Raw genomic sequence first — 57,671 nt, 5'->3', positions numbered from 1 at the left:
TTACGTCAAATGCTAAAACACCAATTAAAGTGCTTTACATTAAAGGTGAAACGGTTGCTGCAGCTTCGAAATAATTATTTAAACGATAATATTTAAAAAGTCCCGATTTTCATCGGGACTTTTTTATTTTTGTGCCATGCCAAAAATTTCACAAAAAGGTGTGCAGATGCCTGCATCGCCAATCAGAAAGTTAACTCCATTTGCAGATCAAGCTAAAAAAGATGGTAAAAAAGTTTTCCATTTAAATATTGGTCAGCCAGATATCGAAACACCTGAAGGAATGTTAAACGCCATCAAAAACATTGATTTTAATGTTTGGGCCTATACTCCATCAGAAGGTACACTTGCATACCGCTTAAAACTTACCGAATACTACAATAAACTGGGTTATAATATTACACCCGAAAATATATTGGTAACAGTTGGTGGTTCTGAGGCCATCACCATTGCCATGCAAACCTGCGTAAACGAGGGCGATGAAATTATCATTCCAGAGCCTTTTTATGCCAATTACAATGGCTTTGCCTGCATGAGCAACGTAGTGGTAAAACCCATCCTTTCTTATATTGAAAATGGTTTTGCTTTGCCTCCGATTGCGGAATTCGAAAAACTGATTACAGAAAAAACGAAGGCGATCATCATTTGTAACCCTAATAACCCAACTGGTTATTTATATTCAAGGGCAGAATTAGAGGCATTAAAAACACTTTGTGTTAAATACGATCTATTTTTATTCTCTGACGAAGCTTATCGCGAATTCTGTTATGATGGAAGAGAGTTTATTTCTCCAATGCATTTAGATGGTTTGGATGAAAATGTGGTGATTATGGATACAGTTTCTAAACGTTACAGCGCTTGTGGTGCACGTTTAGGTTGTTTAATTACCAAAAACAAAGAAGTTATTGCATCAGGATTAAAATTTGCACAAGCAAGATTAAGTCCGGGTATGGTTGAACAAATTGCTGGTGCAGCGGCTGTAGATACGCCGGATAGCTATTTTGAAAAAGTAAATACCGAATATACTTTACGTCGTGATACTTTGGTTAATCGGTTAAATAATATCGAAGGTGTTTTCTGTCCTAATCCGGGCGGTGCATTTTACGTGGTAGCAAAATTCCCGATTGATGATGCTGACAAATTCTGTCAGTGGATTTTAGAAGATTTTGCCCATAATAACCAAACGGTGATGATGGCACCTGCAACGGGCTTCTATTCTACTCCAGGTTCCGGTAAAAACGAAGTGCGTATGGCATATGTATTAAATATTTCGGATTTAAATGCAGCTATGGACTGTTTGGAAGTAGCGTTGCAACAATATCCGGGAAGAACGGTATAGTTTACAGTTTTCAATTCACAGTTTTCAGTTCACGGTTTTAAATGCCAAATAACAGTTTAAAGCTATTATTTGGCATTTTATTTGTATATTTGTATCCGGTTTACAAAATTGATTACTTAAAACTGTAAACTGAAAAGGGGCCGTTCTTGGATTTGACAGGGTGGCGAAGGTTATGTTAGCATGCAGTGCGTTGTACGGAGAGCACTTAAAGTGAACGTTCACATTTTAGTTGGCGAAAATACTTACGCCTTAGCTGCTTAGTTTAGAACTAATTAGCTTTTGTCCCTCTAACTGCTGCATTGTTGGGTTAGAATCTGGGGCATCGAAACAACAAAGCTGGCTTTAAGGAGATACGACTTAAAGTGAGATAAAGTATCTAAGGATTTAAATAAGGTCGGTTTTCAGCCCGTTTATTTCCCGAAAATCAATTGAAAAATAAGCATGTAGAAGGTATAATTTATCTCACAACTGGACAAGGGTTCGACTCCCTTCGGCTCCACTGGAATCAGTAACAAAATTCACCAAAAAAAACAATAAAAGCCTGCAAATCAATAATTTGCAGGCTTTTGTTTTTGGTATTTAGTGGCTTTTTTGACCAAATAACGCATATGCCAGGTGCGTCAAGCGGTATTAAAATTTAATTGTCTGAAAAATTTGGTTATTTTAAGCACATAAAGATTATGCTCTTGGAAAAACAGAAAAACATTCTCCAGTTCTGGAGGGACATTGAAATTTTCAATCTCCCAGACATGCCAGATAAGCTAAATTATCTAGAAGCCGGTTCGCCCCTACCATGGACAATTCCCCAGGAATCTCTGGAAGATGCCAAACGAAGGTATATCCTATATTTTGGAAAGCAGAAAAAACTGCATGTTACCGGACTGATCGAAAAGTTTACTGGCGAAAGCGATGAAAAACCGGACTGGATGGAAAAAATTACTGGTGATACCTGCATGGCTGTACTCGTAATAGAAGAAGAGGGAACCTTGAGCGAGGAGGGCGCATACCTACAGGCTTCTTACCTTCATGGATTAAAATGCCTCCAGAATGGTAAAGAAATGGAAACAGTAGTAGAAAAGCTGGAAAAAGTACAGGAAGCTTTTACAGAGAGACATACCATAAAGCCATTTTCTGACGAACCAGATAAACCTGTGCAACAGCATTTTATCGGCTGGAAGGAGCTGAAAAGAGAGGTCAGTGTACTGAACAGTTTAAACATCCAAGACCTCGAATGTGAAGCTACCATTTATTGCCAGCGCATTATCATATCGAAAAAGATCAAAAATGCGGACACCAGTTTCCTCAACAGCTTTTATCTGGATGATCTAAACCAGCTTATCAACCATCCAAAAAAATGGAACAAAGGACTGAGCAACTACCTGATCCCGGAGCTCAATCCCAGGCAAAGAACCGATCTTCTAAAAGAGGCCGGTGCATTCTTTAAAACAATAGATCCCAATAAGATGCCGATGGGAAGATGGCCTTCTAATCCGCAATTTGGCGCATACGCTGCCCAATTAGGTGCGATGAACATCGCTCTTGAAGATTTAAAAGACGGTGGGATCATGGGCATTAACGGTCCTCCAGGTACAGGTAAGACAACATTGCTTAGTGATATAATAGCAGATGTTATTGTACAGCGCGTGCAAAAACTCATCAAAGCAAACAATATCCTGATGTTTATGCCTGGCGAACGCATCCAGCGCGAATCAGATTTCCTTACCCATTTCCCTATCAAAACCCCACTATTTGAGGACACAGGGATCGTTGTGGCCAGCAACAACAATGCAGCCGTGGAGAATATATCCAAAGAACTTCCACAAAGGAACAAGATAGACCCCAGCTTTACCGAGGCTGGATATTTCATCGCCCATACAAAGTCCATGATCGAAAAGGAAAGCTGGGGACTGCTGGCCGTAGCACTGGGCAATTCAGAGAACAGAGGATTTTTCAAATCAAACTTCTGGTTCAATTCCAAAGAAGAGAAAAGATTCAGCCATTACCTGGGTTCTTTATACAATAATCCAGAAGATATCGATCATACCCTTGGCTACCGTGGAAAATTTGAACAGACCAAAACAGAACTTACAGGGTTAATCCAGGAATTCGAGGCCTTCCGCAAATTAGCCAGCGCATTCCATGCCGCGCTACCAAAACAGTTAGCTGACATAAAGGAAGAAACGAAACTACAACGCAATCTCAATGATCTAAAGCAAAAAGCCATAACCTTCGAAAACCAGATCAAAGATCTAAAAGAAGTCTTGAACAGGTTAAAGGCAGCGCTAAAAGAGACCAAAGAACTTATCGCCCTTCACCAGCTAGGCAAGCCTTCCTTTTTCTTCTTTCAAAAGCTTTTCAATACCAAGTCCTTTAAACGATGGAACCCGCCTTTACAACAGTATCTAAACGATCTCAATAAAGTTAGTAGAAGCATTTCGGAAACCGGGAAAGAAGAGCAGCAATTAAGAACCAACCTGGATAAAAATGAGGCAGGGCAAAAAGATATTAAGAAAGAACTTGCTTTAATTGAAAGCAGGATTAAAGCATATACAACAAAAAAAGAGACACTTCAACAGGACTACGGAATAGCATCTAACAACCTACCTGATGAAAACCTGTACAAAGCCTATACCGAAGACAGATCTGCTTTTCATAAAAGTAATCCATGGTCATCAGAGAAACTCAATACCCTAAGGTCCAATATATTCTTAACAAGCCTCAAGATCCATGAGTATGCTGTACTTAGCAATGCCAAACAGTTTCGCAACAACATCAATATACTACTTGAAATGCTTGATGGCAAAGCCGCTGTTTCCAAAACAATTGCTTCCAGTGTATGGAAAACCTTTTTCTTTCTGGTTCCTGTTGTATCCACATCGCTTGCCTCAGTCAGCCGCCTGTTTAAAAACCTCGAAGAGGACAGCATAGGCTGGCTCCTTTTGGACGAGGCCGGACAGGCTACTGTACAATCGGCAGCAGGAATCATAAACAGATCAAAAAGATCCATCATTATTGGAGATCCGCTACAGATCGAACCTGTAGTAACCAGTCCGGCAAAGCTCATTGAAATACTCAACCGTCCCTATAAAAATGAACCTATCTGGTTCCCACAGCTATCTTCCGCCCAGCAGCTCGCCGATCGCATCAGCCTTTATGGCACAGAGATGAAACAGAGCGACGAACAGAAAATCTGGACAGGATTCCCACTTCGTACGCACCGCAGATGCGCTGACCCCATGTTCTCCATCGCTAATCATATCGCTTACTCAGATCAAATGGTCAAAGCAACTCATGATGATAAAAACAGCACAGCACTCGGCCCATCCACCTGGTTCCATATTGCGGGAAAAACCATTGAAAATAAACAGGTCATCAGGGAAGAAATCGAACTGTTAAAAGAAAAACTAGCCATCATCCAAGATACAGACAATATCTTCGTCATCTCCCCATTCAAATCCGTAGCCGATAAATGCCGTATGGAACTCAACAAAAAGTACCCCAAAGTAAAGTGCGGAACCATACACACCTTTCAGGGCAAAGAAACCGACACTGTCTTCCTCGTACTCGGTAGCGACCCTAAAAGTGAAGGCGCGAGAAGGTGGGCATCAGCTAAACCCAATATGCTTAACGTGGCGCTCACCAGAGCAAAAAAACACTTCTACGTCATCGGCAACAAGACCTTGTGGCAAAGCTGTAATAACTTTGATTACCTGTCAGCTAAACTGTCCTAATGGGAAAGATATAGGAAGATTACGGAATGGAAAAATCAGAAAGTCATTTTGACCGAAAAGGATTTATGAAATCTTATTCATAAATCTGTACTGAACTGCAGACTAGACCAGCTTGGTGAAAATATGAAACTCATTACCAAGAAATTATTTAGGCAAGTCAACTTGGAAAGCTAACCCAGAGTTGCACAGCCACTTTACCTTAATGGCCAGGCTTTGCTAGGCGTGCCCTATAGCCTCATCCCAGCCTTCATGAGCCTGTATGCCTTCGCGGACTGCATGCAATGCCGGAAGATCCAGTTCACAGCCCTGGCTTTCGCATCGGGCATGATCTCTCTCATCCAATTGAATAGTGCCGATTACCTGGCCGTTTTCTGATATTTCATACCTGGCATTTCCCAAAGGGCGGATGTCGTAAAACCTACCCTGGTTCTCTACTGCCACTTCTATTCTGAACTGTTCCATTTTCTGTTATTGATTAGGTATATTATTGCTTTCTTCTGCCGGCTTGTCATTAATTGTCTGATCCTGCTGGAATCTGGGGTCCAGTTCGTCGGTCTCTGCGGTGATGGCAGGATCCAGAAGAACCTTTTGCTCTCCCGTTTCTTTTTTTGGCTGTTCACGATCTCCTGTGGTTTCCATAGTGCTTTTTATGGTTCAACAATTTATTCCGCGAAAGGTTCGGGGCAGCGCTGATTTATATTTTGCTATTAGGAGATCAGGGTGTTTTGGTTTGGTTATTCATAGTGTATGGCGATATAAAGATAATTCTGCAATTACATATGAATTTTAAGTCTCAATGATTTTTCAAAAGTCAAATTGACCCCTGGCCCCATCGGCATGGTCTGTAGATCTCCTTTCATCAGGAGCAACGAACAATGTTCAAGCCTGACGGTATATTTTTCAGCGTGATCCGTTTTCACTATCTGATCAACTGGGTGACCTATAGAAGGCATTAATCAGTTACCAATAGCGGTCATGCAGAGGACGTTTATGCACGAAACGCCAAAGAAAAACACAAAACAACAAGGCTACAATGATCTCATTGCAGCCTTGTAATAAATATCAGCCTCAATCTACAATGAATTGATTTACTGACTAAGCTCAATAACCTGGGTTCTGTCTTAAATTCGGGTTGAGCTGAATTTCTCTGGTGGGTATAGGATATAATGCTAATGTTGGCACTACATTTCCAATTAAACCGTTTGCCGATACATAATTGGTTTTATGGGCCTGCATTACATTGACCATTATCCCCCATCTGATCAAATCGAACCATCTCTCCCCTTCAAAGCAAAGCTCTACCCTTCTTTCATGCTGGATAGCAATTCTTGCATCAGCCAGGGATAGTCCAGATTTAGCAGTTAGGTTAGCGCGCGTACGGACCAGGTTTAGTTGCGTAAGTGCCTGCGGGGTTTTACCATTTTCGTTTAAAGCTTCGGCATATAATAAAACGATATCGCTGTAGCGTAAAACCGGCCAGTCATTATCTCCTTCACTATTGGCACCAACGCTCTGGTATACAAACTTTTTAGCATAATAATACACCAAAGTCCCTGCACTATATACGCCAATTGCCGTATTTAAGCGATTGTCCCCTGCTTCAAAACTATCATATAAATCTTTTGTCCCACTGTTGTTACTGTTACCGGTTACAGCAGTAATTGTTGTGCCCGATGGTTGCGGCACGAAGCTTCTTGCAAAAGTATTTCCCTCGCCAAAACCGCCGCCAAGATATTGAACGGAGAAAAGTATATCTCTGTTATTATCTTTTCCCAATCCGAAAATCTGATCGTAAGGCAATAAAGTACCTGCACTTGCAGCCACCGTTGCCAAAATGCTTTCAGCTTGGGTAAATTTACTTTGGAACATATAAACTTTACCCAGCAGTCCATTGGCGGCAATACTTGTAGCGCGGCCAATATCAGTACCGGTATAATTTGCAGGCAGTAATGCAGCAGCTTCCGTTAAATCCTTTTCTATCTGGGCATAAACAGCATCAGCAGTTGCCCTGTTGTAGGTATAGGCCTGTTGTTCTGAGGTAATCTCATTCAATACCAACGGAACCCCACCAAACATCCTAACTAAATTAAAATACATCAAAGCACGAAGAAACTTTGCCTGCCCAATATAGGCATTACGGTTAGCGGTAGTCATCGGTGGTGCAGCAACATGGTCAAGAACAATATTGGCATAAGCGATGGTTGCATAGAACCTGCCCCATGCATTTTGTAAATTGGTAGAATTGGCAGTCCAGGTTAGCTTATCCTGTTCACCGTAAAGCACTTCGCTCTCTCCATAAGTCTGGGCATTATCTGAAGGAAGTTCGCCAAAACCATATTGTTCATTATAAATAGGGCGCAGACTACTGTAAGCCCCCGTAAGGGCCGATTTTATATCAATCTCGGTGGTGTAAAAAGTATTTACAGGAACTATTCCTTTAGGTGTTAATTCTACAAAGGATTTTTTGCAGGAAGTAATGGCCATGCTTAAGATAAGCACGGATATACTGCATATGATGATTTTATTAATTTTCATGATCATTTTATTAGTGCGGTTAAAAGCCAAAATTGATACCTAAAATAAATGTGCGTGCAGTAGGATATGTACCCTGATCTACGCCAGGTGTTGTAGGATCTCCCCCCATAATGTTCGCCTCAGGGTTATAACCAGAATATTTAGTTATCAGAAATGGGTTTTGAGCAGTTACATAAAACCTTGCAGACTGGATAGATAGCTTACGCAATAAATTATCACTAAGCCTGTAACCCAAGGTAATGTTTCTAACACGTAAGTATGAACCATTTTCGACAGCTAAATTGGTCAATGCAGGTCCTGGCAATGCTCCGGTAGCTATAGGACTGGCATAAAGCACGTCCCTGTCGGGAAATGCAGGATCATAATAATTATTAAAATATTTAGCCAATGAGTTCTGGTTGTGATTACCCGTAATGGTTTGCCTGTTGTTACCATTAATAATATTCACCCCTTGCACACCCTGAACTAAAATACTCAGATCGAAGTTTTTATATTGGAAACTATTGGTCAGTCCATAGGTAAAATCCGGTAATCCATGCCCTAATTCAGTTACATCACTGGCATCAACCTTTCCATCTCCATTCTGATCTTTGATAATTGGATCTCCGATATTATTACCCGAGGTAGCTTTTGCATTATTGGCCAGATCGGCGGCATTTTTGAACACACCAACAATCTCATAGCCATACATAATACCCAAAGGATCACCAACTTTAACCTGATACACATTGTTCCAGCCATTGATAGCCCTTACCGCAGGCAATGCGCTAGGCCCACCTAGATCCAGTACTTTTGTTTTGTAAGTAGAAAAATTGGCGTTGGCAGTCCAGGTTACCGGCCCAAGCTTAAAGTTGGTATTGGCCGTAAACTCAAAACCTTTATTTTGAAGCTTACCCAAGTTGGCCTGGTAAGTTGAGTTGTAAACACTCGATTGCAATGATGATGTATAACCAATAGCTAAGGGCAAGGCTTTGTTAAGCAACATTCCGTTAGAGTTACGGACAAAATAATCGAAAGTTAAAACGATTTTATTCTGCAATAGGCCGATGTCAGTTCCAATACTGGTCTGGTCATTTTTCTCCCAGGTTAAATCAGGATTGGCAAAGCCAGTTTGCTGTGTACCAAAAATCCTTGAATTACCCGAGGCATAGTTACGGTTTAAGGCGATTGAATTTATGTAAGTAAAACTACCGATATTGGCATTGCCCGTACGGCCATAACCACCCCTTAATTTAAACTCATTGATACCTATTTTCAGTAACGATTCCTTCAAAAAAGGTTCTTCGGCAAGCCTCCAGCCCATTGAGAAAGATGGAAAAACGGCAAACTTATTATTTGAACCAAAACGGGATGAACCATCCTGGCGTACCGCAGCGGTGAACAGGTATTTCTTATTGTAATCGTAAGTAAACCTGCCTGCGTATGAAACAAAGGTATTAGCATCAAAAAGCTCGGTACCAACCGTATTTGGTGAAGCTAAGGGACTCTGAACAGAAGTAGTGATAAAAGTACCCGGCAAACCCGCAGTATAATTGATTTGCGATTCATATTTCTGAGCGGAAAACAATCCTAATAGGTTAAAATGATGCTTCCCGATCTGTTTATCATAAGTTGCCGTGTTCTCCCAAACCCAATCGAAACTATTTCGTACATTATCTGAGGCAAAAATACCGGCCAACTGGGGATTCGCTCCTGATGCTGTAGGTGCAGAACTGTATGCCATTGTACCCGGAATATAACCATGAACCTGTTCGTTTTCCAAAGTTGCACCAATGTATGTTTTAACTTTTAAACCCGTAATCGGTGTATATTCTAAAAAAGCATTGCTTAAAGTCCTAAAAGCTCTCGACCGGTTAACAGATAGGCTAAGAATGCCCACCGGATTATAGAAATTGGATGCTGAGAATACAGCTGTTGGAGAAAGATTATAGTTTAATTCCCTGTCGTAGGGTTGCGCAAAATCACCATTGGCCCGATATACCGGCACAATTGGTTGAAAAGTTAAGGCCTGGTTAAGCGGGCTGGGCAAATTCAGATCTGCAAGCAGTCCCGGTACACCAATAATAAAATCATTTGGATTTGCTCCCGCACCACTGGCCTGACCTGAAGATGGCTGTCTGTACTGCTCTGAAAATGACGGAGAAACTGAAAAGCCAAACTTTACGTTTTTAACAATGTCTGCATCAAGATTTAAACGGGTATTGTATCTTGTATACTCAGTACCGATTAAAACACCCTTTTGTTTAAACACCCCTGCAGAAGCACTAAAACGAACTTTTTCGCTACCACCGGATGCATTAAATTCGAAGCTGCGTATTGGCGCAGTTCTGAAGATTTCTTTTTGCCAATCTACATCAGGGAGTGCTGAGATGTCACCATCCAAAATTGCCGGATACTGCAAATTTTTAATCCGACTTAAGGCTTTTACCTGTTGCACATACTGCTCTTTGCCTAAAACATCAATATACTTATTTACTTCTTGTATACCCGAATAGGCTGAAACCGAAAACACCGTTTTCCCTGCCTTTCCTCTTTTGGTTGTAACAATAACAACTCCATTTGCCGCCCTTGAACCATAAATAGCAGCCGATGCGGCATCTTTTAGTACTTCCACCGATTCTATATCACTGGGATTGATCAGGTTAAAGTTTGCAGCAGTCTCCAGTGGATAACCATCTACGACATAAAGCGGATCATTCGATGAGCTAAGTGAACTTACCCCACGTACCCTGATGGTTGGGGCCGCACCTGGTTTGCCACCCTGATCAGATTGTACCTGCACACCGGCAGCAAGTCCTGCCAAAGCTTCACCCGGAGTACTGACCGGTTGGTTTCCTATATTCTTACCTTCTACCTTTGTAATTGATGAGGTAACAGTAGTGCGCGACTGTGTTCCGTAACCTACCACAACTACATCACCGAGTGATTGCGGCGTATCGGCCATGGTCACATTAATTATTGTTCTGCTACCTACACTTATTTCCTGGCTTACCATCCCGATAAAGGAAAACACCAAGACGGATTTCTGATCAGCTACTTTAATGGAATAGGCCCCGCCATTATCAGAAACCACCCCGGTCTTGGTCCCCTTTACCAGTACGCTAACACCTGGCAAACCTACTCCCTTCGCATCGGTAATCATGCCACTTACCAAAATAACCTGTAGTGGGCGTTTCACAACCTGGATCTTTTTCTTAATTACAATAGTTGAATTATCGCCAAATACCATTTCTACGGACTGGCTGGAAAAACAGGCTTCCAAAACCTGTTGAAGCGGTGTTTTTTTGAATCTTACAGTAACCGGGGCAGAACCACTGATCACATTTGCATCACAGATAAAATTGTATCCGGTCTGCCTGGTCAATTGATTCAGAACTTCCCGTAGCGGGGCGTCTTTAACATTTATGCTCACCTGCTGGGCAAAACTCCCGGCACTGGCGTGTAAAAAGGCGACCATTATCAAAATGACTGTAAGTCTCATAACTCGAAGGATTTTTTGCGTATAGCAAGAGATATCCCCGCACTGAAGTGCAGTAAAAATTTTATACATTTGGTTAGGATTAAATAGTTGTTGTTTGAATGATTGTTGCGATCCAAATTAGTTTTACACTAATCAATTCCGGGAGTGGTCTCAAGCACTTCCGGTTTTTGGATCTGCTAAAGTATTTATCTTACTATAACGATGATCCTCCTTTCTTCAGTTACAAACCGAACTTTATCTGTTAATTCAATATTTCTAAGAAGGCTTTTAAGACCTTTTGAGCGCGAATAATTTCCATCAAAATTAACTCCCGATACATCACCTTTATATTCAACATCTACATCATACCACCGTGATATCTTTTTCATGATCGAGCTGATGTTTTCATTATTGAAAATAAACATATCATTTTTCCAGGCCATTACCTCTTCCAGGTCCGCAGGCACAACCTTTAAGTTATTCTGCAGGTCATTGACAGCCATCTGTCCAGGTTTGATCAGAATTGATGACTTTTTGTAATTAATTTTTACAGACCCTTCAAGTAGGGTGGTCATAATATCCCCCTCACCGCTGAAAGCAGTAATATTGAAATGTGTACCTAGAACCTCTACTACCTGTTTTCCATTCACATCAACCTTGAAAGGCATTTCTCTGTTCTTTGCTACTTCAAAATAGGCTTCCCCGGTAAGAAGAACCTTACGCTCCCCACCAGCAAATACTGTGGGAAAGCTTAACGATGAGGAAGAATTCAGCCATACCCGGGTACCATCGGGAAGGGTGATATCATATTTACCGCCCCGCGGAATGGTAATCTTGTTCAGAACACCATTTTTTTGGTTTACGCCATTGGAAGAAACGATGAGTCCATTGCCTGATTTGGAGATCGCAGTATTTCCATGCCTGCTGATCACACCGTTTGTGGAGCCATCAAGTTTGATGCTTTCTCCGTTCGACAGTGTTAGTACTGCATTAGCACAACCCGGCAATATATCTTTGTCACTGCTTTCCTTCTTTTTGACAAGTACGGTACCTTGTTTAGATTTTTCTGTTTTAAAAATACCCCTCCCCAAATAAATTACCATTAAGAGCGATGCTGCTAATGCTGCTGCAGCCTGCCAGCTCAGGCCTCTGATGCCAAAGAAGGTTTTTGCCGGTGACTGCGCGCTGATACTGTGATGAAGCCTTGTTCTTAAGATTTTACCTAAACGCTCCTCTTCTCCTGCTGTAATGGAAAGGCCTGAAAGCCCTTGAGCATCTTGATAAGCCAAAAGCGTAGTTTCTTCTTCGGGCGTAATTGTTCCGTTCAGGTATTTCTCACAAAGGGAAAGATATTGGTCTTCTGTCATACCGGGCAAGTAGGGTTTAAATTTGGTCCTTTAATATATAGACACGGATTGTGATTGCCACACACATAAAAAAAATAAAAAAATTAAAGTTTAATAAAACAAGCTGTTCAGAGTCGAATATCATAGTGTGCAGCGATTTTTTATTTCGATTTTAAATCATAGCTTTATTTGAAACAAACTTATGCCAACCAGCGATCATACGGACCCCGAATTATTGCAGCTTATACTTTTAGATGATGAAAAAGCATTCAACGCCCTGTTTGATCGCTATTGGTCGAAAGTGTATGCAGTGTGTTACCGGTATGTCAAAGACGAGGAAGCGGCGCTTGAGATTACCCATGATATATTCCTTAACATCTGGAAGAGAAGGCATGAGTTGAATATCGGCTCATTTAAGAACTATGTACTCACCAGTGCCAGTTACCGTGGGATCAGAAAAAAACAGGAGCTAAAAGCAGTGCCCATAAATTATATCGAGGATTACAGCCAGAATGAACATACTTTTGCGCTGGGTAATCTTTCAACCACCAATAAAGGAGAAGAAAAAATTGGGCAAGAAGAATTCGATGAAAAGATTATGTTAATGCTCAACGAACTGCCAAAAAGGTGCCGGGAGATTTACCTGCTGAGCAGAAAGGAAAACCTGAGTATCATTGAGATTGCCGTGAAACTGAATATTTCAAAACGCACAGTGGAGAACCAACTTACTACTGCCTTAAAACACCTGAGGCAATACCTCAAATATTCAGGGATTCTTTTGATTCTGATGCAAAGATAGACGCATGGCGCTCTGGCTATATATTGATTAAGAGTGTTTCTTCACTTTATTCACAGATGAGCTAATTTGGTGCAAAGAAGAATCCAGAACAGCCAAGGCTGTTCTGGAAAAAAACTTACTGATTCCTAGTGAATATTTTATCTTTCATTGTCCTATATTCAAGAAATCAATATAATAAATTATTTAGATCTGAATCTTAAAGTTGCTTTTGCGTAAAGTCAAATTATATAAACCTGACTTTTTTAGTAGAAATGTCAGTTAAAAGAAATAATAGTGTCATAAGTAATGTTTCCAGTATCATTGGATTAGTTTTTGCCTAGACTTAGGTAACTTATTATCAAAGATTACTCCTATTATGAAAAAGGCATTCCCATATATTCTGGCTACAGCGATCTCCATTATTGCTATTTTTTCTTCTTTTAAACTAGCTGATCCAGAGCTGGGTATTTCTACGGCATTACTAACCTGGACTGGCTGCCTTTGGATCATATCTACAAGTAGAAAAAATAACCGTTGTCTCTCCAGGTAAAGATCCAACTAAAATAAAGGCAATCTGAGATGAAAATGTTAAACGTTTAACTTATTGGCAAACGGATCTAATGCTCAGTTGATCGATTTTGGCACTAGTGACTAACGCCACAAATAAAACATCATTTTGCAAAAAAAATAATCAGTATTTTCGATATCAAAAAGCCAGGCCTATAGAAAACCAGAAATCTGGAATCGGTCCCCAAACCGCATCCAGTTTTAAAAATGCGTATGAACATTTTCAGGTTACCTTGCTCACTCTTCTTTATCACCATCATTCTTGTCAATTGCAATAACAAAATTGCCGAGCAATGGGACGAGGTAACCGTTAATCATTCGCTTTCCAAGGATAAAACCTTTGCTCAAATGGGCTTACAGCCGGAGATAATGCCTTATCCCGGGCAGGACAGCACACTAAAGCGCAGCAGCGAAGTAGCTTTTTTGGTCAGGGAAGGCCCGAGCCGGCAAGATCCACCAGGTACCAAGGACAATAACTGCGAAGCCTTCTTTATGGGCACAGATACCCTGCACATCCACATTGGCCTTAACGGACTTTTGGGCGGATCTGGATTCAGAATCAAATACCACAACAACCGCTTTTATACTGAAGGCTACCGCTATTCTGATATGGTCTATCAGGGAAAAGTGGATGAGCCATTACATTGGGTAGTTTATCAAAAACTTAGCCTTGACAAATCCAGTTATAACATCGGGGACAGCCTTTATGGTTATATTGATTTTAAAGCCATGAAACGGAATGAAATTGGTGATACCCTCACCTACAGCGGTCACGGTAAATTCCGCACCAGCGTTATCAAAAAACAGATTATATTCTGATTGATTACGATCTGCTGTTCACCGATATTATTTTATTCGGCTCAAGGTGGCTCCGTTGACTAATCTACGCAGAAATGAAAAATGAAACTGAATCTTAACACTTAATCAATAAGTTAGAAATGCTTTCCAAGATACATTGGTGGCTAATGAGAAATGAAGGGATGTGCAACAACGTACTGAACCGTTCAAAAGAGAAAGGAGTTAAGCGGGTTGTTGTAATGGCCGGAGCAAACCATCGCAAATATATGCAGGACATTTTCGAAAAGATGCCCGGGGTAATTGTCAGAAACATTAATGAGGTCAAATAGTTTTACCGGAAAACAGTGGGACGAATGTACCATGTCACCACGGAAAGCATTTCTTTTCTTAATTATTTATATCTGGCCAGGTTACCATTAATTCCATACGCTTTAACCAAAAGCCTTTTTTATAATATTCAATCAGTATTCAACCATTTCATTATCCAGAAAGCAGTACATCCACCGTTCTCCAGGTTCTGATGAGATGATAACAGGATGTTTTTCTGCCCGGCAATGATGAGACATGTGTTGCATTGGCGATGAATCACAGCATAAGGTAATGCCACAAGTTTGGCAGGTACGAAGATGCACCCAATCTGTACCTTGTTTTATACAGGTTTCACAAACACGTTCTTTTGCAGTTTTTAATTCTTTTACAGCCTCAATGTGGCTGCAGATGCTGTTGTTTTCCATAATTACAATTTTGATAAATATTGATGAACCTGAGTTACTGCCATGGCACCTTCGCCTACCGCTGATGCAACCCGCTTTACCGAATTAAACCTGACATCACCAGCAGCAAAAGAGCCCGGAACACTGGTTTCTAAATGATAAGGCGGCCGTTCCAGCTCCCAACACATCTTATATTGATCCAAACTAAGCAGATCGTTACCTGTATAAAGGTATCCATTTCTATCCCTGCAGATTGCAGTTTCAACAGCCCATTCGGTATTGGGTTTCCCACCTATACAGATGAATAATTTTGAGGTATCGTGCCATGCCTCTGTTCCATCCTGACTGTTTACAATTTTGATGCGCTGTAAATAATCATCACCTTCCAGTGCCGCTACTTCAGCATAATACAGGACATGAATATTCTTAATCGATGCTATCCGCTGAATCAGGTATTCAGATAGGGTATCTGCAAGATTACCTTTTCGGATCACCATGAAAACGCGTTTGGCAAAGCCAGAAAAATAGGTCGCAGCCTGTCCGGCAGAGTTTCCGCCGCCAACAATATAAAGGTCTTTATCCTGACAGAAAAAAGCCTCACTTGCACCAGCACCATAATAAACTCCTTTATGAAAAAACCGGTCCTCATCAGGGAGATTCAATCTGGCATACTCCACTCCTGTTGCACAAATATTTGTTTTAGCGACCAGCTTTTCGCCGGTAGCAAAATCTACATGGATTCTATTATCATAAAACGAGCCTTTGATCCCCTCCTTTAAAAGCAAAATCTCGACACCGAATTTTAGCGCTTGCTGCCTGGCCCTTTCAGCAAGGTTTGCCCCGGATATTCCTTCAGGAAAACCCAGATAATTTTCGATCAGCGAGCTGGTACCAGCCTGTCCACCAATGGCTTCACGTTCAATCAAGATAGTTTTCAGTCCCTCTGATGCAGCATAAACCGCAGCACTTAATCCCGCAGGACCAGCACCGTAAATCGACAGATCGTATTCTGCATATTTGGGTTCGGTGATCCAGCCCAGGTTACAGGCAATCTGTTCTAAGCTTGGATTTACGATCACTTTGCCATCAGGGAACTCTATTACAGGTTGCTTATCCGGATTATTAAATGAGGTAATTCCCTGGCCCCAGCCCAAATCATCATGCGTAATGTCGAACCATTCGAAATCGATAACACTTCGTTTTAAAAAATCTCTGATGGGGTAAATTTCAGGAGAATCTGGTTTACCATATAGTTTAAGTTTGTTCATGGGCAGTCCTAATCAGTTCGGGTTTTTAATTGTTTAATCACTTCATCACCGACGCTTTCAGATGAAGTTCCGTAACCGTTTACAAAGATTCCTTTTATTTTACCATCAATAGAGGAAATGGCATAAACAATCGCCTCATCATCGGGGTCAGACTCTCCTTCAAAACGATAATGTTTATCGATCAAAAATTGCTCGGGAGACGCCTGAATTGGGTTTTCTCCGCTACTTAACTGGCTACTTTTTAAATTGAAGTCGACAATATAACCCTGTTTAACGAGGGCATTTACAACTTCTGAAAGTGAAGTCATTTCTCCGATATGTTTTAAATAATCGTTATCCATAATTATTTGTTCTTTTTAAATGACGTGTTAATTTACCAAAAAACAAACCAACACACAACACACTGTAAAACAAAACTTTAAAAACAAATCAACAATAAATATTTACGATATAAAGTGAATTTATGATAAAATTCGGCATATTTATTTTTTTTAAAATATAGATGAACAAAAGATAAGCTATTCAATGTATAAAAAAGCAAAAAAGAGCGGCTTAAGCTAATTTAAATGGTTATCTTTAAATAAAAAAGCCATGATAATAGACCCAAATAAAGAAGAACTTTCTGACGATAAGGAAGATGCATTAACCAGCGAGGAAGATGCGTTAAATCAAAGTACAATTATTAGTGATGAAAGGGCCGCCGAACACGACTCGGATCTGTTGGATCAGGCAGACAAGGCCTCCCGCTCATCTTTCGAATTGGATATTTAGGCCAATCGTTATAACAGGAAAAATGGCGATATCTTTGGAAATTCCAGGAGATATCGCCATTTCAGTAAGTATGCTCAAAAGAATAAGCACGAACACTATTGTTTCAAGATGATCAATAAATGTGTTTTTTGGCCAGGCCAAGCTTTTTGATTTTCGAATTTAACGTAGTTGCCGGAACACCCAATAATTTTGCAGCGCCATGCTGACCGGAAATCCGCCCGTTACATAACGCTAATACAGTGAATATATGCTCGCGTTCATTTTCAAATATGGTTTTAACAGACCTGGCTGACGATATGGATTGTTTGTTATTCTCCGGAATTTCGATATCCTTAATCACATTACCCTCTGCCATTACCACCTGCCTTTCGATGAGGTGCTCCAATTCTCTTACATTCCCAGGCCAGCTGTAAGCCATCATCGTGGAAATTGCCTTTTTTGAAAATCCATGAAGATTTCGATTCGACTTTTTGGCGAATTTCGCCAGGAAAAAAGTAGCCAACAAAGGTATATCCGGTTTTCGATTTCGAAGTGGAGGCAATGAAACCGGAAAAACATTTAACCTGTAATATAAATCACGCCTAAACCGCCCCGCCTCCACTTCTTCTAAAAGATTTCTGTTGGTGGCCGAGATGATGCGCACATCAGTCACAATAGTTGTTTTGCCCCCAACACGTTCTATTTCTTTTTCCTGTAAAACACGAAGCAATTTAACTTGTAAATCGAGTGGTAACTCCCCAATTTCATCCAGAAAGATTGTACCCTTATGCGCTTGTTCAAACTTCCCGATCCGTCTTTCTGTAGCGCCCGTAAAGCTTCCTTTCTCATGACCAAAAAGTTCAGATTCGATTAAATTAGGTGGAATGGCGGCACAGTTGACCTTAACCATTGTTTTTTTGCTTCTTGAAGACCCATCGTGAACGGCTTTGGCGATCAGCTCTTTCCCCGTTCCGGTTTCGCCCAAAATTAAAACTGTAGTTTCGGTAGCAGAAATCCGGTTGAGCAGTCTGTAAACATCTTTCATTTCAGGGCTACAGCCAATAATTTCAGGATGTGCGAGGATTTCAGATGATTCTTTTGGCTCAAAAATCAGGTATTCAGCAAGCTGCGCACTTAGTTTTTCAATTTCCTTTTCTAACTGTTTAATTTTCTCCTCAGCAAAGGCTGATATTTCAGACCCATTTATAATTTGAGAGGCATCTGACCTTGCAAAACCAGGGCCGTTTACATTTTTTTCTTCAATTGTAGCGAGCAGTCCCGCTATGAAATCGGCAATGTTACAGCAAAAAGTCAATCCTTCCGCACTTAATTCGCGTTTTTGATTATGAAGTTCGAAAGTACCCAGTATGCGGCCGTTGTGCGTTAAAGGTATATAACAATGAAAATGATATTCTGTAGGATGGTTAGCTAAGCAATGGTTCTCGCCAAAATCAGCGATCCAGTCTTGCCTCGACTTAAGCACCGGAAAATCAAATCCCGAAATTTCTTTTGTAACAAGCGAAAGACTGGTCGGATCGGAAATAATTTCTGTACAGGATATTTTGCCTAAAATAGCCTCTGTGAGATATGCTCTTGTAATGTGGTCCATTTCATCGTTATAAAGAATCAATGCAGCACAATCAATAGAAAATAATGGATTTAGTTTAGAAAATATACCTTGAAATAGTTCCTTTAAACTAAAGTCCTTTTCTTGTTCCCCTACAATTTCTGCCCGCGCTGCAAAATAAGAATTGGCGTGAGGCTGAACATCATTGCCATAAACATTGGCTACGGAGCGATAATCTGATTCCTGCTTTCTCATTTTTTATAATTGACCTTTCCCAAAATATTTATCCGGGAATTGGATGAATGAACTTTAACGCAATCGCAAAACGAACAACACCCGGATGATTATTCATCATCACTGAGCGTTTGAGGATTGATCCGATAAGGACTTTTTTGTTAATGTTCAAACCCGCGAATTCAAAGAATATGCCAAAGGCAAGAATATGGCGTTAATGCACTGCAATCAATATCATGACCATAAATGACTCACGATATTTCGCTAAAAGGCGATTTTGGAAACGAAATATAGTAGAGAGAATGAGTGAGAAGATGATGGGATGAAGATTACCACAAGGCAGTATTATATTTGGTTATTTTTACCCAGACGCTAAACCAACGGTGTTAATAGTGGATATCCGCAAAGTTATGTGCAGATATCCACCAATTGGTTATTCTTTAATGAATTTGATCAGTTCTTCACTGAACTTATCTTTTTCTTCGAGAAAAGAGGCATGACCGCTTTTATCAAAGGTTACGAGTTTAGAACCCACGATTCCTTTATTCATTTGTTGCGCTAAGGCATAGGCTACAATGTGATCGTCTTTTGCATGCATGATTAAAGTTGGGACTTTGATTTTTGCCAGATCAGCCCTCAAATCTTCATCTCTCAGCGAAATAAGTGCCTGCTCCATTGCATAGGCTGATGATTGAAGTTCAATAGAATATAACCACTGGCCAATGCCTGGCGACAGTGAACTAGGCGTTAGCGCAAATTTAGCCCCTACAGCAGCTAATAATGCCGGGCGATCTGAATTATTAAGTGCTACCCATTGGCTGATATCATCTTTGGTAAACAATGGGTAAGGATAATCGGCGGTTTTAGTGTGACGGGGGGCTGCTGCCGAGAACAGACCAAGTTTTTTAATATGTGCACCTTTGTATTTGGCTACATAATGTAACACTATTGCGCCACCCATGGAATGTCCGCCGATTACAGCGTCCTTAATGTCCATTTGATCTAAAACACTTTTAATATCATCCGCAAACTGATCATAGTCATATTTACCAAATGGCTTATCAGACTGACCAAAGCCTCTTAAAGTAATCCCAATTGCCCGATAACCGGCCTTAACCAAGGCATGGTACTGATACTCCCAGGATGCATCGCTTAATGGGTAACCATGGATCAGCACCACTGCCGGACCATTGCCTAAATCAGTTACATGCAGTTTTACATTTGGCGCAACCTCATAGTATTCTTTTCTTCCTTCGGTAGCTGCTGTTGTTTGTTTTTCTTCTTTGCTTTCTTTAGACTGTTCCTTACATGAGCCTAAACCAATTGCTGAAACGAATAAAGTGACCGCAATGAGTTGATTGTACTTCATCATAATTTGTTTGTATTTTAAATAATTGATCATGCCACTATTTTTAGTGGTCATCTCTTATCATTCAAAACAAAAGCCACCATGCAATTACCTGATTATTAAATAAATAACAAAATAATACACATTTCAAGCTTACCTTATTTCGTTAATTTATGATTCGGTTATTTTTTGTGGTTAGGAAATAAATCTCAAGAAGATGTGACCCTGAGGGTTAATTTATTGTATAAAAGCCAATTAAATAACTGATTTTTTTTGCAAATGTTAGATTACGGGGGCCGTCATTCCCAACTTGATTGGGAACCGCGGAGTGCTCATGAATGCCTATAAAAAAAAGGAAAAACTTATGAATAATCGTAATACAAGCGCTTTAAGATTCCCGCCTGCGCGGGAAAGACGGACCACTCTATTGGAGTCCGTCCATAGCAGCGTAGCCGAAGGGCTTATTTGCGATTATAAATTCAAGAAGTCTTCGACTACGCTACCATTGACGTTATTTTACAAATAATTACTAATCAACACCTTAATTACTTTCGCATTTCCATCCAGCTAAGCCATAGCACGGTATCCCCGTTCTACTTAAATCGGCCTAACAAATTTTTGGGAATCCACAGGCCAAGCCCATGCAGAAACTTCAATACAAAAATTTTCAGCCGACACTTTTGTTTTTTCACGGGCTTTTATGTTTTCAACGGCATTCAAGCTAGCTACGCTGGTCTTTTGGTGCCAAAAGAAAAAGGCCTGTCCGGCCAGGACGAATAAAACACCCCGTCCTGCGGACACCCCTCTAAAAGAGGGGAATTATATACCGACTGATATTTCAACGTCATTTATATTGATCTTTATGAAATAAATTACCCCCTCAGAGTGACAAATGAGGCACTTAATTTATTCGTGTCAGATGGTAACATCTGAAACTATGGAACTAATTTTTTGGATGTTGAGGAATCCAGTCCAGCAAAACCTTAATAATATCATTAAAAAAAAGGTTATAAGTATCCTGGGTAACGAAGCCGATATGCGGCGTAGCCAGTACATTGTTCAATTTTCTGAAAGGATGGCCTTCATCGAGTGGTTCTTTATCAAAAACATCTAAAGCCGCTCCGGCGATCTTATTTTCTTCGAGGCTTTTGATCAATGCATCTTCATCAACCAATGGCCCTCTGGAAGTATTGATCAGGTAGGCAGTAGACTTCATCAGTGCTAAGTCTTCGGCACCCACAATGCCTTTACTCCTATCACTCAGCACCATGTGAACGGTTAGATAATCAGATTCCTGGAATAAAGTTTTTTTGTCTACATACCTGGCACCGCCAGCTATCGCTTTTTCAGGCGTTAAATTTTCACTCCAGGCAATGGTATCCATATCAAAAACTTTTGCCACGGCAGCAACCTGTGCACCCAAATTCCCAAGTCCTAATATGCCAAGGGTTTTCCCTTTTAAATCGTTACCCACCATATGCTGCCAGCCACCAGCACGCAGATTGGCATTTTCTTGTGGAATGTGTTTCGCGATGGCCATTAAGAGTGCCCAGGTAAGCTCTAAAGCGCCGTGACCTAAATAACCTGTATTGCGCACTTCAATTTGTAATTTTTCAGCTGCAGCAACATCAATGGAACGGTTTCTGGCACCTGTAGAAACGATCAGTTTCAGGTTGGGCAGCTGCATGAGTAAAGCAGCGCTTAATGGAGTGCGCTCGCGCATGACACAAATGATATCAAAAGGGATTAAGCGTGCTACAAGTTCATCCTCCCCATGAAGATGATCGGTAAATACCTTAATATCGGCATGTTCGGCAAGTACCGTCCAATCGGCAAATGATTTCGCTACATCCTGGTAATCATCAAGTACCGCAATTTTATATTTCGACATATTTTATAAATTTAAATCCTTTGCAATTACAACCACTATGTTTGGATAAAGTTAATTTTCTTTGATGATACCGCCCAGAATATCCAAAGCAAAACACAGATCAGCAAAGCGGGATCGGGATAAAAGAACGAAAGGACAAAAGCGATTAAGTAGGTCGGGAATCCATACAGATAGTTGTTTCTGAGCTGCATAATGGCAGCATCACTTATTCCGGGACGCAACAGTTTTTTATCCGAGGTAGCCTGTTGCCAAAGCAGGTTGAAAGCCAGATTAATCAGAACGAACAGTCCGGTGTAAATGGTAACTGAAAGCTGCTTGGAATCTGTTAGAAAAAACCTGGCCAGTAGTGCGCTGGGAAAAGAAACAAGCGAAACCAGGAACAGTATGAGTCCGTTGGCAAACATCAGCCCCGTGTTTCGTTTGTAAATCTGTTTAAAAACTTTATGGTGGTTAACCCAGATAATAAAAATGCTAAAAAAGGAAATGACAAAAGCGACATAGCCCGGCCACTGCAGTTTTAATTGCTCCAGCAAATGAATGGAAGTGTCGCCGTTTTTTATCTCGGGCACATGAAGTTCGAGCACCAGGAGTGTTACTGATATGGCGAAAACTCCATCGCTAAAAGCCTCTATTCTTTCTGTTTCCTTTTCCATTCGCTCCGTTAACCGTTAAAAATCAGCTTATTTACCTGTGCAATTTCTGAATGACTGATGGTATGCCCCATGTTTTGGTAAATAATCTCGGTAACCTCTGCGCCCATACCTTCGAGTAAAGCAGTTGATTCTTTAACCCTCGATACCGGAACGTGCATATCGGGATCGCTGCTGCCGATAAAAACAGGAGTACCGTCGAAGTCGCCATGATAATTGCGGTGATCCACCTGTTCGCCGATAAGGCCACCTGTGAAAGCCACCACACCACCATAACGGGCAGCATTGCTTGCAACAAAATCAAGGGTTAAACAGGCGCCCTGAGAAAAACCTAAAAAGTAGATCTGCTCTTTTGTAAAACCTTCTTTTCCCAGATCAATTACAATATCGTTTATTGTTTTTAGCGCATTGGAAAGTGAAGGCTCGTTAGCTGCCCGTGGCGCCAAAAATGATTGAGGGTACCAGGTATTATTTTCCGCCTGCGGGGCGATCAATGCAAATTTTGAAACCTCCAGGTATTCTGCCATTGATAATATATCCTGGGCAGTTCCTCCACGACCGTGGATCATGATCAGCACTTTTCCTGCCTGATCAAGGCTTTTTCCAGCTTTTATAATTTCTTTCATTTTATTCTTCTTCTTTTATTTTGTTCCAGATATCGCGATACAGATCTTCGTGCCGTTTGAACTGGATGTGAACATAAGGGCACATTGGGATAACCATTAATCGGTTTTCGCGGACATAGGCCACCATTGCATCGAGCAACATTTTAGCATATCCTTTTCCTTCTTTTGCAGGATCTACTTCGGTATGGTAAACGGTTAAATCGTTATCCTTAATATCGAAAATCATTTCGCCAACTTTTCCGTCTTCATCATAAATATCGAACGAACTTGGTTCGCCTTCCTGAATGTTTAATTTTACCTCTGCCATCTTTTTAAATTAATTTTGGAAGTAATTTATCTAAATCTTCGCGTAAATGCTCGTGCTGATGCGGTAATTTTAAATGTGTCCCCAGTTCATTTAAAGGCTCATCAACGGTAAAACCTGGATTTTCTGTTGCAATTTCGAAAAGTACACCCCCTGGTTCGCGGAAATATAAAGAGTAGAAATAATCACGATCGATTTTAGGCGTAATCTGTAAGTTTTTACTTAAAATCTGCTCCCTCAATTCCATTTGAATATCCTCGTTTTTAACACGGAATGCCACATGGTGGTTGGTACCGGCAGCATTTCTTCCCCTGTGGCCAGATGGTACTTCCAACAGATCTACAATAGCCGCATTTTCTACGGTATCGGTAATAAAACGATATCGGTTTTCTTCCTGTCCCAGTAAACGGTAACCAAATAAATCAGTTAATACCTTTGCGGTTCCATCGATACTTTGCAGGGTTAAAGTGGTACTGTGGAAACCTTTGGTTGCAGTATCCTTTTTGATATCAGCAGTTTCCCAGGGCGTTCTGGCATCTGTAGTTTTAGGTACAATCAAACTCAGCGATAAACCATCTGGGTCTTTAAAAGCAAGTACCTGTTCGCCGAAACGCTCGGTAATCTCCTTTGTTTTAACGTTTGCGGCACCGAATCTTTCCAACCAGAACTGGTGACTGCCCACAGGTACAGAATAGCCGATTTCTGTTGCCATCCCCACGCCTTCAGTGCCCTGCCCAATTCCATCCCATGGAAAAAAGGTAAGAATGGTTCCTGCTGATCCACTTTCATCGCCATAATAGAGATGGTAAGTACCCGGGTCATCAAAATTTACCGTTTTTTTCACCAACCTTAAACCCAGTGTTTTAGTATAAAAATCGAAGTTTTGCTGTGCATTGCCTGCAATCGCCGTGATGTGGTGCAAGCCTAAAATGTTATTATTCATATCGTTTAATTTTTGTTTATTAATAGTGCTGAGCTTTCTGTAATTAATTCGTTGTGGCGTTTGAAGATGACATCAAGCACAAGGCCATCATCATTCCACATTTTTATTTCTCCGTTAAGCTGTTCGGTAAGGCCGGTCATTAAGCTCATTCCAAGTGATTCGGTATGATCAGGATCGAAGCCTGCTGGCAAACCAATCCCCGTATCTGCAATTTTCAGTTCGCAGCGCTCCTCTCCCGTGAGCAAGAAAGAAATGTGCACTTTACCTTTTTTATCATCCGGAAAGGCATATTTAATCACGTTACTAATGGCCTCGTTCAGGATCAAACCAAGCGGAACCGCCTGTGCAACATCTAATTTAATCGCCTCTGTTTCTAAAGTGAACTGGATTTTCTTATCAGTACCAAAACATTCGATCATATATTCTACCAATTCTTTGATGTACCATTTCATATCTATTTCAGCCAGATTATCAGACTGATAAAGCTTTTGGTGAATAAGCGACATGGCATGCATCCGGTTCTGGCTATTTCTAATGGCCACTAAAGCATCTTCATTATCGAGGTAAGCCGACTGGGTATTAAGCAGGCTGATTACAATCTGCAGGTTGTTTTTAACCCGGTGATGGATTTCGCGAAGGAGCCATTCTTTTTCGCCGAGTATTTTCCTAAGCAGTTCGTTCTGCGTATTGATTTCTTCCTGCTTTTGCTCCAGGATAAGATTGCTACGCCTTTTTAAACGATAACGGTTATAAATGAGGCCTACGAACAGCGCCGCGATAATAAGTCCTGCGATAAAAAAATACCTCACCCGTTCCTCATTCCCGATCCTGACCTGCTGCAACTGATTTTTTTGATGAAGCAGGGCAATATCCTTATCTTTTTTCTCGGTTTGATATTCGATTTCCAATCCCGAAATCTGTTTGTTCTTTTCGTTGTTCCAGATGGAATCCGTTAACCTTTTATAAGTTTTATAGTGCGCCACAGCCGACCAGGGTTTGTTCAGTGCAGAATCTACATCAAACCAAAGCCTGTGCAACTGAGACAGCGCCAGTAAGTTTTTCTGCGCTAAACTTTGCTTTTCATGTTCTTTTAAATAACCGTCGGCAGCTTGAAATTGCTTCTCACGGATCAGTTTCCGGATGATACTGCGATACAGATAAATCTGGTTCGGATCATCTTTGGGCAGGTCGTGGTGGAATTTAATTAAAGTTTTGAAAAATGGTTCAGCCTTGCCATATTGTTCAATATCGTAGTAAGTGTTGAACAAAATATAAGGTATGCGCAGTTTCATCTGGGTATCAGTTGGCGGATATTTTTTAATCAGCTCTTTCAATTCAGCTATTCCTTCTTCAAACCTTTTCATGCGAACATAGATGGTGGCTACATTGGCAATAATGGTCTGCATGTAACCTGGGTCTTTGTAACGCTCAGCGATGTTTTTTGCCCTTAACCAATAGTCAAGTGCTTTCTGGTCGTTCCTCAGGTAATAATAGGTTAAACCTAAATGGTTGTTTATAGAACTTCTTTGCAAACTTGTATCAGCCAACTGGTTGGCAGTTTTCTCTGCTAGTAAACCGTATTTTAGCGCTTCCGAAAAATTGCCGAGGCTGATATTGGTAATACACATGTTATTGTACACGCCTTGCAACTCTTTAAAACTAATAGCCTTGTAAACAGCAAGCGAGGTATCCATTAGTTGAATGGCATAGGCTGGCTGCCCTTCTATGTTGTAATAATCGCCCAGGTTTTTAAGCGAATTGGCTTCTTCTAATTTATTTCCTGCCTGGCGGTAAAGGGCCAGGGATTTTTCATTGTAAGCAATTTTCTTTTCGAGATCCGCTCCTTCATTACCAAAAAGATTCCCTATGGCCGAATATGCTTCTGCCAATTGATCTTTCAGATTCATCTTCGAGGCGTAGGCAATGGCCTGTTCATAAATTTTTGTCCCTAAAACCTTATCTCCCGATTCGCGGATGATATTTCCTTTGAGCACCATACTTCGGGCAATTCCTTTTGGATATTCGATCTTGCCGGCTAAAGCAAAAGCCTGTTCGCGGAGCTGCATCGCCCGGGCAAGGTCGGCTTTTAATTCGCCTGGTAAATTGAGGTAATAGGTACCCAGATCGATCCATAAATCGACTTTACTTTCTGTTTGGCCAAGCCTGCGGAGTTTAATTTCCGCTGTTTCAACTTCCTTGATAGTCCTGATGCCCTGCCCTTTTGCAAGGACAGGACTGATCAGCATGAAAGTAATTAACAGGAACCTGAATTCCGGCCAGCAACAATTAGCTATTTTGTTTATGGTTGGCATCTTTAAATTTTAGCATCATTTTTATCCGCCTTTGTGCTGTAATAGCAGATTAACATGGCAACACCAGGCAGCACGATGCCCACTAAGCCAAACAGCTGTCCGATCCAGGCGCCGAGGATACAGCCAATTAAAAAGCCGCCCAATGTGATTAAACCTTTATTTATCCCTGAAAGGAAGTCGGCGTTTTTGAAACCCGAATTACAAAACGACCTGATATCAAGCGCAAACTGGGTTACATTACCCGTCATCATGGTGGTTGGTCCATAGGTTTCTTTGGCATAAAGTTTCCCAAAGGCATTCTGTATCCCCATGGCAAAAACCACGATCATGGTAACCAGGTACATTGGCCATGTAACTTCACCATTGTCTATATAGCCTAAAGAATACGCTATTGCACCGCCAAGTAAAAGAATAAGCCCCTCACATAAAAGCAGAAAATGCCTGTTCGAAAATCTCGCCGATATCCAGCCGCCAGCCATAACAGAGAGCATAAATATTGGGAAAGTTAGCAGTTTGATCCATGCATCGCCATCAGAGCCTTTTATCATCTGATAAGCGAATACGATAAAGTTTCCTGTAACGTGTGCCGAAAAAATCTTATCGGCAGCAACAAAGGTAATACTATCGCAATAGCCCGCTATAATGGTTAATACAAGGGTTACAAACCAGATATTGTTCTGTTTTTCTTCCATTTTGTTTTTGATTTTACGATAAATGAGCCCTTAACATCCAGGCCATGGTTTCGTGTGTTTCCATTAATCCTGTGATGTAATCGCTTGTTCCGGCATCTTTAAGCGCCCCTGCATAATTATCGATGTTTTCTCTTAAATGGATCAGGATACTTTCGTGATCTGCCAATAACATTTTGATGTAGGTTGGTGCATCGTTTTTACCGCGGTCGTCTTCAGTTAAGTGAGTTAATTCCAGAAACTGTTTAAGCGATGCGGGCGCATAATGACCAAGCTTGCGGATACGTTCTGCAACTTCATCAACAATATCTTCCAGTTGGGTGTATTGCTCTTCAAAAAATTTGTGTTTGTTGTAAAAGTCTGGTCCTTCAACGTTCCAGTGCGCTTTTCTTGTTTTGGTATATAAAACGTATTCATCTGCAAGAATTTTGCTTAATGAATGTGCAACCTCGGCGAGGTTTTCTGCGCTGATTCCAATTTTAGCTTCCATAATTTGTGATTTAATGTTTATTTTAATTAAAAAGTGTATTGAATAAATAATGATCTATTGAAATAGTCCCGGGTCCGATTAACCATAAAAAAAGCATGGCCAATGTGTACATGTAAGGTACATCACGCACTTCAATCGAATCTTTACGATGTACTACGAAATAGCCGATGGCCGTTACACCTATAGATGGCAATAAGAAAAGTCTGGTTCCGACACCTATGGCAACCAGAAATGGCACAAGGGTATCAGAAAAAGTGGCAACCAGGGCATTCAGTTTATCTGGCAACCCCAGGGGATTGGGTACATGTTCTTTCTCTCCGTTTTGTACACGGAACTTTTTCATGCCATGAACCCTGAAAAGCTCGAGCATGAGCAGCAGCCTAAAAATAAGTACGGCCCAGTTGTTAAAGTCTGATCCCAAATCAGAATAAAGCAGGTATTTAATGATATTTTCCATGGATTAAAAAGCAAAGCATGAGCAGCCCAGCGCGCCCCAAAATGCGGTGTAATTGTTTACAGGAAGGTTGCTGGTCCTCACTGCATCGTGATTATGATTATGGACATTACAGCTACCTACGCAAGAGTGCACCATTGCTAAAACCGAACCGGCGCCCTTTGCCCCTTTTGTTTTTCCCTGTTGATCTGTTTTGTGCGTCGCCGGAGAATAATATCCGTTGTAACTGTTTGTTGGCGACCAGTCTGGCAGAATCGGGATTTTTGGTGGAGAAAAAGAAGAGAAATCGCCTTTGGCATACACAATTTTGCCATCAACTAGGGTTAAATCAGATTCGATACTTTTGATCTGCTCATCGGCAACTTCGAAGTAATCGTGATTTAAAACGGCTAAATCTGCAAGCATGCCTACTTCGATATCACCCTTTTTTTGCTGCTCGTTCGAAAACCAGGCACTGCCCCTGGTATATAGTTCTAAAGCGGTTTCTCTTGATAAAACGGTTTCTTCACTGTAGATTTTTAAGCCACCAACTGTTTTACCGGCAGTTAACCAAAACATGGAAACCCATGGATTGTAACTGCTTACGCGGGTGGCATCAGAACCACCACCAACAGGAACTCCCATTTCGAGCATTTTTTTAACCGGTGGTGTTTGCAAGGCAGCTTTTGCACCATAACGTTCGGTAAAATATTCGCCCTGATAAGCCATTCTGCTCTGAATCGCTATGCCGCCACCCAGGGCTTTTACACGTTCAATGTTCCGCTCGTCGATGGTTTCGGCATGGTCGAATATCCAGGGCAGGCCAGCAAAAGGAATATCTCTATTTACCTTTTCAAAAACATTTAGAAAACGACCGATACTTTCATTATAAGTGGCATGAAGCCTGAAAGGCCATCTTTTTTCGACCAGTAAACGCACCACACGTTCCAGTTCGGGCTCCATATTATCGGAGAGGTCTGGCCTTGGCTGAAGAAAATCTTCGAAATCTGCTGCAGAGAAAACCAGCATTTCACCCGCCCCGTTGTGGCGGTACATATCATCTCCCTGATAAAGTTTTACGGTATTGGTCCAGTTGTCAAAATCCTCAAATTCCTGCTTTGGGCGCTGTGTAAATAAATTATAAGCAATGCGAACGGTAAGTTGTTTTTGCTCATTCAATTCGTTTACAACTTTATAATCGTCAGGAAAATTTTGAAAACCTCCACCGGCATCAATTACACTGGTAATCCCGAAACGGTTCAGTTCGGTCATAAAATGACGGGTAGAATTTACCTGATGTTCATAAGAAAGTTTCGGACCTTTTGCCAGTGTAGAATATAAAATCATCGCGTTTGGGCTGGCGATAATCAGTCCCGTAGGCTCCCCATTGGCATCTCTCTGGATTTCTCCACCCGGAGGCGCAGGCGTATCTTTTGTATATCCAACGGCTTTAAGCGCAGCGCGGTTCATAAAAGCACGGTCGTATAAATGCAAAATAAACACAGGCGTTTCGGGCGCAATGGCATTTATTTCTTCCAGCGTTGGCATTCGTCTTTCAGCAAACTGAAACTCAGACCAGCCCCCAACTACGCGCACCCATTGTGGTGATGGGGTAATATCTACCTGCTCTTTAAGCATCCGTAAAGCATCAGCCAGTGACGGAACACCATCCCAGCGTAATTCCAGATTGAAATTTAACCCACCACGGATTAAATGGATGTGGGAGTCGTTAATCCCCGGAACAACCCGTTTTTTACCCAGATCAATCAGTCTTGTTGCAGAACCCGAAAAATTCATGATGTCGCTATCACGACCAACGGCGATGAACTTGCCATCTTTAATGGCAACGGCTGTTATTTCTTCCTTTTGCTTGGCAATGGTATGAACCTTACCATTGAATAAAATTATATCTGCAGTCATGGTGTCTTCTTTTTAGATTTGAGATCTTAATTTTTAATGGCAGCAATTGCTTCCTGAATGCCTTCTCCGGCTGTTGTAAAAAACGCAGGTCCTGCCAAAAGGATCACTTTTGCCACTGGTTTAAAGGTTGCCATATTCTTTTCTTTTAACCAGGTTTGGGTTCTGTAGGCTTCGAAAATGCCTTTTACAACGTTTCCAGCAACCAATGCCGTTGGCGAGTCGATCCCTGCATCTTTTAAATCACTTGCAAAAGAAAAGTTGTTTACACCAAGTTTAAGCGCTTCTCTCATGGCGATGCTGCCTACTCCGGTCATGAATTCTGGTGTAAATTTATTCCGATCGCCAAGACCGATTAAAAGCAGGCGTTTGCCACCTATGGTACCTTTTGGTGGAGAAATTAAAATGGTTTCGTTGGCGTGACCAAGAAATTTCCCACTTTTACGGATTTCGGTGATCAAACCTTTCATATCCTGATCTAGGTGTACCAAACCATTTAATGCTGGCGGAAGTGCAGGTGGCGAATTAAAAATATCGCCTTCGGTGTACTCAAAAACACAGGCAATCTGCAAATCGCTAACCTGCGCTGATGGCCCCTGAACTACCCCTTCGATTGCAATCCCATCAACCGTACCCCAAACTTTGGCCGTTCCAATTGCGGTAGTTGTTTGTGCGAATGTTGTTCCCGTAACAAATACAGAGAATATGATAATGGCCAGCCTGAAGTTTTGGATAGCAGCTATTGACTGTTTAGTGAAGTTATTTTTCATTTTCTTATTATTTAAAATTTGTATGATACCTGAGCATTAAAAAACTTTGAATTGTCCCAGCGTGGTACGATATCTTTTATAAAATCGCCTACCCTGAAATATTGCCCCCCACAACTGAATGAAAGGTTGTTATTGAATTTATAATCTGCACTGAGCAGATAAGTGGTACCGATAAAGCGATGATTAGAAAGTGAACCTGCGGTATTAAAATTTCCGCTGGGGCGATAGATCCCATCGTTTGTAGAATACCTCCAGTTAAAAACTACATCAGCCTGAATGCTTAATTTATCGGTTGGGCTAAGGGTTAAGTAAGGATGCAGATCAATTAGGTTCGAAGGTCCGATGAGTGGGTTAAATCCAAAATAACCTCCTTTAGGATACAAGGGATTAAAGGTTTGGAGTTTCCCATCGCCTGCTTTCTGGTCACCTGAGATATAATCGTTCCGCAGGTTTACAGAAGGCTTAAGCTTGGTTTCTTCAAAAGTATAACCCAATTCAATAGCCATCGTCCAGGCATCGATGTTGCCACTTCCAAACTTGCCAAACTGATAGGCAGCTTCTACATTATAGATAAAACCACCGCCACTTTTCCAATACCGGGTAGCCACGGTATGCCTGATTTCTTTTTCAGCGCCTTCCTCAAATTCTGCATTGTCGCGCCTGATGCCTAAATAATAGAAATCGAAGTTTCCCCCTTGTTGGATATTGAGATTCGAATAAGCACCCCAAAGGTTGGCCTGATGGCTGGGGCGATTATCGAATACCCCAAAATTCACTTCATCAGCCGCTAAAACAAATGCATCCAGTGAAAACCGTGGTGTTGCATACATTAGTTTTGCTCCGGTAAAATACTGCCGTACGGTTGTCCCCTCTCTTACAGAAATTAACCGCCCGGAACCGTAATTAATTTCCTGCCTACCCAACCTAAGGGCTAATTTATTGGGTGAATCTTTAAGAATCCTGTATTCTGCAAACAGATTTTGTACTACAAGCTGGTCTTCATCAACCGGAGATGGTCCATATTTACTGCCATTTTCGAGCGCACTGTTTAACTGGGCAAAAATCCGCAGTCTTTCTCCAACATTTAAATCAGCATAAAGCGAGTAGCGCTGTAAAAAAGAATAATTGAAACCCTGATCTTTGATCCAATCTTCATTGATTTTCCCTCCGTATTCCTCCCTGATTTCGCCACCAAAACTGAGGTAAACTTTTTTATCTACCGAAAGCGGCAGGAACTTTAACGTATTGTAGGGGTTCCTGGCCGAATCTTTCAGCTTGCTATAATCCTCATCGTAGCGCATTAGCTTAATGCCTTGGGCGAAAGCCACTGTTGTTGATAAGCAAAAACAGATTGCAACAACGAATGCCAAATGGGGATAATCAGTTCTCATTTTATGTAAATGAGGGTTAGTGTTTTACCATTTTGTGTGCATACTGGATACCAAGGCCATAACCTGCACCGTATTTTTTCATTAATGTGGTTACAGGCTCATAGGTTCCGGTTCTGGCCCAATCTCTTTGAAGTTCAAGGATGTACTGCACAGAAGTTACCGGTTTTACACCTGCATGCACCATCCGCTGAATGGCCCGTTCGTGTGCCTCATTGCTTACATCACCACAGGCATCAGTGATCACGAAAACATCAAAACCTTCTGATAAGGCCGATAAAGCCGGACCAACGATACAAACACCTGTCCAAAGACCAGCCAATACAAGTTTCTTTTTCCCGGTTGCCGTGATTGCTTTGTAAGCCGGTTCATCTTCCCAGGTATTCATCGAAGTCCTATCGATATAATTTGAGGTAGCCTGGGGATAAAATTCTTCAATTTCTGGAAAAACAGGGCCTGCAAACGACTCTTCGGCAACTGTGGTTACAATAGTGGGTACGTTAAAGATTTTAGATGCGCCACAAACAATGGCAACATTAGTACGAAGTTCGGTAATAGAGATGCTTTTTGTTGCAAAAGCCATCTGTCCCTCGAAATCGATTAATACTAATGCATGATTTTCCGGAGATAATAAGTCTGGTGATGGTTTCATAATTAAATATTTTTGTTTCCCTCACTGTTCCAAGAAACATACCACCAAACAAATATCTATAAATCAGAACCTTACAAAAAAACATACAAAATATGATTAACTATATATCGTCGATTTACGAATTTTATGTTTTGTTTTACCGCAAAGGAAGTAGAGGGAGAAGCGTGTGTGTTTTAACCACAGAGAAAATGAAGGAAATACACCGAGCGCACAATTTGGGGTTTTAGTTAATTTTTCCGAACAGCGATTTGATTAAGGCATCGTTATCCGATAGCTATGGGATGCGAGAAGGTTTTTCAACCGGCGACGGAATCTTTATGGCAGGACTCGCGAACATGAAAGATTGCTTCGTCGTTCCTCCTCGTAATGACGAATTATTTTTGGAATTTGTTATTATTTGATCGATTATTCTTTAAAGTAGTAGTACTCCATTGGATCGTCATCCTGAATTTATTTCAGGAGCTGTTTTAGCCAAAATCATTTGTTTAGATGGATGCTGAAACAAGTTCAGCAAGACGACACACGGGTTGACACCTTATATAATAACGAAAAAAAATAAAAAAACACCAACATCAAAAAACAATATAACTCACTAAAAATCAGCAGTAAAAACAAACTAATAACGAAATTTCGTTACCAATTTAACGAATCTAAATTCATTAATTAAATTTATAAACCCTACTTTAGCGACATGGAAAGCAAGGGCAATTTATCTGAAATTCAAAATCAAGAACATGCCATCCTAAATATTAATGGAGAGACAGTACTTGAAATCGAAAATGCACGCTTGGTTAAAAAACTCGACCAAAAAGAAAGGGAAAATGCAGTTTTGTTATCGTTAAGCAACTCCATTGCTTCCATCAGGAATAAACTTGATCTCTTCGATGTTATAGATCTAAAACTTAAAAAATTATTTGATTTTGATGACTTTGTAATCTGTTTGATTAATGACGATCAGGAGACCCATAGTGCTTTCATCTATAACCAAAAAGAGGATTTTCTTAAAACAGCCGGTATAGCACCAGAATCATCGAAGAAGTACACACTCGATGATGGCATGTGCAGGGCGATGATTTCTTCAGAAAAACCAATCGTTTTTAACGTTGAAGAAGTTTTAAAGTGGGATGACGCACCTGCCTGGTTATCATTTTGGCACAATAAAGGCATCAAAGAAATGATTGGCCTGAAAATGGTGGACCGATCAGCATGTATCGGTTTCTTTTACCTCTACACTAAGAATACGAATTCATTATCGAACATCTATTTTGATCTGCTGCAGGGCATTTCGCTGCAGATTTCAATTGCGATATCGAACATCCTTGCAAACGAAAAAATAGAGCAACAGCTCTTAGAAATCAATGCATACAAACAAAAATTAGAGGACGAAAAAAGCTACCTGCAGGAGGAGATCCAATACAAATACAACCATACAGAAATCATCGGGCAAAGCAAGTCGTTAAAAGACATTTTCCACCTGGTTGAGGCTGTGGCTGCTACCGATAGTACTGTACTTATTACCGGGGAAACAGGTACAGGAAAAGAACTCATTGCAAGGGCATTACACAATTCCTCACTTCGCAGCAATGAATTGATGGTTAAAATCAATTGTGCCGCAATCCCCGCTAGCTTGGCCGAAAGTGAACTTTTCGGTCATGAAAAAGGCAGCTTTACAGGTGCAACTGAGCGGCGCATCGGCAAGTTTGAACTGGCACACAATGGGACGCTTTTTTTGGATGAGATTGGCGAACTTTCATTAGAACTTCAGGTAAAACTGCTCCGTGCATTACAGGAAAAGGAAATTGAACGGATTGGCGGCAGGGATGTAATTAAAACAAATGTGAGAATTATAGCTGCCACGAACAGGAATCTGCTAAAAGAGGTAGAAAAAGGAAGTTTCAGGAGCGACCTATATTACAGGTTAAACGTATTTCCAATTCCAATCCCCCCGTTGAGGGATAGATTGGATGATATCCCCCATCTTACGGCATTCTTCATTGAACGCATTTCAAAAAAAACAGGAAGGCAGGTAAACGCCATTTCCAAAAGTGCGCTGAACAAACTCATGCTCTACCCCTGGCCGGGAAACGTGAGGGAACTGGAGCATTTGATTGAACGGAGCATATTATTAACATCCGGCAACATATTAAAAGAAATCCACTTACCTAAAACAGATAGAAATGAGGCAATTAACAATACGGATGAGCAAAAAATCAAAAGCATCCACGAAAACGAGCGCGACCATATTCTATCGGTTTTAAAACGTTGCAAGGGAAAAATATCGGGTATTGGTGGAGCTGCAGAAATATTAAATATCCCTGCTACCACCCTTAACTCAAAAATTAAAAAATTTAAGATTAAACGGGAACATATCCTGAATAAGTAACATTTAATGATAGAATTAAACAAACTGTTTAAAAAAACTGCGGCAGTAAAGCAGATCAATAAAATGATCGTGCTCATCATACTATTTGCGATTTTCAGTTTAACGCTCATTAAGAGCAGTAATACTTCAGCCAGAAATCAGGTAGGCAGTCTAAACCCTACAGATTCCCTTCAAAAGCTGCAGAGACTTTTGGCTGATTCAAAACCCGATACAAACCGCATACAATACCTGCTAAAAATTGCCGATCATTTCATCAATCAACAAGAAAACCAAAGCATAAATTTAGCGAGGGCAATGCCTTATCTGCAAAAAGCACATATTTTAAATAATCAACTTAAATCTCCAAACTGGGAATTCCGTACCCTTATGACTTACGCCCGGTTTTTGAACAAAAAACATTTAAGAGTACAGCAGGCACTCACCTATGAAAAGGCTATCGCTATTGCACAAAAAGCAGGCAACAAGCGCTTCGAAGCCAGCGCATGGTATTCGTATTACATTAATGTTCCCGATACGGTTTCTGATTATAAAAACAAAACATTTTATAACCGGGCAGCCACTGCACATGCCTTATATAAAGAAATCGGCACCTCTTTTCAGGAAAAATACAGAGAGGCAACGCTTCTAAAAACAATGGCCGACTTCCATTTAGAGGAAGAAAAATTTGATTTATCGATAAAAGAGCTTTATGAGGTTATAGCGCTGGATAAAAAATTCAAACTTCCCGATCTGCCAATGGCCTATGATCTGCTTTCGGCAGTTTATGAAAGAAAAGGAGAACTCAGCAAGGCATTGAATTACGCATTACTGAGTGTAAAAACGGCACAAAACAACCACGAGGAAGTACTAGGCACCTATTTAAACAGAGTAGGTTCTGCGTATGAGGCCATGGGCAAAGCTAAAGAAAGTATTGCCTGGTACCATAAAACCCTTGATGGTAGCGATAAAAAAGATCCGTTCCGCTTTGTTACGGCTTATTCCATTACGAGCCAAATGATCAAACTGGGTGAAGCCAAAAAAGCACTGGCTATACTCGAAAAAACGTGGAGCGAGGTTAACAATCCATCAAGTGGACATGAATATTTTATGTTCCTGGCATTTGGCGAATGTTATGCTGCGCTAAAAAAGTACGATCTGGCTAAAAAGTATTTCAATAAACTGCTGGAAGATGCTACATTAAAAACATATTCCAACACTTTCCAAACTTCAGTTTTCTTCTCGGTAAGCGAATTTTACTTTGCCCAGAACAAATACGAGCTAGCTTTACAATTCGCCGAAAAGGCGAGAGAAAACCAGATCAGCATGACCTTGCCAAGGCAGATCAGATTAAATGAAATACTTTACAAAATAGATGTATCTACAGATCGTCCTGCCGAGGCCATTATTCACCTGCAAACCTTTCATAAGCTTAGAGATTCGATGCTTAGCCAGGAGAATTTAAATACCATTGAGCGTTTGAAGATTGAATTCCAGGCCTCGCAAAAGGAGAATGAAAATGAAATCCTCAGGAAGAAATCACAATTACAAAGTCAGGAGCTTAACCGCATTCAATGGATCAAAAATGCCACTATCGCCGGGCTGGCATTTTTAACTATCGTGCTTGTTTTAATCTATGGCAGGTTCCGGTTGAAAAAGAAACTTCATGATACTTTGGTAAAGAAAAAAGCAGATATAGATCTTGCCTACGCTGAACTTGAAGTAAATATTCAACAAAAAAATAATTTAATTGAAGAGAAAGAAAGCTTAATTAAGGAAGTGCACCATCGGGTTAAAAACAACCTGCAGTTAACAATGAGTTTACTGAACAGCCAAAGTTATTACCTTGAAGATTTATCGGCAATTGAGGCCATAAAAGAAAGTCAGCACCGTTTGAAAAGTATTGCATTGATTCATCAAAAGCTTTACCAAACAGAAAATCTGGCTACCATTAACATTCAGCCTTATATTGTAGAATTGGTTGAATATTTAAAGGAAAGCCTGAACGATGATAAAAAGATCAGCTTTGAATTGGATATTTTAAATCTCGAACTGGACATTTCGAAAGCTGTTCCGCTTGGCTTAATTATTAACGAGGCAATTACCAATATTTTCAAATATGCTTTTCCTAATAGTCATGGCGGAAAAGTGATCATTAGCCTAAAAGAATGCCAGGCAGATCATTATAAACTGTTTATTAAAGATAACGGCATCGGATTACCCGCCGATTTTGATTATGAACAATGCAACACACTGGGCATTATTTTAATGAAGGGACTGAGTGCCCAAATTGATGGTGTTTTTACGATGGAAAGCAAAGATGGTGTTTCGTTAAGCTTAATTTTTATAAATAGAGGTGAAGATTTATTGCTGTTGAAAGATTAATTGAAGATGAGGACAGAAAAAATTCTAATTGTTGAAGATGAATTTATCGTTGCGCACGATCTGCAGATGATTTTGCAGCGTGCCGGCTACAAGGTTGTTGGCATTGCCGATTCTGTTAAAAATGCACAGGCCCTACTGGAAAAACACCAGGTAGACCTGGTTCTTTTAGATATTTACCTTAAAGGCAGGTTAACCGGCATTGATCTGGCTTACGATTTGATGAAAAGCCAGATCCCATTCATTTATATCTCTGCAAATTCGAATGAAAAAGTGCTGGAGGCTGCAAAATCTACCTGCCCGTACGGGTTTATTGTTAAACCTTACCGTGAGCGGGACATTTTATTAAGCATTGATATTGCCAGGTACCGTAAGGAAAATAGCAATAACATGAAGATGAGCAGTGAGCGCTTTATGCAGGATTTCATTGTAGATATTTCGATGAAATCGTTAACCTGGCAAAAGAAAATTTTAGCCATTGCAGCTGCCTTTCAGCCATATATTCCTTTTGATTTTATTGCACTTTCTGGTATTGCAAAAGATGGAAAACGATATAGCGAAATTGGAATCACCAGAAAAAATTTTGACCAGTACGACTTATTTACAGCAAATGAGTTCTTAAAATACGCGGGTTTAAGCAGGGCAGAATATGATACCATCAATCAACTGGTACCCGAAACAACAGCCGACGCCATTTACATTGGTGATGATTTTGAGGGGGTAAAAAAGGCTGCCCCCATGAAAAATTTAATCGCCACCACTTATCATCTTTATTCCAATCTGGTAAAAACATTCTACCTGGAAAATGGCGATCAGATCAGCTTTTCGTTTTACAGTAGAACCGAAAACATTTACCAGCCCGCACACATGGAGCTGCTTAACTTTTTATCAGGCACTTTAGAGAAAAAGTTGGTCCATATTATCGAGCTTGAAAAAGCGGGAACGGAAACAGTTTTACATCAGGAAAGCGGTAACTATCCTGTAGCGAAAAAAAAATTTGAAAATATTATTGGCAAAAGTACTGCTTTGCTCAGTGTTTTAGACAAGATAAAAATTGTTGCACCAACTGATACATCTGTATTGATAACCGGGGAGAGTGGAACAGGAAAAGAAGAAGTTGCCAAAAGCCTCCACCGCTTATCACATCGAAACACAAAACCAATTGTGGCCGTAAATTGTGCTGCACTACCTGCAGATTTAATTGAATCCATTCTATTTGGCCATGAAAAAGGCTCGTTTACAGGCGCTGTGAACACCAGAATCGGAAAATTTGAAGAGGCGAACGGTGGCACCATCTTTCTCGATGAGATTGGAGAAATGCCTTTCGATCTGCAGGCAAAGCTACTTCGGGCCCTGCAGGAGAAAGAAATTGAGCGCATTGGCGGCAAACAACCTATTAAAGTCGATTTAAGAATAATTGCTGCTACTAACCTCAATTTAGAGAAAGAGATTGCAAAAGGCAGGTTCAGGTTGGATCTTTTCTATCGTCTTAATGTTTTTCCAATACATGTTCCTCCGCTTTGTCGACGAAAAACCGACATCCCACTATTGGCAGAGTATTTTGTTCAGAAACATGCAAAGGAAGTAGGTAAAAATATTACTGAAATTCCCGCTGATTTTATGGATCGGCTAATGTTATATGATTGGCCAGGCAATATCAGAGAACTGGAACATGTAATGTTGAGGAGTGTATTGCTTTCATCGAATGGAAAACTTAATCCCGCTCATTTGGAACTTGGAGTTAAAAATGAGGAACCACTTTCGCAAAATGGAATTAAAACGATTATTGACAATGAAAGAGACCATATCATCAGGGTTTTAGAGCTCTGCAAAGGCAAGGTTGCAGGCAGCGGTGGTGCGGCAGAATTATTGGGCATTCCGGCAACTACTTTGAGTTCTAAAATTAAAAAGCTGGATATAAAACGTTAATGATATTTAGTAAATCGACGATATATCATGAATTACAAAAAGCAACTAACACAATAAAACACTGATAAACAAAAACTTAAAGATTGGTATTTTTCTTGATTTGAATAGACTGTATTAATCAAAAGGGGACCTTTGTTGGCCGTTGATTTATATCTAATGCTCGCCCGAAATAGAAAATGAAACAGAAAATCTTAATTGTAGAAGATGAATTTATTGTAGCCAACGATCTTAGGATTATGCTCGAAAAAGCTGGCTATAAAGTGTGTGGGGTAGCCCCATCGGTGGTAAAGGCGCTTGAGTTGATCGCAGCCAAAGAACCCGACTGGATACTGTTGGATATTTTTTTGCAGGGCGACAAAACAGGAATTGATCTGGCTGGTCAGCTTACCGAAATGGGAATCCCTTTTATTTATATTTCCGCAAACACCAATCAGGGGATTTTAGAAGCCGCAAAAGCAACCCTACCCTATGGCTTTTTGGTTAAACCTTTCCGCGAAAAAGACCTGATGGTAATGTTGGATATTGCCCGTTACAGACATGAACAAAACCTGAAATATAACCATCATAAAGAACCACCGCTACATAAACAGATTGAACACATTGCGCAAAAGCAGGAAACGGTTTCGCAGCGTTTGAAACAGATCAGTGCCGCGATGCACCCCATTGTACCTTTTGATTTTCTCTGGATTACCAGATCAAAACCACGCACAACTACAAAAGATGTTTACATCAGCCGCGCTTCCGACGGAACGTTCGATATCCTCAACACCGACGCTTTATTGAAAGAAACCAATATTTCAGATCGTGATTTTAAAACATGGAACAGCACTGCGCTTGCTCATAATGAGAAAGCCATCTTTAACGGATATGATTTTCGAAAACTGAGAATGGAAAGTCTATCGGTACAAGCGCTTTCAGACCATTACAAACTCGAATCAGCCTTGATTACCGAAATTGAAATAGACGGAGATGTATTTCAGTTCGTTTTTTTCAACCAGCTTTCAGATATCTACACAAAAGTTCATTCGGGTATTATTGGCCAATTTAAGAAAAGCCTTGAACTCATTTTAGATAAAATTATTTTAAGTAAGGATAGTATAGCTCAAACTCCAGCTATGAGCTTACCTGTAGTTGAAAAGCCAATCATCAAAAAAGAACAAGCTATAATAATCCAAAAGGATTTTAATGGCATTATTGGTAACAGTGCTTTACTGCACGCTGCATTTAAGAAATTGGAATTGGTGGCACCCGACGATACTTCGGTGCTTATTTTGGGCGAAAGTGGTACCGGAAAGGAAAAAATTGCACAGACCATCCATAAATTATCTCCCAGAAAAAACAAAGCGCTGGTTACCGTAAACTGTGCTGCCTTACCCTTAACCTTGATAGAATCGGAACTTTTCGGGCATGAAAAAGGAAGTTTTACAGGCGCGAACGAAAAACGCATCGGCAAGTTTGAACAGGCCGACGGAGGTTCGATTTTTCTGGACGAGATAGGCGAACTTCCCTTAGAAGCTCAGGTAAAACTATTAAGGGTGCTCCAAGAAAAAGAAATTGAACGTTTGGGTGGAAATTACACCAAAAAGATAAACGTTAGGATCATTACGGCCACCAACAGAAATCTGGAGAAAGAAGTCGCAGAAGGCCGTTTCCGCCTTGACTTATATTACCGCTTGAATGTTTTTCCGATAGAATTACCTTCGCTGAGAGACCGAAAAGAAGATATACCTGCTCTGACTGCTTATTTTATTGAAAAATATGGCAAAAAAGGATCATCATCAGTTACTTCAATATCTACGGATGCATTGAATGAAATGCAGGATTATCAATGGCCTGGAAATGTAAGGGAATTGGAGCACCTGATAGAAAGAAGTATGCTGTTAACTGAAGGGGAAATGATTACTAAAGTTGAACTTCCCAATTCGACATCCGTTACAGGTTTTTCTGGAGATGATCATTTCAAAATCAAAACCATGGAAGAAATGGAGAGAGAGCATATTATGAGCATTTTACAGATGTGTAAAGGCAAAATATTTGGCCCGGGCGGCGCGGCAGAAATCCTTAATATCCCCTCTACTACATTAAACTCTAAAATTAAAAAACTAGGGATAAAATTTGAATTTGTTAAGTAGGCTTTAGGTTAAGTTTAGTCCGGAGTCGGTAGTGCCAAGTCTGGAGTCGATTAAGCACTGTGATCTAGGTTAAGATAAATCGTCATCTCCTTTGGAGGAGAGATCTTTGAACAATGTTAAAGATTTTGTTTCGCAGCGCCTAGCCACTACTCTATAATCCATTTAGCCATTACTTTTTACTGCAATTTCTTATGCTGAATTTTAGTATCTGATAAATCGATCTGCATTTCCTGCTTCCTGATCATCTCATCACTAAATTGCTTTTCCTTTCGGATTTTGTGAAGTTCTTGCCGCTGGATATGATAAATATCTTTTAAGATATGGTTATAAACTTCCATCTCTGCATTTTCAATTGCTTCACACTCCATCGATTCGAGTCTTCTGGAGGTATGGTTTAAGCTGTTCTCGAGTTCATTCTTCAAACCATTTACCAATCCGATTCCTTCAATCTCCTCTACGTAGTTTTCCCTTAAGTGGTTTAATGAAACATTTAACAGCCGCTGTTTAATGCTGGCCTCTTGTTGTTCATCAGGTACCAGTGGATCGATTTCGTAAATGTTGATCGCCTTGATGATATAAGGCAAAGTAAGGCCCTGAAAAACCAGGGTAACCAAAATAACCACAAACGTGATGAAGATGATCAGGTTGCGGTGTGGAAAATTAATGTGGGCAGCAGTAGTAATGGGCAATGAGAGTGCCGCGGCCAAAGAAACTACTCCTCTCATTCCAGCCCATCCGATAATTAACGGGCCTTTCCAGCCTGGGTGGGCTTCACTCCTTCTTACCTTGGCAGATAACCACCTTGGTATAAAAGCTACGGGATAAATCCAGGCGATACGGAGTACAATTACAAGTGCACTAATGATCAGTCCATAACTAAAAGCTTCCCAAATTGAATAACCTTCTAAGCCGGCCATTATGATCGGTAATTCCAGTCCGATCAAAATAAATACCAGGGCATTTAGGATCATGGTTAATGTTGCCCATACATTGATGGCCTGCAAGCGGCTTTGCCCATCTACAAAAATTTCGTGCGACCGGTACGATAAAAACAAACCGCCGCTTACCACAGCCATCACGCCCGAAAAATGGAACTGCTCAGCAGCCAGATACATAAAATAGGGCGAAATTAAAGTGATGGCAGCATCGATGCTGGGTGTAGTAGGTAAAAACCGATGGATAAGATATAATACGTGAGCCACGGCCAATCCGATTACAATGCCCATAACGGTACTTAAGAAAAAGTCACCTGCTGCATTTGAAAGCGAAAACTGCCCTGTAATTACCGCAGCCAAGGCAAAACGGAGCACAATTAAACTTGAGGCATCGTTAACCAAACTTTCGCCCTCCAAAATGGTGGTAATCCGTTTTGGCACTTTAATATTCTTCAATACCGATGTTGCCGCAATGGCATCAGGTGGCGAAACAATGCCCCCAAGCAAAAATCCCATGGCAAGTGTAAAACCGGGAATCATGGAAGAGGTTAAAAATGCAACGGCTACCGATGTGATAATAACCAGACCAAAAGCAAGCAAACTGATCGGCCTGCGCCAGCGCCAGAAATCATTCCATGAGGTATACCAGGCAGCCTCATAAAGCAGCGGAGGAAGAAAAATCAGAAATATAATTTCAGGATCTATAGACATTGGCGGGATACCCGGAATATAGCTGATACCTAGACCGGCAATTACTAAAAATATAGGATAGGAAATTTTTACCTTTTGCGCCAGCATAATCAACAGAAAAGCTGCTGAAAGTAAAATAATGAACTGAAGAAGGGTATAGTGCATAGCTTTTTCAAAACAAAAAATAAACCACAAATATAATCAACAAATAACCAGTTATTTGAGCTTTAAAGGGTTGTTGTTTCAACAAAGCAATTGACGATATAACGTGATTTTACCTGAAATAATTGCTAAAATCCGCTAAGCAAACAATAAATGGGTAATACGATAATGCCAAAAACTAATGCTCCAGATGTTGGTTTAATCAATACGATTATCTCACTGCCAAAGCATAATCAAAATCATTAAGTAGAAATCAATCCTACCAAACAACTACCGTAAATTAACGAAATAAAGCAAATAAATAATCAACAAATAAATAACAAATAACTAAAAATCAAATACTTAACAAAATGGATCGCAAATTGTAATAAGTCAGCACGAAACTTAACATACAGTTTAGTGATTACCTTAACATCAATTATTAATTTTGGGTAATTCGCAAAAACTGCTTTAAACAATTAAAATTAATCATAAAAAAGCTATGAGTACAATTAAAGTAAAAGACGGAACTGAAATTTATTACAAAGATTGGGGAACGGGACAACCAATCGTTTTTCATCATGGATGGCCATTATCTGGAGATGACTGGGATACACAAATGATGTTTTTCCTGAAACAGGGATATCGGGTGATTGCGCATGACCGCCGTGGGCATGGCCGCTCAGGTCAAAGTGCCAATGGCAATGATATGGATACCTATGTAGCCGATATTGCAGAACTAACAGCAGCACTCGACCTGAAAGATGCGATCCACATTGGCCACTCCACAGGTGGTGGTGAAGTAATCCGTTACGTGGCGAAACATGGAAAAGGCCGCGTTGCAAAAGCAGTTCTAATCAGTGCAGTAACGCCGATTATGATCCAAAACGAAAGCAATCCGGAAGGTGTGCCATTGGCGATATTTGATGAAATCCGTCAGGGCACGGGTTTTACCAGAGCCCAATATTTTTACGATTTCCCGGTAGCATTTTACGGATGGAACCGTGATGGCAAAACCGTTCAGGAAGGAATAAAACACAACTGGTGGCGCCAGGGCATGATGGGGTCTGTATTGGCACATTATGAGGGGATTAAAGCATTTTCGGAATCAGATTTCACTGAAGATCTAAAAAGTGTGGAAATTCCGGTATTGGTATTGCATGGAGAAGACGACCAGATAGTTCCTTTTAACCAGGCACAAAGAGCGGCAAAATTGTTGCCAAATGGAAAACTGATCTCTTACCCAGGTTTCCCTCATGGTATGCCTACAACAGAGGCGGAAACAATTAACAAGGATATTTTAGCCTTTATTAAATCGTAAAGTTTTTATAAATCTGTCACAATAAGCTTGTCGAAATGCCTGTAATTTTATAAACAGGTCGTTCGACAAGCTATCATTTATATACTTTCTGAATAGTTTAATAAATTAGCCGGGCCAAAAATGATCCGGCTATCCTATTTATTTTCTTTCGTTAAACACCCCTAGTTCAGCAATAGCGGGCGGGTTATCAAAGTCTGTAATGGTTACCTTTATTTTTTCGCACCAGATGCGCTCGAATCTAAAAATACTTACCTTTTTCTCTCCCTCATTTTTGGCAGCTAAAGCATTCCATTTACCATTTGCATAATACTGTAAACTGTAGGTAGCTTTTCTGTTATTGCCAGCGGTTAGCACCACCATATTGCAGGGAACAGCTTTTTCGAAATTCAGTTCATACCATGGCGATTTTACGGTGTGATTGGACGACCAGCTCGAACCAAAATCATCATCATTGGCAAAATCCATGATATTCATATCATCACCCCAGCTGCTGTTGCTTTTTATGTGCTTGGCGATGTTGCTCGAAATAATCGGTGCAGCGTGCGCAGGAATACGTGGAAGATCTGTAGATTTTTTATAAATCTGGCCCATTTCTTTAAGTGCTGCCAAAGCATTATCGTCTATTAAACCATTTTTACCGGGCGCTACATTGAGAATAAAATTGCAATAGGCACCGTTGTAAGGAATGATGAATTTATTCACCAGCTCAGGTACGTTTTTTACCGGAGTGGTAGGAAAAGACGTTTTCCAGAACCAGTTGGCCTGCAGAGGAAGGCAGGCAAGTGCCGGAAGCTTGTTGTTTTCTTTAGAAATAAACTGGCCTGCGCCCTGCTCATAAGATTTGATATCGGTATAAAATAGCGCCTGTGTAGGATATTTTGCTGCATTTAAATCCATCACCAAACAATTTGGCTGTAATGATTTAATCAGGTAATAGATATCTTCAAAAGGTACCTGATCATAAGAAATCCTCGACCATGGCGCGTCCCATCCATCGATAATCAACGCTGTGATCTCGCCATAATTGGTGAGCAGTTCGGTAATCTGATCTTTGATCATCTTAATGTGGGCTGGAGTAATCTGGTTTGGGCGGATGCCATGGTGGGTATCCAATATGGAATAATACAACATTACCTTTAATCCGTTTTTGCGGAAAGCATCTGCATATTCCTTAACTACATCGCGCTTTAGTGGCGTGTTCATTACGTTATAGGCTGTAGTTTTGGTATTCCAGATCGGGAAACCACTATGGTGTTTGGTGGTAAGGCAACCATAGGTCATGTTAGCAGATTTTGCAGCTTTTGCCCATTGGTCTGCATCCAGCTTTGGCGATTGGAACAATGAAAGATCGGCATCAGGGTCAGACCAGTCCTGATCCATAAAAGTTGGCATCCCATAGTGGATAAACATACCCAACCCAAGGTCAACAAAATCCTGTTGAAGTTCAGTCAGTGGTTTATTGGCCGATTTTTGCTGAGCCATTGCCGGATAAATAGCTATCGTTCCCGAAACGATAAGCAATAATGATAAAATCCTTTTAAAGGTCATTTCTCTTTTTTTGGTTATGTGATTTGTGTTATTTATTTAAAAGACTTATTGGGTTACAGATACTTATTAATTCCAATCGATCAATTGATCTGGTTTTCATTGAGATCTGCTTTCAATTATTCAAAGCTACAGCCGACATTGAAAGAATTTGTCGAACGAAAACGTAACAGAAACCTAACAAAAGCTTAACGTTATGGTATTTATGAAATAATACGGCTATTTTTAAAGGATAAAATGAAAGATCGTATATATAAGTCAGTAGTATTGGTCAGTTTTCTGATATTGCTTCTGGTACAGCTCAGGTTAACCTATAATTCTTACGTTCTGAGAGACAGGGACTATAGTTTAAAAGAAAAAACGCTGATTAATGATGAATATGGGCGCAGTATATCCGAAGACAAAGTTTATAAGGGCGGCGGAAAGATTATCGATTCGATCCTCTCGAGAAATATGCCCGCGCTTAAACAAGCATACTTAAGCAACAAGAAAGAATTTGTTAAACGCTCACAAAGCATTAGTAATACACTATTAAAAGACCTGCGAAAAGAAAGTACTATGGACAGTGTTTTCCGCTCGATCGTTAAAAGGAATGGGTTAGATTCCAATCTGCAGTATCTGCTCACTTTCCAGTCAATTGAGATTAACTTCGACACCAATATAGGCGACATCACCGTATTTGACACCAGTACCGATACGTTGTTCAAAGCAGGCCAAAAAACACCGTTTGGCGTTATCATTGATGGTACACTGACTAATCCGAGCGTTCAGAATAGGGTAACTAACCTCTCTGTTAGTGGCAAACTGGTGTACGATTATAGAGTTACCTTTAATCTTTTTGTCGATCCTCCGGGCCGCACCTTAAAAGTTGCCTATCAAATGCTACCAACATTTTTATTGGTTGCGCTTTGCATTATTATTATTGTAGGCATTAATTATTACACCTATATCAGCTGGATGCGGCAGAAAAAAGAAACGGATGTTAAATCTGATTTCCTAAACAGTATTAAACATGAATTTAACACCCCCATTACAACTATATTAGTGGCAAGCAAAAGCCTGCACGAAGATGAGGTGCTCAATGACAGGACACGCGTAAATGCACTCGTAAATATTGTAGAGAGACAGGCACGGCGACTTCACTCCCACATTAACCAGATGCTGGAAATTTCGGAAATCAACAGCAACATTAACCTGGAGGAAACAGATCTTAATTATGCCATTCTTACTTTGGTTAATGATTATAAAATAAAAGTTCAAGAGCCAAATAGTCTTACTTTTGATCCTCATGGCTCGGAAATAATGATCATGATTGATCCTTTTGTGTTTACCACCATGTTACAAAACATCCTCGACAACTCCTTTAAGCACAATCATAGCGATATAAAAATGACTGTGCTCTTCATTACCGAGCATATTGACGGATATACCATCCATATTAAAGATAATGGAAAAGGAATTGAAGACGCGATGAAGGAAAAAATATTTGATAAGTTTTTCCGTGCGGGCAAAGACAATACCGTTTCGGGCCTGGGACTGGGCTTATATTACGTTAAACAATGTATTGATATTCACAGCTGGGAAATCAATGTAAGAACAACATTGGGAAAAGGGACCGAGTTTCTGATTCATATCCCTAAGGAGCAGACCCTAATTAGTACAAATCATTAATCAAAGAATTTTATGAGTTATGATATCGTAATAATTGAAGATGAAATAGACCTGGGCAATGTAATTTCAGAGTACCTGAAATTGAGGGGATTCAGTGTGCTATGGTTCAAAACTGCTTCAGAAGCATTGGCATATTATAGCGCAAACCAGCTTGATAACAAATTGGTTATTGTGGATGTACAGCTACCAGATATGAATGGCTTTGACCTGGCCTCAGAGATGGTAATGATCAACTCCAATCAACCTTTTTTCTTTCTAACGGCACATAACGAAAAACAGGACCGTCTTCGCGGCCTCAAGATCGGTGCAATAGATTATATTTCAAAGCCATTCGAAATTGAGGAGCTGGTGCTTAGAATAGGAAATATCATCAATAAGTTTTCAAGCGCTCCAACTGCACAATCTTTATCCAGTTCAGGATTTATCAACATAGGTGATATCAGGTACCAAAAAGATCAGCTGTTTCTGCGGATGCCCGACAGCAAAGAAGTTTCCTTAACCGTTAGAGAATCGGAAGTATTAGACCATTTGGCTGGCAATATAAATCAGGTAGTTAAAAAGAAAGATATTTTATTGGCGTTATGGGGAAACGACGATTACTTTAATGGAAAAAGCCTTGAAGTTTTTATTTCAAGGCTAAGGCGGCTCTTTAAGGCCTCTGGCCATGTTAGTATAGAAAACGTATATGGCCTGGGCTACATTCTAAAAGTTAAATGATAGCACATTTATTACTTCAAAATTGTGTAGCTGATCTTTAAAGATGCTCATTATTCCATGTAAAAATAGAGAGGTTTATGCTAACGCTTCAAGAAGATACCACCATTTCCTTCATGCGTTCAAATACCCAAGATTTTCCTTCCGCCAAAATTTTACAGTACGCTCAACCGGAGATTCAGCTCAAAACTGCCGTTGGTATAGGCACTTAAGGCCGAGGTCTGTGTGGTGTACATCCCGCTGATCAGGTATTTTCTTTTAAAGTCTACACCAATACCAAATGTGGCATTTTCACTGCTATGGTATACCCCCATCAAAAACACCTGTTTGTTTGCAATCCAGGCCTGTGCACTCAGATCAAAGATATTATCGAAGCCTTTCACCCCGCGATAGGCTACTTTTGGTTCAAGCGCTATCCCCTCCATTCCTTCGCTCAGCGTAATCTTATAACTTATGGCCGTATAAAAAGTGGCCACATCGGCCAGCTTGATCACATCTTTTTTGAAAAAGCTTTTCAGGTTGGGCAGCGATCCCTCTATGCTCAGTTTATCTGAAGTATAAGCAATACCGAAATCCCCATCTAGATAGGTTTTCCGGTCATTGTAAAGCCCAACCATCGGGTCGTTCGGATTGCCATAAATATCTGCGTTTTCAAGACGCTGGTTCATGAAACCTACAGACAGGCCAAAATGAAGCTGCTGGTTGTTTGCGTTTAAAGGCAGGTGGTAGGCATAACTGCCCACTATGCGGGTCTGCCGCTGTAGCCCCGCACTTTCATTGCTCATGTTCAGTCCTACACCAACTTTACCGAAACCATAGTCTGCGGTGAGATTCTGCGTTACGGGAGCGCCCGGAACGTTATCCCAAAGTTTACGGTAGGCCCCGTTTATGCGCAGGCCATTGTTTGCACCTGCAAATGCGGGATTGATTACATAACGGTTGGTATAATATTGTGAGGAAAGCGGATTCAGCTGTGCATGAACACTGGCTGCAGGTATCCATACGGCCAGTAACATCAATAATTTATATAAAGTCTTCATTTGATCTTCTCTTTAATTTAACTAATTTTCCCTTACCAGTGTGATAAAACCCTTTACCCTCATCTTATCTGTACCGAAATCAACAATATAATAATAGGTACCCTCTGAAAGTGCCGTTCCGTTGACTGTTCCGTCCCAGCTGTTATCGTATGCCTTTTTACTATAAATGATCCTACCGGCCTTATCAAATACCTTAACCTCATTGTTCGGATAGTAGTCGATATTCTCGATTACCCACTTATCGTTAAAGCCATCATTATTTGGGGTAAGAATGTTGTTCGCCTTGATTTTTGAAAGATTCTCGGCCACAGTCAGGGTAATGGCCTGGCTCTGGCTGCATCCGCTGCTGTTTGTAGCCGTAACTGTATAAGTAGTGGTTTCTTTTGGTCTAACAGTAAGACTGGCAGAATTTTGACCGCTTAAGATGCCGCTGGCAGTCGCCCATACATAACTTGTAGCCCCTGTAGCGGTAAGGATAGCAGTTTCTCCTCTGCTGATACTGGTTCCCTTGTCGCTATTGATAGTGATAAGGGGAAGGGGATTGATCTTGAATGCACCGTTGATATAATTAAAAATATAATTGGCAGATACGCCGCCAACCGGCGAAAGCACATAATCTCCAGCCGCAGAAGACCTGCTTCCGGTGCTGTTTACCGATGGCTTTGTGGTTAAACTGTTTGCATTGTCAGAAAATTTAAAACCGTTGTAGCTCAAAGTAAATGCTGGCAGATCGGCTCCCTGGCACATCTGCTTTGCATCTGCAGTTACGCTTAGCACCGCTTTATTAATCGTCAGGTCAGCTGTTTTAAAATCTATAGTGTAATTAGCACCCGCACTCAAGGTACTGGCAATAGCATATACACTTACATTTTCGCCTGGACTGCGGCTCAGCGCACCTGTAAAACCATCACCCGTCCCTAGCGAAGGGCTAAAAGTATAGGTCAGCGCCGGATCGGTATCTCCGTAAGTTTTGCTCTTGGCAGCGGCAGTTACCGTAATGGTTTTCTTAGCGATGGTTAGATCGGCTCCCGTATAAGTTAAGATATAATTTGCATTTAAAGCCAGGCTGCCCTGGTTGATCGGATAGGTGCCCACATTTTCGCCTGCCACACGGCTAAGTGATCCGCTAAAGCTGTCGCCTGTTACTAATGCCGGGGCAAAAGTATAGGTCAGCACCGGATCTGCATCACCATAGCTTTTATTCTTAGCGGCAGCGGTTACCATAATGGTTTTCTTAGCAATTATCAAATTTGCTCCTGTATAGTTCAGGGTATAATTTGCATTTAAAGCCAGGCTGCCCTGGTTGATCGGATAATTGCCTTCATTTTCGCCTGCCACACGGCTAAGTGATCCACTAAAGCTGTCGCCTGTTACTAATGCCGGGGCAAAAGTATAGGTCAACGCCGGATCAGCATCACCATAGATTTTGTTTTTCGCTGCCGCGGTTACCGTTATTGTCTTTTTGCCAATATTGAGGTTTGAGCCCACATAATTTAAGGTATAATTGCTGTTCAGTGCAAGTGTACCTTGATTGATGGGATAAGTGCCAATATTCTCACCAAACGCTCTGCTTAAAGATCCCGTAAAACTATCTCCTGTTTGTAACGCCGGGGCAAAAGTATAGGTCAAAGCCGGATCAACATCACCATAGGTTTTGTTTTTTGCTGCTGCTGTCACCGTTATTGTTTTTTTGCCAATGGTCAGATCAGCACCAACATAAGTTATGGTATACTTCCCGTCAAGGGCAAGTGTACCCTGGCCAATTGCATAGGTACCGGTATGCTCTCCCGGCAACCTGTCCAGGCTTCCGCTAAAGCTATCGCCAGCCTGTAGTGCCGGAGCAAAAGTATAGGTTAATGCCAGATCTGCATCACCATAGGTTTTGCTTTTCGCTACCGCCGTTACCGTAATTACGGTTTTCGCTTCAATCGTCAGATTGGCTCCTATGTAAGTCAGGATATAGTTTCCGTTCAATGCCAGTGTACCCTGGGTAATGGCATAGGTACCCGTGGTTTCACCAGCTGCCCTGCTCAAGGATCCCGTAAAGCTATCGCCTGTTACCAAAGCCGGGGCAAAAGTATAGGTCAGTACCGGATCGGCAGCGCCCTGGATTTTACTCTTCGCTATTGCTGTTACCGTTATTGTTTTTTTGCCAATAGTGAGATTTGCGCCCACATAATTTAAGGTATAATTGCTGTTCAGTGTAAGTGTACCCTGGTTAATGGCATAGGTTCCGATATTTTCACCAGGCAATCTGCTCAATGCTCCCGTAAAAGTATCAGTACCTACCAGCGTCGGGCTGAAAGTATAAGTCAGTGCCGGATCTGCATCACCATAAGTTTTGCTTTTGGCAGATGCGGTTACCGTAATGATCTTTTTGCCTATCACAAAATCAGCTCCTACATAGTTCAAGTTATAATTTGCATTTAAAGCCAGGCTGCCCTGATCGATCGGATAGGTGCCCACGTTTTCTCCTGCCGAACGGCTAAGAAACCCGCTAAAGCTGTCGCCCGTAACTAATGCTGGGGCGAAAGTGTAAGTTAACGCCGGATCGGCATCACCATAACTTTTGCTTTTGGCTACCGCGGTTACCGTTATCGTTTTCTTGCCGATGGTAAAATCCGCACCAACATAGCTTAAAGCATAGTTGCTGCTCAATGCAAGGGTACCCTGAATAATGGCATAATCACCTGCATTTTCACCTGGCAGTCTGCTTAAGCTTCCGCTAAAGGTATCGGCAAAGGCCAGGCCTGATCCGCCAACCGTAAAGGTAAGGAAGGGATCAACACTACCGTATTCTTTCGATTGTGCAGTAGCTGTAACCGTTACCGTCCTTGGATTGATTGTAAAATTTATTCCAGGAGTAAAGGTGATCGCATAATTAGTGCTTAGTGCTAAGGTACCCTGGGTGATGGCATAGCTGCCAACATTTTCTCCTGGTGCGCGTGATAAACTGCCGCTAAAGGTATCGGCGAAAGCCAAGCCAGATCCGCCAAGCGTATAGGTTAGGAAGGGATCAACATTACCGTATCCTTTTGATTGTCCAGTAGCCGTAACCGTAATTGCTCTTTTATTGATTGTAAAATTTGTACCTGCGGTAAAAGTTATTGCATAATTGCTTCCAGCCGAAAGCGTACCCTGGGTAATGGCATAAGTACCAATATTCTCCCCCGCTGCACGGGTAAGTGATCCGCTAAAGCTATCACCGGTAGCTAAAGCTGGTGTAGCGGTAAAGTTTAGCGCAGGGTCTACGTTTCCGTAAATTTTCGAATTTACAGTTGGGTTTATTGTAATTGTTCTAACCGAAATGTTTGCTGTTGTTGATGCGGTTGCATTGCCTAATGTATAATTGCCCGATGCACCACCAGAAATGGTAATGCCCGTAACCGTTATCGGTTTATTTATTCCTACAGCAGCCGATGCAAATGAAGCTCCTGTGTAACTTTCGGTAAATACATCGCCTGCTACACGGTCATCGCTAAGGGTTACCGTTGCAGTTGCAGTCCCGTCGTACAGTTTATTATTCCCGGTTGCTGATACAGTTAATGGTTTTGGTGTAACGGTTAAAGCTGAGGCATTAGCTGCAGCCTGTACAAAATTATAGTTTGCTGCCGTTAGTCCTCCACCATTAATATTATATGAACCAACAGCACTACTTATTGTAGCAGAGCTTGACCAACTAATAGTGCCGGTTGTTGCGGTTGTTATAATTTCCGAATTTACAAAGCCGGTTACTGTTCCTGTTAAAACCGGAACACTTGCCCCATAAACTTTTGATATCGCATTTGAAGTATAAGTTAATGTTGCCTTTAAAACTGTACTCGAGGGTATGTTTATCGTAGCACTATTTGCACCTGCACTTGTTAATATCACATTTCCTAAATTTGTACCAGCGGATGCAGTTGCTTTTAGTCTTACATATACAGTCCCGGACACCGTACCAGAACTACCGATGATGGCAGAAGGACCGAAAGTTGTACCATCGGCACTCACCTCAAAATTGGTGGTTGATGATGGGGTAGCCGTAATTCCTGCCAATAATCCGGTACCGGATACAGTTACACTAGTTGTAGCGGATGCCGTTCCATAAGTAGTGCTTAAGCCCACAGGAAAGTTGGCAGGGGCAGAAATTGTTAGCGCCGATATCGCTATGGTGTATGATACTGATTTATTGCTCGAAAACGCATCAGTACTTTTTACCGTAAAAGTATAGCTTCCTGGTGCAGTGGCCGTTCCCGACAATACTCCAGCAGCACTCAGCGTGATACCTGTAGGGGGCGCGCCGGCAGTAATCGAATAAGTATAAGGTGCTGTTCCGCCCACAGATAAGAAGGTTTGGCTATATGCGGCGCCCAAAGTAGGATTAGGCAAAGTAGCAGGGCTTATTGTAATATCGGCCTGAGCAACATTAATGCTATAAGCCTGAGATTTACTGCCCAAAGATGCATCTGTACTTTTTACGGTAAAGGAATAGCTTCCAGCTGCTGTGGCACTTCCCGACAGTACTCCAGCAGCGCTCAGCGTGATACCTGTAGGCAGCGCACCGGCAGTAATCGAATAAGTATAAGGTAATACTCCCCCGGTAGATGACAGAGATTGGCTATAGGCCGATCCAACCACCGCATCAGGAAGTGTAGCAGGGCTGATGGTGATCACAGCCGGTGCAACAGTAACTGAATAGGCCCTTACCCCATTAAAAGGAGAAATATCGCTGGAGAATATAGAAAAATTAAAGGTACCAGAGGCTGTTGGTGTTCCCGAGATAAGACCTGTGCTGCTGAGCGACAGGCCCGCAGGCAATGCACCGGCACCAACAAGATAGGTGTATGGCGCTATCCCCCCTGTAGAAGACAGTTGCTGGCTATAGGCGACCGTAATAACCGGATCGGGCAAAGTAACCGGATTGACTACGACCGTGGGCGATGCAATCGATATGTTATATGCGCGTGTGCCAGTTACCGAATTGCCATCGGTAGCCTGGACAGTAAAGTTAAAAATTCCGGCCTGTGAAGGAGTTCCTGAAAGAACGCCCACCGGGCTCATTGACATACCCGCTGGCAAGCTGCCTGCAATTAACGTAAAGGTATAAACCCCTGTACCGCCTGAAGCAGTAACGTTCTGGCTGTAAGCCGCCCCATATACCGGGTTTGGCAGTGTTACCGGAAAAAGCGAAATTGGAAGTGTGGCCTGAATACTATTTCCGGTTTGATCTGCTGTAGTTAATGCCGGATCCGCGCCCCTGTTCCAGTCATCCGCAGCAGCCAGGTTATAGATATTGCCATCCTGTGCCGAAAGACCATTCTTGTTTAAAACAGGAATAAGTGCAGCTTTATCGGCAGCATTCAATGCAACAGAAAACAACTGTCCGGAAGTGACTTCAACGCCGGCCGAAGTTAAGGTATAGGTAGCGCCGCCCTGACCTTTAACGGTCAGCTTAGTGACATCAATATCGTTGAGCGCACCACTTCTGATAAGAAAGCCGGTTCCATTCACCACCATCACTCCTGTTGTTCCATTGTAGGTAGCCGAAGTAATGGTCGGTATAGCTACCCCGCTCACGGTAACCGCATTGGTTGCATCTGCATTTAAACTTACATTGGCCATCCAGCCGTTCGCGGCTGTCAGGTTATAAACAGTACTTCCTGTAGAGGTTGTACCATTCTTATTTATAATCATACCCAACGCCGTTCTGTCGGTGGCATTCAAAGTCACGCTAAAGGCTGTTGCGCTGGTAATTTCCACATCCGGACTTGTGAGCGTATAAGTACTACCGCCCTCAGCGGTAAGGGTTAAGGTAGAAATATCGACATCATTGGCAGCACCTGCTTTAGCCTGTAAGCCTGTACCGGTAACGGCCAATACTCCAGTCGCAACATTGTAAGCCGCTGAAGTTATAGTAGGCTGTACCAAAGTGGTAAATGGGCTGTTCGCACCGTAACTGGTCCCTTCTGAATTAATCGCGTAAGCCCTATAATTGATAAGGGTACCTGCCGGAAGGGAAGAAACCGTAGCACTGAAACTACCCGTACCACTTCCGTTTTGCACCTTATTGTTCGAAGTTGTTGGAACACCACTGGTAGACCATACAATACCTCTTTCGGTTACAGTGGCACCTCCATCGGCTGTTACATTCCCGCCTAATACAGCCGAATTCGTCTGAATAGTGGTAGCCGCTGTAGTACTAACGGTTGGGGCCACTTCTGTTCCGGTAGCTATTCCAACCCTTATATCATCGATCCAATAACCGTTATTTGCCTTGAAATAGATATCAACACTATTTACTGCCAATGTTCTAGTGAAAGTATTGGTTGTAGTGGTAATTGCGTTCGATCCTCCAACTATAGGAGAATTATCCTGATCCGTTTCGGCTGCTCCTGCAACTTTATTATAGGTAACGATATACCATGGCGGGATAACGATACCAAACTGGCCGTTGTAACTGTTATAGCCTTCGTGCCTAACATACATCGAATAAAAATTAAAAGGCTGTCCATCTGCGCGCTCCAATCTGAAGGTGTCTCCTCCGGCGCCAGTTTTCCACAAAGAAGTAGAATTGCCGCTTCCGCCTGTTGCACTAATGCTAAAACCTCCGTTTCCTCCCGAGGTAAGTTTATAATTTACGCCAGCAATAGTAATAACAGCTTGTGTGGCCCAGGGAGAACCTGAAGGCGTTGTTATAGTTGCCCCTGCATCAAAATTATAGGTAGTCTGGGCAAGGCAAAACAAGGACAGGCCAAAAACTAAAAAGATCAGTAAAGAGCCCTTCAATAGATTGAATAATCTCATGAGCGTAATATTTGGTTAAAATGTAGATGATCGGTTGGCTGTAGGTAGCCAGTTTTATTAAGAAAGTAGAGCGTATCGGCAAATAAATGACACAAATAAACAAAATATCAGACAGGAAAGAGATTGTGGCGTTGTAATATTTATAATACAATACAACAATCTTAAAATAACACCAAAATGCGTTAGTCGACGGAACAAAAATATCATTAACTTAAGCCCTTTTAACCACAGATGCGCACAGATAAACACAGATTTCAATCGTCACATTGTCCCTCACCTGGTCTTAGCGTCTCCAATGCTATTAAGTTAAGCTATTTATATGCTTGGTGCAACCTGCTTTTATTTTGCCGAACTTTAATTCTGGGAAAGCTTCTTGTTGGCTTTACCGCAACTACAGTTTTAGAAATTTGCTCTATTAGCTGTTTAATTATTGTTTTCAGTTTTGATCCCATTACTAACTCAATTAGGCTGTTCCTAACAAATCTGAATGCATTTTGCCAGTTGAAGATATAACCGTATCTTCTTTTATC

At 41.2% G+C, this 57,671-nt stretch carries 42 protein-coding genes and 1 other RNA gene (1 of these 43 running past the window's edge); 16 read left to right on the top strand and 27 right to left on the bottom strand.

Translation table 11 applies throughout. The features are described from left to right. From LQ227_RS21080 to LQ227_RS21065, 4 genes are all read left to right on the top strand, one after another. Window positions 1–74, top strand: the 3' portion of a protein-coding gene (locus tag LQ227_RS21080; RefSeq protein ID WP_057934084.1) for a DUF1573 domain-containing protein. It extends 319 nt beyond the left edge of the window; the window shows 74 of its 393 coding nt (coding positions 320–393); its start codon lies off the left edge, out of view; its stop codon occupies window positions 72–74. Between the two features lie 62 nt (window positions 75–136). Next, a complete protein-coding gene (locus LQ227_RS21075) occupies window positions 137–1,336 on the top strand; it encodes a pyridoxal phosphate-dependent aminotransferase (RefSeq protein WP_230150900.1) in 1,200 nt (399 codons plus the stop codon). Between the two features lie 136 nt (window positions 1,337–1,472). Then, window positions 1,473–1,838: a transfer-messenger RNA gene (gene ssrA, locus LQ227_RS21070) on the top strand. Between the two features lie 247 nt (window positions 1,839–2,085). Next, window positions 2,086–5,067 (top strand): ATP-binding protein, encoded by a 2,982-nt coding sequence (locus LQ227_RS21065; protein ID WP_230150897.1) that lies wholly within the window; start codon window positions 2,086–2,088, stop codon window positions 5,065–5,067. 216 nt (window positions 5,068–5,283) lie between these two features. On the opposite strand, the gene LQ227_RS21060 is transcribed toward LQ227_RS21065, so the two are convergent. The 5 genes from LQ227_RS21060 to LQ227_RS21040 form a co-directional block, all read right to left on the bottom strand. Then, entirely contained in the window at window positions 5,284–5,529 is a 246-nt protein-coding gene (locus LQ227_RS21060) for a hypothetical protein (protein ID WP_230150894.1), read from the bottom strand. Window positions 5,530–5,535: 6 nt separating this feature from the next. After that, a complete protein-coding gene (locus LQ227_RS21055; RefSeq protein WP_230146120.1) occupies window positions 5,536–5,706 on the bottom strand; it encodes a hypothetical protein in 171 nt (56 codons plus the stop codon). 462 nt (window positions 5,707–6,168) lie between these two features. After that, a complete protein-coding gene (locus LQ227_RS21050; RefSeq protein WP_230146121.1) occupies window positions 6,169–7,602 on the bottom strand; it encodes a RagB/SusD family nutrient uptake outer membrane protein in 1,434 nt (477 codons plus the stop codon). A gap of 19 nt (window positions 7,603–7,621) precedes the next feature. Then, window positions 7,622–10,744: a SusC/RagA family TonB-linked outer membrane protein gene (locus LQ227_RS21045; RefSeq protein WP_371824752.1), complete on the bottom strand. Its 3,123-nt coding sequence runs from the start codon at window positions 10,742–10,744 to the stop codon at window positions 7,622–7,624. 524 nt (window positions 10,745–11,268) lie between these two features. Continuing rightward, window positions 11,269–12,429 (bottom strand): FecR family protein, encoded by a 1,161-nt coding sequence (locus LQ227_RS21040; RefSeq protein ID WP_230150882.1) that lies wholly within the window; start codon window positions 12,427–12,429, stop codon window positions 11,269–11,271. Window positions 12,430–12,610: 181 nt separating this feature from the next. On the opposite strand from LQ227_RS21040, the gene LQ227_RS21035 reads away from it, so the two are divergent. The 4 genes from LQ227_RS21035 (at window position 12,611) to LQ227_RS25665 (ending at window position 14,880) form a co-directional block, all read left to right on the top strand. Continuing rightward, the gene (locus LQ227_RS21035; RefSeq protein WP_230146124.1) at window positions 12,611–13,207 is read left to right on the top strand and encodes an RNA polymerase sigma factor; all 597 of its coding nucleotides are present in this window, start codon (window positions 12,611–12,613) and stop codon (window positions 13,205–13,207) included. Between the two features lie 355 nt (window positions 13,208–13,562). Next, window positions 13,563–13,736, top strand: a complete 174-nt coding sequence (locus LQ227_RS21030; protein ID WP_230146125.1) for a hypothetical protein — start codon at window positions 13,563–13,565, stop codon at window positions 13,734–13,736. Window positions 13,737–13,966: 230 nt separating this feature from the next. Continuing rightward, a complete protein-coding gene (locus LQ227_RS21025) occupies window positions 13,967–14,572 on the top strand; it encodes a hypothetical protein (RefSeq protein ID WP_230150880.1) in 606 nt (201 codons plus the stop codon). 119 nt (window positions 14,573–14,691) lie between these two features. Further along, window positions 14,692–14,880 carry a DUF5694 domain-containing protein gene (locus LQ227_RS25665; RefSeq protein WP_230146127.1) on the top strand — a complete coding sequence of 63 codons (189 nt, stop codon included), beginning with the start codon at window positions 14,692–14,694 and terminating at the stop codon, window positions 14,878–14,880. Window positions 14,881–15,012: 132 nt separating this feature from the next. On the opposite strand, the gene LQ227_RS21020 is transcribed toward LQ227_RS25665, so the two are convergent. From LQ227_RS21020 to LQ227_RS21010, 3 genes are read right to left on the bottom strand one after another with little or no spacing between them, the layout of a single operon-like run. Then, window positions 15,013–15,285, bottom strand: a complete 273-nt coding sequence (locus LQ227_RS21020; protein ID WP_215130350.1) for a UBP-type zinc finger domain-containing protein — start codon at window positions 15,283–15,285, stop codon at window positions 15,013–15,015. 2 nt (window positions 15,286–15,287) lie between these two features. Further along, complete coding sequence (locus LQ227_RS21015) at window positions 15,288–16,532, bottom strand: NAD(P)/FAD-dependent oxidoreductase (protein WP_230146128.1); 1,245 nt, start codon at window positions 16,530–16,532, stop codon at window positions 15,288–15,290. 8 nt (window positions 16,533–16,540) lie between these two features. Continuing rightward, entirely contained in the window at window positions 16,541–16,873 is a 333-nt protein-coding gene (locus tag LQ227_RS21010; protein ID WP_230146129.1) for a phosphoribosylpyrophosphate synthetase, read from the bottom strand. Between the two features lie 250 nt (window positions 16,874–17,123). On the opposite strand from LQ227_RS21010, the gene LQ227_RS21005 reads away from it, so the two are divergent. Then, entirely contained in the window at window positions 17,124–17,303 is a 180-nt protein-coding gene (locus LQ227_RS21005) for a hypothetical protein (RefSeq protein ID WP_215130458.1), read from the top strand. A gap of 112 nt (window positions 17,304–17,415) precedes the next feature. Here LQ227_RS21005 and LQ227_RS21000 read toward each other — a convergent pair whose 3' ends face one another. The 15 genes from LQ227_RS21000 to LQ227_RS20930 all read right to left on the bottom strand — a co-directional run bounded on the left by LQ227_RS21000 (window position 17,416) and on the right by LQ227_RS20930 (window position 33,496). Next, a complete protein-coding gene (locus tag LQ227_RS21000) occupies window positions 17,416–19,104 on the bottom strand; it encodes a sigma-54-dependent Fis family transcriptional regulator (RefSeq protein ID WP_230146130.1) in 1,689 nt (562 codons plus the stop codon). 412 nt (window positions 19,105–19,516) lie between these two features. After that, complete coding sequence (locus LQ227_RS20995) at window positions 19,517–20,485, bottom strand: alpha/beta fold hydrolase (RefSeq protein WP_230146702.1); 969 nt, start codon at window positions 20,483–20,485, stop codon at window positions 19,517–19,519. Between the two features lie 889 nt (window positions 20,486–21,374). Further along, window positions 21,375–22,322: a D-2-hydroxyacid dehydrogenase family protein gene (locus LQ227_RS20990; RefSeq protein ID WP_230146132.1), complete on the bottom strand. Its 948-nt coding sequence runs from the start codon at window positions 22,320–22,322 to the stop codon at window positions 21,375–21,377. Window positions 22,323–22,357: 35 nt separating this feature from the next. Next, on the bottom strand, window positions 22,358–22,975 hold the full coding sequence (locus LQ227_RS20985; RefSeq protein ID WP_230146133.1) for a TMEM175 family protein: 618 nt from the start codon (window positions 22,973–22,975) through the stop codon (window positions 22,358–22,360). 8 nt (window positions 22,976–22,983) lie between these two features. Continuing rightward, window positions 22,984–23,598 (bottom strand): alpha/beta hydrolase, encoded by a 615-nt coding sequence (locus LQ227_RS20980; RefSeq protein WP_230146134.1) that lies wholly within the window; start codon window positions 23,596–23,598, stop codon window positions 22,984–22,986. Window position 23,599: 1 nt separating this feature from the next. Then, window positions 23,600–23,905, bottom strand: a complete 306-nt coding sequence (locus LQ227_RS20975) for a GNAT family N-acetyltransferase (protein ID WP_230146135.1) — start codon at window positions 23,903–23,905, stop codon at window positions 23,600–23,602. A 4-nt stretch (window positions 23,906–23,909) separates the two neighbouring features. Continuing rightward, window positions 23,910–24,845 (bottom strand): ring-cleaving dioxygenase, encoded by a 936-nt coding sequence (locus LQ227_RS20970; RefSeq protein ID WP_230146136.1) that lies wholly within the window; start codon window positions 24,843–24,845, stop codon window positions 23,910–23,912. A 5-nt stretch (window positions 24,846–24,850) separates the two neighbouring features. After that, on the bottom strand, window positions 24,851–27,157 hold the full coding sequence (locus LQ227_RS20965) for a histidine kinase dimerization/phosphoacceptor domain -containing protein (RefSeq protein ID WP_230150878.1): 2,307 nt from the start codon (window positions 27,155–27,157) through the stop codon (window positions 24,851–24,853). Window positions 27,158–27,159: 2 nt separating this feature from the next. Beyond that, window positions 27,160–27,849 (bottom strand): YoaK family protein, encoded by a 690-nt coding sequence (locus tag LQ227_RS20960; protein ID WP_230146138.1) that lies wholly within the window; start codon window positions 27,847–27,849, stop codon window positions 27,160–27,162. Window positions 27,850–27,862: 13 nt separating this feature from the next. Beyond that, window positions 27,863–28,336: a Dps family protein gene (locus tag LQ227_RS20955; protein ID WP_131032254.1), complete on the bottom strand. Its 474-nt coding sequence runs from the start codon at window positions 28,334–28,336 to the stop codon at window positions 27,863–27,865. Between the two features lie 22 nt (window positions 28,337–28,358). Then, a complete protein-coding gene (locus LQ227_RS20950) occupies window positions 28,359–28,793 on the bottom strand; it encodes a DoxX family protein (RefSeq protein ID WP_230146139.1) in 435 nt (144 codons plus the stop codon). A 3-nt stretch (window positions 28,794–28,796) separates the two neighbouring features. Next, a complete protein-coding gene (locus tag LQ227_RS20945) occupies window positions 28,797–30,689 on the bottom strand; it encodes an amidohydrolase (RefSeq protein ID WP_230146140.1) in 1,893 nt (630 codons plus the stop codon). A 26-nt stretch (window positions 30,690–30,715) separates the two neighbouring features. Further along, a complete protein-coding gene (locus tag LQ227_RS20940) occupies window positions 30,716–31,456 on the bottom strand; it encodes a M17 family peptidase N-terminal domain-containing protein (RefSeq protein WP_230146141.1) in 741 nt (246 codons plus the stop codon). 11 nt (window positions 31,457–31,467) lie between these two features. After that, window positions 31,468–32,847 (bottom strand): alginate export family protein, encoded by a 1,380-nt coding sequence (locus LQ227_RS20935; protein WP_230150876.1) that lies wholly within the window; start codon window positions 32,845–32,847, stop codon window positions 31,468–31,470. A gap of 16 nt (window positions 32,848–32,863) precedes the next feature. Then, complete coding sequence (locus LQ227_RS20930) at window positions 32,864–33,496, bottom strand: hydrolase (RefSeq protein ID WP_215130319.1); 633 nt, start codon at window positions 33,494–33,496, stop codon at window positions 32,864–32,866. Window positions 33,497–34,187: 691 nt separating this feature from the next. On the opposite strand from LQ227_RS20930, the gene LQ227_RS20925 reads away from it, so the two are divergent. The 4 genes from LQ227_RS20925 (at window position 34,188) to LQ227_RS20910 (ending at window position 42,298) form a co-directional block, all read left to right on the top strand. Then, window positions 34,188–35,879, top strand: a complete 1,692-nt coding sequence (locus tag LQ227_RS20925; protein WP_230150872.1) for a sigma-54-dependent Fis family transcriptional regulator — start codon at window positions 34,188–34,190, stop codon at window positions 35,877–35,879. Window positions 35,880–35,885: 6 nt separating this feature from the next. Next, entirely contained in the window at window positions 35,886–38,240 is a 2,355-nt protein-coding gene (locus LQ227_RS20920) for a histidine kinase dimerization/phosphoacceptor domain -containing protein (RefSeq protein ID WP_230150870.1), read from the top strand. A gap of 6 nt (window positions 38,241–38,246) precedes the next feature. Continuing rightward, the gene (locus LQ227_RS20915; RefSeq protein WP_230150867.1) at window positions 38,247–40,166 is read left to right on the top strand and encodes a sigma 54-interacting transcriptional regulator; all 1,920 of its coding nucleotides are present in this window, start codon (window positions 38,247–38,249) and stop codon (window positions 40,164–40,166) included. A gap of 176 nt (window positions 40,167–40,342) precedes the next feature. Then, a complete protein-coding gene (locus tag LQ227_RS20910) occupies window positions 40,343–42,298 on the top strand; it encodes a sigma 54-interacting transcriptional regulator (protein ID WP_230150864.1) in 1,956 nt (651 codons plus the stop codon). A 176-nt stretch (window positions 42,299–42,474) separates the two neighbouring features. On the opposite strand, the gene LQ227_RS20905 is transcribed toward LQ227_RS20910, so the two are convergent. Further along, a complete protein-coding gene (locus LQ227_RS20905; protein WP_230150862.1) occupies window positions 42,475–44,088 on the bottom strand; it encodes a Na+/H+ antiporter in 1,614 nt (537 codons plus the stop codon). 478 nt (window positions 44,089–44,566) lie between these two features. Between LQ227_RS20905 and LQ227_RS20900 the strand changes: the two genes are divergently transcribed. Further along, window positions 44,567–45,385 (top strand): alpha/beta fold hydrolase, encoded by an 819-nt coding sequence (locus tag LQ227_RS20900; protein WP_230150860.1) that lies wholly within the window; start codon window positions 44,567–44,569, stop codon window positions 45,383–45,385. Between the two features lie 138 nt (window positions 45,386–45,523). On the opposite strand, the gene LQ227_RS20895 is transcribed toward LQ227_RS20900, so the two are convergent. After that, entirely contained in the window at window positions 45,524–46,933 is a 1,410-nt protein-coding gene (locus tag LQ227_RS20895; protein WP_230150859.1) for an alpha-L-fucosidase, read from the bottom strand. Between the two features lie 234 nt (window positions 46,934–47,167). On the opposite strand from LQ227_RS20895, the gene LQ227_RS20890 reads away from it, so the two are divergent. Both LQ227_RS20890 and LQ227_RS20885 read left to right on the top strand, forming a co-directional pair. Continuing rightward, window positions 47,168–48,601 carry a sensor histidine kinase KdpD gene (locus LQ227_RS20890; RefSeq protein WP_230146150.1) on the top strand — a complete coding sequence of 478 codons (1,434 nt, stop codon included), beginning with the start codon at window positions 47,168–47,170 and terminating at the stop codon, window positions 48,599–48,601. 12 nt (window positions 48,602–48,613) lie between these two features. After that, window positions 48,614–49,318 carry a response regulator transcription factor gene (locus LQ227_RS20885; protein ID WP_230146151.1) on the top strand — a complete coding sequence of 235 codons (705 nt, stop codon included), beginning with the start codon at window positions 48,614–48,616 and terminating at the stop codon, window positions 49,316–49,318. Between the two features lie 152 nt (window positions 49,319–49,470). Here LQ227_RS20885 and LQ227_RS20880 read toward each other — a convergent pair whose 3' ends face one another. Further along, a complete protein-coding gene (locus LQ227_RS20880; RefSeq protein ID WP_230150858.1) occupies window positions 49,471–50,355 on the bottom strand; it encodes a PorP/SprF family type IX secretion system membrane protein in 885 nt (294 codons plus the stop codon). 21 nt (window positions 50,356–50,376) lie between these two features. Then, a complete protein-coding gene (locus tag LQ227_RS20875) occupies window positions 50,377–57,141 on the bottom strand; it encodes an MBG domain-containing protein (protein ID WP_230150857.1) in 6,765 nt (2,254 codons plus the stop codon). Window positions 57,142–57,671 lie beyond the last annotated feature (530 nt).

This window comes from Pedobacter sp. Bi27, from assembly GCF_918698255.1.
Taxonomy (GTDB): domain Bacteria; phylum Bacteroidota; class Bacteroidia; order Sphingobacteriales; family Sphingobacteriaceae; genus Pedobacter.
The sequence above is the reverse complement of the archived record's forward strand: the minus strand, read 5'-3'. Positions and strand labels throughout refer to the sequence as shown.

Bases quoted from the DNA above. Each gene is read 5' to 3' on its own strand.
- LQ227_RS21075 (WP_230150900.1), top strand. From the start codon at position 137: ATGCCAAAAATTTCACAAAAAGGTGTGCAGATGCCTGCATCGCCAATC.
- LQ227_RS21065 (WP_230150897.1), top strand. From the start codon at position 2,086: ATGCCAGATAAGCTAAATTATCTAGAAGCCGGTTCGCCCCTACCATGG.
- LQ227_RS21060 (WP_230150894.1), bottom strand. From the start codon at position 5,529: ATGGAACAGTTCAGAATAGAAGTGGCAGTAGAGAACCAGGGTAGGTTT.
- LQ227_RS21055 (WP_230146120.1), bottom strand. From the start codon at position 5,706: ATGGAAACCACAGGAGATCGTGAACAGCCAAAAAAAGAAACGGGAGAG.
- LQ227_RS21050 (WP_230146121.1), bottom strand. From the start codon at position 7,602: ATGAAAATTAATAAAATCATCATATGCAGTATATCCGTGCTTATCTTA.
- LQ227_RS21045 (WP_371824752.1), bottom strand. From the start codon at position 10,744: ATGATTACCGATGCGAAGGGAGTAGGTTTGCCAGGTGTTAGCGTACTG.
- LQ227_RS21040 (WP_230150882.1), bottom strand. From the start codon at position 12,429: ATGACAGAAGACCAATATCTTTCCCTTTGTGAGAAATACCTGAACGGA.
- LQ227_RS21035 (WP_230146124.1), top strand. From the start codon at position 12,611: ATGCCAACCAGCGATCATACGGACCCCGAATTATTGCAGCTTATACTT.
- LQ227_RS21030 (WP_230146125.1), top strand. From the start codon at position 13,563: ATGAAAAAGGCATTCCCATATATTCTGGCTACAGCGATCTCCATTATT.
- LQ227_RS21025 (WP_230150880.1), top strand. From the start codon at position 13,967: ATGAACATTTTCAGGTTACCTTGCTCACTCTTCTTTATCACCATCATT.
- LQ227_RS25665 (WP_230146127.1), top strand. From the start codon at position 14,692: ATGCTTTCCAAGATACATTGGTGGCTAATGAGAAATGAAGGGATGTGC.
- LQ227_RS21020 (WP_215130350.1), bottom strand. From the start codon at position 15,285: ATGGAAAACAACAGCATCTGCAGCCACATTGAGGCTGTAAAAGAATTA.
- LQ227_RS21015 (WP_230146128.1), bottom strand. From the start codon at position 16,532: ATGAACAAACTTAAACTATATGGTAAACCAGATTCTCCTGAAATTTAC.
- LQ227_RS21010 (WP_230146129.1), bottom strand. From the start codon at position 16,873: ATGGATAACGATTATTTAAAACATATCGGAGAAATGACTTCACTTTCA.
- LQ227_RS21005 (WP_215130458.1), top strand. From the start codon at position 17,124: ATGATAATAGACCCAAATAAAGAAGAACTTTCTGACGATAAGGAAGAT.
- LQ227_RS21000 (WP_230146130.1), bottom strand. From the start codon at position 19,104: ATGAGAAAGCAGGAATCAGATTATCGCTCCGTAGCCAATGTTTATGGC.
- LQ227_RS20995 (WP_230146702.1), bottom strand. From the start codon at position 20,485: ATGATCAATTATTTAAAATACAAACAAATTATGATGAAGTACAATCAA.
- LQ227_RS20990 (WP_230146132.1), bottom strand. From the start codon at position 22,322: ATGTCGAAATATAAAATTGCGGTACTTGATGATTACCAGGATGTAGCG.
- LQ227_RS20985 (WP_230146133.1), bottom strand. From the start codon at position 22,975: ATGGAAAAGGAAACAGAAAGAATAGAGGCTTTTAGCGATGGAGTTTTC.
- LQ227_RS20980 (WP_230146134.1), bottom strand. From the start codon at position 23,598: ATGAAAGAAATTATAAAAGCTGGAAAAAGCCTTGATCAGGCAGGAAAA.
- LQ227_RS20975 (WP_230146135.1), bottom strand. From the start codon at position 23,905: ATGGCAGAGGTAAAATTAAACATTCAGGAAGGCGAACCAAGTTCGTTC.
- LQ227_RS20970 (WP_230146136.1), bottom strand. From the start codon at position 24,845: ATGAATAATAACATTTTAGGCTTGCACCACATCACGGCGATTGCAGGC.
- LQ227_RS20965 (WP_230150878.1), bottom strand. From the start codon at position 27,157: ATGCCAACCATAAACAAAATAGCTAATTGTTGCTGGCCGGAATTCAGG.
- LQ227_RS20960 (WP_230146138.1), bottom strand. From the start codon at position 27,849: ATGGAAGAAAAACAGAACAATATCTGGTTTGTAACCCTTGTATTAACC.
- LQ227_RS20955 (WP_131032254.1), bottom strand. From the start codon at position 28,336: ATGGAAGCTAAAATTGGAATCAGCGCAGAAAACCTCGCCGAGGTTGCA.
- LQ227_RS20950 (WP_230146139.1), bottom strand. From the start codon at position 28,793: ATGGAAAATATCATTAAATACCTGCTTTATTCTGATTTGGGATCAGAC.
- LQ227_RS20945 (WP_230146140.1), bottom strand. From the start codon at position 30,689: ATGACTGCAGATATAATTTTATTCAATGGTAAGGTTCATACCATTGCC.
- LQ227_RS20940 (WP_230146141.1), bottom strand. From the start codon at position 31,456: ATGAAAAATAACTTCACTAAACAGTCAATAGCTGCTATCCAAAACTTC.
- LQ227_RS20935 (WP_230150876.1), bottom strand. From the start codon at position 32,847: ATGAGAACTGATTATCCCCATTTGGCATTCGTTGTTGCAATCTGTTTT.
- LQ227_RS20930 (WP_215130319.1), bottom strand. From the start codon at position 33,496: ATGAAACCATCACCAGACTTATTATCTCCGGAAAATCATGCATTAGTA.
- LQ227_RS20925 (WP_230150872.1), top strand. From the start codon at position 34,188: ATGGAAAGCAAGGGCAATTTATCTGAAATTCAAAATCAAGAACATGCC.
- LQ227_RS20920 (WP_230150870.1), top strand. From the start codon at position 35,886: ATGATAGAATTAAACAAACTGTTTAAAAAAACTGCGGCAGTAAAGCAG.
- LQ227_RS20915 (WP_230150867.1), top strand. From the start codon at position 38,247: ATGAGGACAGAAAAAATTCTAATTGTTGAAGATGAATTTATCGTTGCG.
- LQ227_RS20910 (WP_230150864.1), top strand. From the start codon at position 40,343: ATGAAACAGAAAATCTTAATTGTAGAAGATGAATTTATTGTAGCCAAC.
- LQ227_RS20905 (WP_230150862.1), bottom strand. From the start codon at position 44,088: ATGCACTATACCCTTCTTCAGTTCATTATTTTACTTTCAGCAGCTTTT.
- LQ227_RS20900 (WP_230150860.1), top strand. From the start codon at position 44,567: ATGAGTACAATTAAAGTAAAAGACGGAACTGAAATTTATTACAAAGAT.
- LQ227_RS20895 (WP_230150859.1), bottom strand. From the start codon at position 46,933: ATGACCTTTAAAAGGATTTTATCATTATTGCTTATCGTTTCGGGAACG.
- LQ227_RS20890 (WP_230146150.1), top strand. From the start codon at position 47,168: ATGAAAGATCGTATATATAAGTCAGTAGTATTGGTCAGTTTTCTGATA.
- LQ227_RS20885 (WP_230146151.1), top strand. From the start codon at position 48,614: ATGAGTTATGATATCGTAATAATTGAAGATGAAATAGACCTGGGCAAT.
- LQ227_RS20880 (WP_230150858.1), bottom strand. From the start codon at position 50,355: ATGAAGACTTTATATAAATTATTGATGTTACTGGCCGTATGGATACCT.
- LQ227_RS20875 (WP_230150857.1), bottom strand. From the start codon at position 57,141: ATGAGATTATTCAATCTATTGAAGGGCTCTTTACTGATCTTTTTAGTT.